The sequence below is a fragment of the Bradyrhizobium sp. 956_D2_N1_4 genome (genome assembly GCF_052076025.1).
GTDB lineage: Bacteria > Pseudomonadota > Alphaproteobacteria > Rhizobiales > Xanthobacteraceae > Bradyrhizobium > Bradyrhizobium barranii.
In genome coordinates this window covers 3643080-3699598 of the sequence record NZ_CP197237.1, presented here as the reverse complement: position 1 = coordinate 3699598, position 56519 = coordinate 3643080, and the positions used below count along the sequence as shown (strand labels likewise).

The 56519-nt window shown below is 64.7% G+C and carries 51 protein-coding genes (1 of these 51 only partly in view); 28 read left to right on the top strand and 23 right to left on the bottom strand.

The genetic code is table 11. From position 1 onward, the window contains the following. Both AB7535_RS17335 and pdxR read right to left on the bottom strand, forming a co-directional pair. Window positions 1–894, bottom strand: the 5' portion of a protein-coding gene (locus AB7535_RS17335) for a hypothetical protein (protein ID WP_439036696.1). 378 nt of this gene lie to the left of the window's left edge; the window shows 894 of its 1272 coding nt (coding positions 1–894); it begins with the start codon at window positions 892–894; the stop codon falls past the left edge of the window. 138 nt (window positions 895–1032) lie between these two features. Continuing rightward, window positions 1033–2442, bottom strand: coding sequence for a MocR-like pyridoxine biosynthesis transcription factor PdxR (gene pdxR, locus AB7535_RS17330; RefSeq protein ID WP_135213828.1), 1410 nt, complete (start codon window positions 2440–2442; stop codon window positions 1033–1035). Window positions 2443–2551: 109 nt separating this feature from the next. On the opposite strand from pdxR, the gene AB7535_RS17325 reads away from it, so the two are divergent. Together AB7535_RS17325 and AB7535_RS17320 are read left to right on the top strand one after the other, a co-directional pair. Continuing rightward, entirely contained in the window at window positions 2552–3013 is a 462-nt protein-coding gene (locus tag AB7535_RS17325; protein ID WP_135213827.1) for a carboxymuconolactone decarboxylase family protein, read from the top strand. A 50-nt stretch (window positions 3014–3063) separates the two neighbouring features. Then, the gene (locus AB7535_RS17320; RefSeq protein WP_135213826.1) at window positions 3064–3702 is read left to right on the top strand and encodes an HD domain-containing protein; all 639 of its coding nucleotides are present in this window, start codon (window positions 3064–3066) and stop codon (window positions 3700–3702) included. A gap of 7 nt (window positions 3703–3709) precedes the next feature. On the opposite strand, the gene AB7535_RS17315 is transcribed toward AB7535_RS17320, so the two are convergent. Continuing rightward, window positions 3710–5017 (bottom strand): MFS transporter, encoded by a 1308-nt coding sequence (locus AB7535_RS17315; protein ID WP_167767917.1) that lies wholly within the window; start codon window positions 5015–5017, stop codon window positions 3710–3712. A 665-nt stretch (window positions 5018–5682) separates the two neighbouring features. Here AB7535_RS17315 and AB7535_RS17310 point away from each other — a divergent pair. The 4 genes from AB7535_RS17310 (at window position 5683) to AB7535_RS17295 (ending at window position 9812) form a co-directional block, all read left to right on the top strand. Beyond that, on the top strand, window positions 5683–7560 hold the full coding sequence (locus AB7535_RS17310) for an adenylate/guanylate cyclase domain-containing protein (RefSeq protein ID WP_135213824.1): 1878 nt from the start codon (window positions 5683–5685) through the stop codon (window positions 7558–7560). Window positions 7561–7609: 49 nt separating this feature from the next. Then, a complete protein-coding gene (locus AB7535_RS17305; protein WP_354077701.1) occupies window positions 7610–8458 on the top strand; it encodes a phosphatase PAP2 family protein in 849 nt (282 codons plus the stop codon). 113 nt (window positions 8459–8571) lie between these two features. Then, window positions 8572–9132 (top strand): papain-like cysteine protease family protein, encoded by a 561-nt coding sequence (locus tag AB7535_RS17300; protein WP_135213822.1) that lies wholly within the window; start codon window positions 8572–8574, stop codon window positions 9130–9132. Window positions 9133–9161: 29 nt separating this feature from the next. Continuing rightward, window positions 9162–9812, top strand: a complete 651-nt coding sequence (locus AB7535_RS17295; RefSeq protein WP_135213821.1) for a hypothetical protein — start codon at window positions 9162–9164, stop codon at window positions 9810–9812. Window positions 9813–9901: 89 nt separating this feature from the next. Here AB7535_RS17295 and AB7535_RS17290 read toward each other — a convergent pair whose 3' ends face one another. Together AB7535_RS17290 and AB7535_RS17285 are read right to left on the bottom strand one after the other, a co-directional pair. Beyond that, complete coding sequence (locus tag AB7535_RS17290; RefSeq protein ID WP_135213820.1) at window positions 9902–10156, bottom strand: DUF3551 domain-containing protein; 255 nt, start codon at window positions 10154–10156, stop codon at window positions 9902–9904. Between the two features lies 1 nt (window position 10157). Then, the gene (locus AB7535_RS17285) at window positions 10158–10478 is read right to left on the bottom strand and encodes a DUF3551 domain-containing protein (protein ID WP_135213819.1); all 321 of its coding nucleotides are present in this window, start codon (window positions 10476–10478) and stop codon (window positions 10158–10160) included. A 254-nt stretch (window positions 10479–10732) separates the two neighbouring features. On the opposite strand from AB7535_RS17285, the gene AB7535_RS17280 reads away from it, so the two are divergent. The 15 genes from AB7535_RS17280 to fabZ all read left to right on the top strand — a co-directional run bounded on the left by AB7535_RS17280 (window position 10733) and on the right by fabZ (window position 31352). Continuing rightward, window positions 10733–11452 (top strand): outer membrane protein, encoded by a 720-nt coding sequence (locus AB7535_RS17280; RefSeq protein ID WP_063983028.1) that lies wholly within the window; start codon window positions 10733–10735, stop codon window positions 11450–11452. 472 nt (window positions 11453–11924) lie between these two features. Continuing rightward, complete coding sequence (gene dnaE / locus AB7535_RS17275) at window positions 11925–15428, top strand: DNA polymerase III subunit alpha (protein WP_135213818.1); 3504 nt, start codon at window positions 11925–11927, stop codon at window positions 15426–15428. Between the two features lie 325 nt (window positions 15429–15753). Beyond that, window positions 15754–16509, top strand: a complete 756-nt coding sequence (locus AB7535_RS17270; RefSeq protein ID WP_135213817.1) for a carbonic anhydrase — start codon at window positions 15754–15756, stop codon at window positions 16507–16509. A gap of 175 nt (window positions 16510–16684) precedes the next feature. Beyond that, window positions 16685–19192 carry a caspase family protein gene (locus AB7535_RS17265; RefSeq protein WP_439036695.1) on the top strand — a complete coding sequence of 836 codons (2508 nt, stop codon included), beginning with the start codon at window positions 16685–16687 and terminating at the stop codon, window positions 19190–19192. 219 nt (window positions 19193–19411) lie between these two features. Further along, complete coding sequence (locus AB7535_RS17260) at window positions 19412–20407, top strand: 30S ribosomal protein S2 (RefSeq protein ID WP_028151700.1); 996 nt, start codon at window positions 19412–19414, stop codon at window positions 20405–20407. A 134-nt stretch (window positions 20408–20541) separates the two neighbouring features. Then, window positions 20542–21465 carry a translation elongation factor Ts gene (gene tsf / locus AB7535_RS17255; protein WP_028169462.1) on the top strand — a complete coding sequence of 308 codons (924 nt, stop codon included), beginning with the start codon at window positions 20542–20544 and terminating at the stop codon, window positions 21463–21465. Between the two features lie 60 nt (window positions 21466–21525). Then, window positions 21526–22242: a UMP kinase gene (pyrH, locus tag AB7535_RS17250; RefSeq protein WP_028151698.1), complete on the top strand. Its 717-nt coding sequence runs from the start codon at window positions 21526–21528 to the stop codon at window positions 22240–22242. Window positions 22243–22305: 63 nt separating this feature from the next. Beyond that, window positions 22306–22869, top strand: coding sequence for a ribosome recycling factor (gene frr / locus AB7535_RS17245; protein WP_014494937.1), 564 nt, complete (start codon window positions 22306–22308; stop codon window positions 22867–22869). A 92-nt stretch (window positions 22870–22961) separates the two neighbouring features. Next, complete coding sequence (locus AB7535_RS17240) at window positions 22962–23720, top strand: isoprenyl transferase (RefSeq protein ID WP_014494938.1); 759 nt, start codon at window positions 22962–22964, stop codon at window positions 23718–23720. Continuing rightward, window positions 23717–24559 (top strand): phosphatidate cytidylyltransferase, encoded by an 843-nt coding sequence (locus AB7535_RS17235; RefSeq protein ID WP_135213815.1) that lies wholly within the window; start codon window positions 23717–23719, stop codon window positions 24557–24559. Before AB7535_RS17240 ends, AB7535_RS17235 begins: the two co-directional genes overlap by 4 nt. Before the next feature lie 4 nt (window positions 24560–24563). Continuing rightward, window positions 24564–25787: a 1-deoxy-D-xylulose-5-phosphate reductoisomerase gene (gene dxr / locus AB7535_RS17230; protein ID WP_028151695.1), complete on the top strand. Its 1224-nt coding sequence runs from the start codon at window positions 24564–24566 to the stop codon at window positions 25785–25787. Between the two features lie 44 nt (window positions 25788–25831). After that, window positions 25832–26983 (top strand): RIP metalloprotease RseP, encoded by a 1152-nt coding sequence (gene rseP, locus AB7535_RS17225; protein WP_028151694.1) that lies wholly within the window; start codon window positions 25832–25834, stop codon window positions 26981–26983. A gap of 174 nt (window positions 26984–27157) precedes the next feature. Then, on the top strand, window positions 27158–29698 hold the full coding sequence (bamA, locus tag AB7535_RS17220; RefSeq protein ID WP_135213814.1) for an outer membrane protein assembly factor BamA: 2541 nt from the start codon (window positions 27158–27160) through the stop codon (window positions 29696–29698). 128 nt (window positions 29699–29826) lie between these two features. Then, complete coding sequence (gene lpxD / locus AB7535_RS17215; RefSeq protein ID WP_085404573.1) at window positions 29827–30894, top strand: UDP-3-O-(3-hydroxymyristoyl)glucosamine N-acyltransferase; 1068 nt, start codon at window positions 29827–29829, stop codon at window positions 30892–30894. Beyond that, a complete protein-coding gene (gene fabZ, locus AB7535_RS17210; protein WP_028151691.1) occupies window positions 30891–31352 on the top strand; it encodes a 3-hydroxyacyl-ACP dehydratase FabZ in 462 nt (153 codons plus the stop codon). The genes lpxD and fabZ overlap by 4 nt, the downstream gene beginning before the upstream one ends. Window positions 31353–31376: 24 nt before the next feature. On the opposite strand, the gene AB7535_RS17205 is transcribed toward fabZ, so the two are convergent. Continuing rightward, window positions 31377–31700: a KTSC domain-containing protein gene (locus tag AB7535_RS17205; RefSeq protein WP_135213812.1), complete on the bottom strand. Its 324-nt coding sequence runs from the start codon at window positions 31698–31700 to the stop codon at window positions 31377–31379. A 277-nt stretch (window positions 31701–31977) separates the two neighbouring features. Here AB7535_RS17205 and lpxA point away from each other — a divergent pair, with 277 nt between their 5' ends. From lpxA to lpxB, 3 genes are read left to right on the top strand one after another with little or no spacing between them, the layout of a single operon-like run. Next, window positions 31978–32772, top strand: a complete 795-nt coding sequence (gene lpxA, locus AB7535_RS17200; protein ID WP_135213811.1) for an acyl-ACP--UDP-N-acetylglucosamine O-acyltransferase — start codon at window positions 31978–31980, stop codon at window positions 32770–32772. A 19-nt stretch (window positions 32773–32791) separates the two neighbouring features. Continuing rightward, window positions 32792–33649 carry an LpxI family protein gene (locus AB7535_RS17195; RefSeq protein ID WP_049807903.1) on the top strand — a complete coding sequence of 286 codons (858 nt, stop codon included), beginning with the start codon at window positions 32792–32794 and terminating at the stop codon, window positions 33647–33649. Further along, window positions 33646–34824 (top strand): lipid-A-disaccharide synthase, encoded by a 1179-nt coding sequence (gene lpxB, locus AB7535_RS17190; protein ID WP_135213810.1) that lies wholly within the window; start codon window positions 33646–33648, stop codon window positions 34822–34824. The genes AB7535_RS17195 and lpxB overlap by 4 nt, the downstream gene beginning before the upstream one ends. A gap of 103 nt (window positions 34825–34927) precedes the next feature. Here lpxB and AB7535_RS17185 read toward each other — a convergent pair whose 3' ends face one another. The 9 genes from AB7535_RS17185 to gltX all read right to left on the bottom strand — a co-directional run bounded on the left by AB7535_RS17185 (window position 34928) and on the right by gltX (window position 44693). After that, on the bottom strand, window positions 34928–35695 hold the full coding sequence (locus tag AB7535_RS17185; protein WP_439036694.1) for an SDR family NAD(P)-dependent oxidoreductase: 768 nt from the start codon (window positions 35693–35695) through the stop codon (window positions 34928–34930). Continuing rightward, window positions 35692–36801 (bottom strand): ABC transporter ATP-binding protein, encoded by a 1110-nt coding sequence (locus AB7535_RS17180; RefSeq protein WP_135213808.1) that lies wholly within the window; start codon window positions 36799–36801, stop codon window positions 35692–35694. The genes AB7535_RS17185 and AB7535_RS17180 overlap by 4 nt, the downstream gene beginning before the upstream one ends. Before the next feature lie 10 nt (window positions 36802–36811). Then, entirely contained in the window at window positions 36812–37669 is an 858-nt protein-coding gene (locus AB7535_RS17175; RefSeq protein ID WP_167767915.1) for a carbohydrate ABC transporter permease, read from the bottom strand. After that, on the bottom strand, window positions 37662–38582 hold the full coding sequence (locus tag AB7535_RS17170) for a carbohydrate ABC transporter permease (RefSeq protein WP_167767914.1): 921 nt from the start codon (window positions 38580–38582) through the stop codon (window positions 37662–37664). The genes AB7535_RS17175 and AB7535_RS17170 overlap by 8 nt, the downstream gene beginning before the upstream one ends. Continuing rightward, complete coding sequence (locus tag AB7535_RS17165; protein ID WP_135213806.1) at window positions 38579–39865, bottom strand: ABC transporter substrate-binding protein; 1287 nt, start codon at window positions 39863–39865, stop codon at window positions 38579–38581. Before AB7535_RS17165 ends, AB7535_RS17170 begins: the two co-directional genes overlap by 4 nt. A 58-nt stretch (window positions 39866–39923) precedes the next feature. Further along, window positions 39924–41102 (bottom strand): ROK family transcriptional regulator, encoded by a 1179-nt coding sequence (locus AB7535_RS17160; RefSeq protein WP_354077796.1) that lies wholly within the window; start codon window positions 41100–41102, stop codon window positions 39924–39926. A 123-nt stretch (window positions 41103–41225) separates the two neighbouring features. After that, window positions 41226–41675: a GFA family protein gene (locus AB7535_RS17155; protein WP_244623051.1), complete on the bottom strand. Its 450-nt coding sequence runs from the start codon at window positions 41673–41675 to the stop codon at window positions 41226–41228. Between the two features lie 123 nt (window positions 41676–41798). Further along, window positions 41799–43103 carry a citrate synthase gene (gltA, locus tag AB7535_RS17150; RefSeq protein WP_071913479.1) on the bottom strand — a complete coding sequence of 435 codons (1305 nt, stop codon included), beginning with the start codon at window positions 43101–43103 and terminating at the stop codon, window positions 41799–41801. A gap of 162 nt (window positions 43104–43265) precedes the next feature. Further along, window positions 43266–44693: a glutamate--tRNA ligase gene (gene gltX / locus AB7535_RS17145; RefSeq protein WP_135213804.1), complete on the bottom strand. Its 1428-nt coding sequence runs from the start codon at window positions 44691–44693 to the stop codon at window positions 43266–43268. Between the two features lie 143 nt (window positions 44694–44836). Between gltX and AB7535_RS17140 the strand changes: the two genes are divergently transcribed. The 4 genes from AB7535_RS17140 to AB7535_RS17125 all read left to right on the top strand — a co-directional run bounded on the left by AB7535_RS17140 (window position 44837) and on the right by AB7535_RS17125 (window position 49637). Beyond that, window positions 44837–46513, top strand: a complete 1677-nt coding sequence (locus AB7535_RS17140; protein WP_135213803.1) for a glutamine--tRNA ligase/YqeY domain fusion protein — start codon at window positions 44837–44839, stop codon at window positions 46511–46513. 13 nt (window positions 46514–46526) lie between these two features. Then, window positions 46527–46913: a YybH family protein gene (locus AB7535_RS17135; RefSeq protein ID WP_135213802.1), complete on the top strand. Its 387-nt coding sequence runs from the start codon at window positions 46527–46529 to the stop codon at window positions 46911–46913. 88 nt (window positions 46914–47001) lie between these two features. Next, complete coding sequence (locus tag AB7535_RS17130; protein WP_028149639.1) at window positions 47002–47235, top strand: DUF2171 domain-containing protein; 234 nt, start codon at window positions 47002–47004, stop codon at window positions 47233–47235. Window positions 47236–47330: 95 nt separating this feature from the next. Continuing rightward, on the top strand, window positions 47331–49637 hold the full coding sequence (locus AB7535_RS17125) for a ComEC/Rec2 family competence protein (protein WP_439036693.1): 2307 nt from the start codon (window positions 47331–47333) through the stop codon (window positions 49635–49637). A gap of 9 nt (window positions 49638–49646) precedes the next feature. Here the strand turns inward: AB7535_RS17125 and AB7535_RS17120 are convergent, their stop codons facing one another. The 8 genes from AB7535_RS17120 to AB7535_RS17085 form a co-directional block, all read right to left on the bottom strand. After that, a complete protein-coding gene (locus AB7535_RS17120) occupies window positions 49647–50588 on the bottom strand; it encodes a GAF domain-containing protein (RefSeq protein WP_135213800.1) in 942 nt (313 codons plus the stop codon). 224 nt (window positions 50589–50812) lie between these two features. Further along, window positions 50813–51247, bottom strand: a complete 435-nt coding sequence (locus AB7535_RS17115) for a hypothetical protein (RefSeq protein ID WP_247305127.1) — start codon at window positions 51245–51247, stop codon at window positions 50813–50815. Window positions 51248–51439: 192 nt separating this feature from the next. Then, window positions 51440–51715 carry a hypothetical protein gene (locus AB7535_RS17110; RefSeq protein WP_439036692.1) on the bottom strand — a complete coding sequence of 92 codons (276 nt, stop codon included), beginning with the start codon at window positions 51713–51715 and terminating at the stop codon, window positions 51440–51442. A gap of 207 nt (window positions 51716–51922) precedes the next feature. Further along, window positions 51923–52624, bottom strand: a complete 702-nt coding sequence (gene lexA / locus AB7535_RS17105; RefSeq protein WP_014494969.1) for a transcriptional repressor LexA — start codon at window positions 52622–52624, stop codon at window positions 51923–51925. 176 nt (window positions 52625–52800) lie between these two features. Further along, on the bottom strand, window positions 52801–54012 hold the full coding sequence (locus AB7535_RS17100) for a molybdopterin molybdotransferase MoeA (RefSeq protein WP_135213798.1): 1212 nt from the start codon (window positions 54010–54012) through the stop codon (window positions 52801–52803). A 231-nt stretch (window positions 54013–54243) separates the two neighbouring features. Beyond that, the gene (locus AB7535_RS17095) at window positions 54244–54396 is read right to left on the bottom strand and encodes a hypothetical protein (RefSeq protein ID WP_244623050.1); all 153 of its coding nucleotides are present in this window, start codon (window positions 54394–54396) and stop codon (window positions 54244–54246) included. A gap of 197 nt (window positions 54397–54593) precedes the next feature. Further along, window positions 54594–55220, bottom strand: coding sequence for an HAD family hydrolase (locus AB7535_RS17090; protein ID WP_135213796.1), 627 nt, complete (start codon window positions 55218–55220; stop codon window positions 54594–54596). A 13-nt stretch (window positions 55221–55233) separates the two neighbouring features. Beyond that, the gene (locus AB7535_RS17085) at window positions 55234–56367 is read right to left on the bottom strand and encodes an alpha-hydroxy acid oxidase (protein ID WP_135213795.1); all 1134 of its coding nucleotides are present in this window, start codon (window positions 56365–56367) and stop codon (window positions 55234–55236) included. Window positions 56368–56519 lie beyond the last annotated feature (152 nt).

Genomic DNA, 56519 nt, shown 5'->3' with positions numbered 1-56519 from the left:
GCCCGCGAACATCAGCGGCATGCGGTTCCTGGTTTCGCAAAACATACGCCATTCCATCGTCCCGAACGAAGAGCCGCTTTCCTTCTTCACCACCGCGATCTTGCTGATGAACGGCCGCGTTGCCTTCTCCAGCCTCCACATTCCTTCGGCAAACGGTCGCGTGTCGATTCCGAAACGATAGAGCTCGGCTCGCGTCAGCATATGCAGGCTTTCGAACTTCACGGTCCGGATGAGACCGTCGAGCTCGCGGCTGATCCCCATCGCCGCGATGAACGCAGCGCGGTCGCGGTCGGCGTTCGCGATCCGGCGCTGCCTGTATTCCGCGACCGCCTGCGGCGCCGGATGCCCGTGAAAGACGAGGACCAGCCTGGAGTTATGGACTGCCAGGGCGGCGTCGGGAGCGACCTCGCGTGATGTCGCGCCGAGAAACAGGTAACCGCAGGCCGAGTTGCACATCGCATGGTAGGTCGTGAGCTCCGCCTCGACCTCGCCGCCGGCGGCCTTGGTCTTCAGGCATGCGGCGTCCACCTGTGTGCCGGCGGCGCACGCCGTCGCGATCGTCCGGCCGACCCGCGCGACCGCCTTGCGATTGCGCAGCAGCCGGCCGATGACGTAGGACTGCTCCACATTCCCGCCGGGCGAATGAAGGTAGATCGGACGCTGGGTGTCCTTGACGCCGGCCAGGAAGCGGCGAATGCGCTGGCTGGCGTCCCCATCGATCTCGCCCTCGATGGCGATCCAGCGGTCGCAGCCGGGCCCGCACGCGTCCGGTGCCCCCTTGGCAAGATAGATCGTCAGCCTGTGCGCAAATCCGGGATTTTCGGACGGCGTTTCCTCGGCATGCAGCGCGCATGGAAGCAGCATGGCCACGAGAAACAAAATACGGGCAAGCATGTAACGACTGGGCCACGCGCAGTGAAGATAGACGTCGACGTTACATGATGATCGGCGCGCCTACAACTTTTGGTGGCATGCGGACGCGCGTTTATTGCGCCGGGCGGCACATCGTGCTTTCTCGAAATACAGCGTTCGTCACGTCAGACGATCGATGATTTCGAATAGCCTGTCGCAGGAAGCCTCGATCCGCTTTTGCGGAGATGTGGCGATGCCCAGCAACAGACCGGGGCGCGCCGAAGCCGTGGACGCATACCAGAGCGACAGCGGAGTAGGCGCCAGCCCGAACGATGCCGCTTCCCTGGCGATGGCGAGATCGGGCGCTCCATCCGGCAGCTGCAGGACCGCTGCCAATCCGGCAAGCGCAACATTGGCGGTGCGCGTCCGAAGCTGTTTCAGCAATGCATCGCCTTGCGCGGCGTAGACCCGCTTCGTGCGCCGGAGATGCCGCAGATAATGGCCCTCGCGCATGAAATCGGCGGTGGCGAGCTGCACTGCGGGCCCGGGCGCCGGCGCGAGGCACGCCGCGGCTTCGGCAAATCGCGACGCCAGAGCGGCCGGCGCAACGACAAAGCCGAGCCGCAGGGCAGGGGTCACGGTCTTGCTGAAAGAGCCGATGTGGATGACGCGACCCGCGCGATCGAGCGAGGCAAGTGCCGGCGTGGCTCGGCCCTTGAGCTGCAGCTCGCTGAGATAGTCATCCTCGATCACCCACGCCTTGCGTCGGGTGGCCCAGTCGAGCAGGCGCGAACGCCTCGCCAGCGACAATGTGGATCCGAGTGGCGCCTGCTGCCCGGGCGTCACGACAACCAGCGCCGCGTCGGGAGCATGTTTCAGGCCGTAATCGACATCGATGCCGTCAGCGTCGACCGGGATCGGCGCGATCGACAGTCTGGCAAGCGCGAGACCGTGCCGCGTGAAGGGAAAGCCCGGATTCTCCATCCAGACCTTCGTCTTTGACTCGAGGCCGAGGACACGGAGCGCCAATCCGAGGCCGCCGCTGAAACCGCTTGTGATGATGATCTGCGACGGCGTGCACGCGACCCCGCGCGCCAGCGCGAGGTAGGCTGCGATCTCGCGTCGCAAGTCGAGCTCGCCGCGCGGATCCGGATAGATCGGCGGCGCGCTCATTTCGACGCGAACCGCCTGCGCGCGCATCCTTGCGAGCAGCGTCGCAGGAAAAGTCTCTTGCGCGGGCACGCCCATCTGGAAGATTGCCGGCCCCGCCGTGAGCTCCTGGTACATCTCCATGAACGAGCCGGGCGCCGGGGCTTTGTCCTTGCGAACGGGAAAGGACGGCCGATCCGCGACATGCGTGCCGGTCGCGCGTGACGCGACAATCAGTTGGGCGGAGGACAGCTTTTCATAAGCCGCGCGCACGGTGCCCCGCGCGACGCCAAGCTGGGCTGCCAGGTCCTGCCAAGAGGGCAGACGCGCTCCGGGTGCGAGCACGCCGTTCGCGATGGCGGCCCTGATGCCCCCATGGATCTGCTCGGCCAGCGGCGTCTTCGCAGAGCGATCCAGTTCCAGCCGCAGCGGTTTGGTCATGCCCCTTGGTACACGATTTTCGTGCGTTCTTGGTGCTTTTTTGTGGACCAGGGCAGGGGCATTTATGGCAGAGACACGGGCCGGGCATCGATCATCAAGGAGCAGGACAATGACAGGGCGTCTCGACTACGACCGTATCGCGCCGGCGGGTGTGAAAGCGCTGGGCGGCGTGTACGGCTACATCATGCAGAGCAATCTTCCTGCGGCGCTGATCAACCTCGTCTATCTGCGCGTATCCCAGATCAACAACTGCGCCTACTGCCTCGACATGCATATGCGCGATCTGCTCAAGAGCGGGGCGAAGATCGAAAAGCTCGCTCTGCTGCAGGCGTGGGAGGAAGCCGGCAATCTGTTCGACGCGCGCGAGCGCGCCGCCCTCGCATGGGCCGAAACGGTGACCCGCGTCGCGGATACCGGCGTGCCGGATCAGGCCTATGAAGCCGCGCGCGGGGTCTTCGAGGAGCGCGAGCTCGTCGACCTCACCATCGCGATCGGTCTGATGAACACGTATAATCGTATGGCGATCAGCTTCCGTAAGACGCCGCAGGCCGCCGTCGAGAAGACAGCCTGACGGGCCACGAACGGCATCGGCCGACGTCAATGCAAGGCAGGAGTTAGAAAATGACGAGCGTGATTTCCGGCGTGAAAATTCCCGACAGCCAGCTGGCGCGCGAGGCCGCCGAGCTGGTGCGCAGCTACGAAGACGAGATGCTGTTCAACCATTCGGTCCGCGTCTACGTGTTCGGCGCGATGAAGGGGCTGCGTCAGAAGCTGAAATTCGATTCCGAGTTGCTTTATGTCGCGGCGCTGTTTCACGACCTCGGCCTGGTCGATCACTACCACACCGAAACAAAGCGATTTGAGGTCGACGGTGCCGACGCCGCGCGGGACTTTCTCCGGGCACGCGGCATCGCCGAGCCGCAGGCCGATCTGGTCTGGGACGCGATTGCGCTGCACACCACACCCGGCATTCCGGAATATATGAGACCGGAAATCGCCCTCACGAGGGCAGGAGTTGTGGTGGACGTCGGGGCCGTTGGATATGACGAGTACACGCCGGAGCAGCGCGATCAGGTGATCGCTGCGTTCCCGCGCGGCGATTTCAAGAACGAGTTTCTGAAGGTGCAGACCTGCTCAGCGCTGAAGAAGCCGCAGACGACATTCGGGACCGTCAATTTCGACTATATCCAGGATCACGATCCCAGCTTCCACAAGCCGAACGTGTGTACGCGCATCCGCAATACGCCCTGGCAAAGCTGAGCTGCCGCTAAGCCACCGGATCCCTGACGGCATCCGAACGGCTTCGGTCATCCGGCGCCAGCGGTGGCGCCGGCCGCGCGGGAGCGTCCTTCAGCAAGGCAGCGTCGCTCGAGGCGTCCTCGACCGGCGCGGCTCGGGCCTCGCGCGCGGCGACGATCCAGATCAGGAAGCCAAGAAGCGCGAGCGAGGCTCCGACGGGACCGGTGGAGGTCCAGCCCAGCCCCTCGCGAATGGCAAGGCCGCCCAGGAACGGGCCGAGCGCATTGGCGGTGTTGAACGCCGAATGGTTGAGCGCAGCAGCGAGCGCCTGCGCGTCTCCTGCGACGTCCATCAGCCGCGTCTGCAGGATGGCGCCGAGCGAGACGCTGGCGCCGATCGCGAAGACGTCGGCCGCAAGCAGCCAGGGATTGCCGGCGGCAAGCGGAAACACCAGCAGCGCGACCGCAGCAAACAGCAGGATCACGCCCGCCGTCGGCATCAAGGCGCGGTCGGCAAAGCGCGGCACGAACAGATTGCCGAGCGTTGCGCCGATGCCGAACACGGCGAGGAAGAACGGGATGACCGCGGTGCTGACCTTGGTGACCTCAATCAGCGTCGTCGCGAGATATGTATAGACGGCGAACATGCCGCCAAAGCCGATGGCGCCGATCGCCAGCGTGATCCAGATGCGGCCGTTTCGGAGCGCACCGAGCTCGCGCAGCGGATCGGACCGGCCGGCCGCATCGCGCGGCGCGAACAGCGCGCACAGCAGGACCGTGATCAACGCCAGCACCGACACGAGGCCGAAGCTCGCGCGCCAGCCCATCGCCTGGCCGATCAGATTGGCCAAGGGCACGCCGATGATCGTGGCAGAGGTCAGGCCGAGCATCACTTGGCCGATCGCCTGCGAACGGCGGTGTTGCGGAACGAGCGAGGCCGCGACCAGCGCGGCGATGCCAAAATAGGCGCCATGCGGCAATCCCGACAGAAATCGAGCCGCGATCATCCAGCCGAAGCCCGGCGCGAGAGCGGTGAGCGCGTTGCCGAGCGCGAACACGGCCATCAGGGTCAGCAACTGGGTGCGCCGGGCGAACCGCGCGCCAAGCACGACGATCAGCGGCGCGCCCAGCACCACGCCGAGCGCGTAGGCACTGATCGCGTGCCCCGCGGTCGGCTCGTCGATCCCGAGGTCGGCAGCGAAGAACGGCAGCAAGCTCATCGATGCGAATTCGGTGGTTCCGATCGCAAAGCCACCCATCGCGAGCGAGAACAGGACGATGGCGAGGTGAGGCGGCGCTGAGGCGCGGGGCGAGGTCGCGTGAGGCGAGGTCGTCATGTGTCCTGCATTGGTGGCGTCAACGGGAACCAGCCCAGCGAACGTCGCCACCCCTGCAAGATTTGTCGTCGTACTTAAACCTGCACCAGCTCGCGTCAACATCGGAGGCGCGATGCAAGGCATGCCGCATATCAGCGTCCCGATTTACGGGTGGCGCGATCCGGACGCGTCGCGCACCAACCTGCGGCCTCATCGGTGCGCTTCGGCCTTCCGGCGACTTTCGCTATCCACTCTACAGACGGGGTCGACACGCCTGAGGGTAGAACAGTTGCATAGCTGCACCAAAGTGTATTGGCGGTTGAGGCGGTCGGCGCGACCTTTTGCCATCGCGCCCGGCGCGAGGGCTTCCACTTCGGGGCCCGGCGCAAGTGAGAATTCGCGAATGCTGTCGAAATTCAGAAGGAATTCATAAGGAATTCAAAAGGAATTCGAAAGGTAGCGTGCATTGATTGGGCGCCTTATTCCGGCGCGAGCCGCTCATCGCCAAGACGAGGTAATCCGAAGAAGCCCTCTTACTCTCCGCCGCGACTTGTTGTGGCGCTGCCGCTCCGAGCCATTCGGGTGATTTTGGTAGCGCCTCAACCGAATTGCGTTTAGCGTGTTGCAGATTGGTTCAACGACGAGACTCTGCTCGGCAAGAGGCTTTATTCGCCGCTGAGGGATCAATGAAGTCGGAGCCTACGAGCGTCCCCCCGTCGTCGCCGAACACCGCCAACGACAGTGGTGCGAGGTTGGTTGGTGCTGCCGAACAGGACTTTAATTCCCAAGTCGGTACGATCCTCGAATTCGAAAGACCTTTCCGCGCCGTCCTCGTGGCGGACGTCGTCAGCTATACCAGACTTATGGAAGCTGCTGAGGTCGAGACGCATAGTCGCTATCGGGCTCTTCGCGTGAGCGTCATCGATCCGGCCTTGATCGGTCGACGAGGCGAGATTGTGAAGAACACCGGCGACGGCTTCGTCGCGGTGTTCGAGAGCCCGCTCGATGCCCTTCGCTGTGCCTCCGAGTTGCAGCGTGAAGTCACCGGGCTTGAAACCTTGCAACCTCCCGAGCGCCGCATAGCCTTTCGCATCGGCGTCCATTGGGAGCCTGTCATCTTTGATCTGAACGATGTCTACGGCCATGGTGTCAATATCGCAGCACGCTTGCAATCTGTCGCTCCCGCGGGCGGCGTTGTGGTGTCGTCGGCCCTTTTGCGAGTAGTCGCCGATCTGAGCGAATTCAAGTTTGACGACCTGGGTGAGCTTCATCTCAAGAACCTGTCGCGGCCGGTTCATGCCTTTCTCCTGCTCTCGCCGGGAGTGGACCGCCGCACGGTGATCGGCGCTTCCACCAAATCCTCGAGACGAACCAAACTGCCCTCGATCGCCGTTCTTCCGTTTGCGAACAGCTCTTCGGAGGTTGACGACAGCTATTTTGCCGAAGGCTTCGTCGAAGACATCATTGTCAGCCTGAGTAATATTCAGGAGCTCCTGGTGGTGTCTCGCGGGTCGACGATGCCGTTTCGTCAGCGCGAGATCGATCCCGTCGAAATCGGCGAGAAGCTTGGCGTTCGCTATTACGTCAGCGGTCACGTTCGCCGATCGGGCAAGCGATTCCGGTTTTCGGTCGAGCTGGTCGATGTTGCGACTGGCTCCGTGGTGTGGGCCGAGAAATACGACACGGACCTCGCGGACGTTTTCGAAGTCCAGGACGAGATCGCCATTGGTGTCGTTGAGAAGATCGCCGCCTATGTGCGTCGCGCAGAGATCAAGCGGGCGCTGCGAAAGCCGCCGAAGAGCCTCAATGCGTATGACTATCTCCTGCGGGCGCTTGAGCTGCTCTACAAATTCGATTTCGCGAGCTTCTCGCGCGCCAAAGGGCTGCTCGAGAAAGCCAGCGAGGAAGACCCCGAATACGCGGCGCCGTACGCGTTCGCTGCGAAGTGGCACAATTTCAAGATCGCGGAGGGGTGGTCGTCGGATTTCGATGCGGATTCGGCCGACGTGATCCGGCTGTCCAATTGTGCCATCGAAAGAGACCCGCAAAATGCTCTCGCGCTCGCGATACAGGGGCACGGCAAGAGCATGTTCTTTCGTGACTACGACAGCGGATTGGACCTGTGTGAGCGGGCTCTTGCCATATCCCCCAGCAATTCGTGGGCATGGGTGTTCGGGAGCGGGACCCCCGGGTTCATCGGCGATGCTTCAACCGGAATCGCCCGTGCGGAGCGCGCCATCCGGCTTTCACCACTTGGCCAACAGGCCTTTTTCAATTTCTGCCTGCTCGGCCAAAATCATTATCTGAACGGAACGTTTGACGATGCCATTCGCTGGTCGAAGAAGTCTTTGACCCTCAGCCCGCGTTTTGGAAACGCCGCGCGCGTCCTCGCCGCAAGCCTCGTCGCGGTTGGTCGCCTGGAGGAAGCGCGGCAGGTTTCGCAGCACCATAAGAACATCCTGCCCGGCTTCAGGGTATCGGACTATGCGCGCCGTTGTCCGTTCAAAGAGCCCCAGGGGTCTTTGTATGTCGAGCGATTAGGAGCAGCTGGGTTGCCGGATTGATGGGGCCAGGAGCCCGGTTCAAATTATTAGCCCCTCGATGGAGAGCACAATGCCTGGTGTTGCAGGAGGAGGCGGTGGTGGTGGCGGCGGCGGCGGCGGTGGCGGCGGCGGCGGCGGCGGTGGCGGTGGCGGCGGCGGCGGTGGTGGCGGAAACGGCGCAGTCAGCGGCGGTTACGTTGGTGGTGGAATTCCCCCGCGTCCTTTCCCGATCTTCGAGAGTTTCGTCGGAGTCCTGCCCGGTAGCTTGAATTACGGGGCGACATTCCCGCTGTCTGCCTGGCGCCCTGACTTTTTTGCCCAGATCGCATTGCTCGAATTTGCCAGGACCGATTGGCAAACCATCACTGTCGCCGGCCCGCCAACGGATCACGATGTCATTTTCGGGGAGATCGATGAACTGCTTGGGGCATCGATGGATCGTCGCAAGAGGTTGGCAGATGAGATCGTCGATCAGGACGTGAGGCTTGTCGGCTATTTTGCGCAGGTCCTCATGCTTTCGCCGTCGGCGCATCCAAATACGATCAAGATTCTGGAGATGGCCGATCATGTTGGACTGATGGTCGCCGTCTACTACAAGCTCAGGTTCAATCGCGGGCGGCCGCAACAGGTGTGTCCGGCGCTTTTCCCAATGGTCGCGTCGCCCTGGCACGCCTCCTATCCGAGCGGACATTCGCTGGAGAGTCATCTGATGGCACTGGCGCTGGGAGAGATTATCCCCGGTGCCAAGAGTGCACTGAGGGCGCTGGCCGCGCGGATCGGGAAGAATCGCGAGATCGCTGGCGTCCACTACCCGAGTGACACGGCTGCCGGGAAGGCCATTGCTGAAGCCGTGTTTCCGTACCTCCAGCAATGCAGCACCTTCCATGCGGTGACCGAGGCGGCAATACAAGAGCATTGAACAGTGCCTAATGCCGCAGCCGAGATCGCATCCTTGGATTTTGCAAGGATGCGCTCCGCACGGCCACAAGGAATTGAAGTTGGACCAATCGATCTCAACCACGAGGTATTGCAATGGGTATGGAAGAAATTTCCGTCATCGAAAGGACACGGATTCAGTTGGCGCCAGATTTCACGATGCAACATCAGTGTCACATCAATTGGTGCTGGGCAGCCGTCGCTTCCAGCATCTCGGGCTATTACGACGAGACCAGTACTTTCACGCAGTGCCGCATCGCCGACCTCGAATTGAACCGGCATGATTGCTGTGATTTCCCTTGCGGCACGCCGGGTCTGGAATTCGATGTGACGCATTCTCTCGGATCACCGCTCAATCGAGTCCGCTGCCTCGCCGTGTTGGCCCTCGACCAACGAGCGACACGAATGGAGGTGCAGCAGGAGATCAGTGCAGGGCGACCCATTTGTGTTCGCACGGTCTGGTCGGGAGACGAAGATGAGGAGGGACCGGCGCACTTCGTCGCGATCGTCGGATATCTGGAGGATACCGACAGCCTGGTCATTGAGGATCCCCTTTTCGGCCTAACACCAGAGATCCAGTTTAATCGATTTTGCTCAAACTATCAGGACGCCAAAGGTGTCTGGACGGACACTTACTTCACCAAGCCCCCGGTCTAGAACCTCGCCACCGCGAAAGGAGAGAAAAGATGGCAATTCATCCCAGCGATCCTCCGGCGGCTGCGGTCGTAGCTGTGAAGCGAGCGGTGGCCAGCCGGGTGGGCAACCCGAAATTCCCGCGATCAAGGCTTTCCACTGCCAACCGTGACGCGGTCTTCATTTCCCTGCCGCATCGCATTGCCTATCTGGCTTTTGGCAAGATCCGTCGCGCAGACAAACTCAGAGCGGCTGCGAAGCTAGGCAATTGGAGATTTCTTGTGATTGAAGCGAAGCGGCGCACCGCCGCTGATGATGGTGGAGGAGAGGAACAGGAGCCGATCGCTGCTGCGACAATCGTGAAGTCGGCAGCGACGACGTATGAGACGACGTATGAACTGGGTGACCTGAACGAAGGGCCGTTTGTGGCAGCGACGTCGGAGGCGATCCGTCGTGCCGAGAAGCTTCCTGAAGTTCGGGAAGGACGCTTCGAGGCTTTCCTGCTCACCGTGCCGGCGGTCCATGTGACAGCGCTCTGGCTGCAAGGTTATCAAGATTGTCATGGCGATGCGGACCTGCTGCTGACGTTACCGCCCTCGGACCAGGCCTTGGAGCCGTATCGGCCGATGGCGTCGGCTGCGTTCTTGGCTGTCGTGCAAGACCTCGCTCGGAAAGTAACTTCCGAATACGCGACGAGGGGGTGAGCGGGCAATGTCGGCGGGATGGAAAAGCTCGCAAGTGCGTTAAGCTCGCAAGGGCGTCAAAGTTGGCAAGTCCCGGCATGGGAGCACGCCTAGTCGGCCTGCTTCGGCCGCCGGGGAGCCTTTGACCGCTTCTGCGGAAAGTACGGGTTCACGGCGCAGCTCGCGGAGCGGCCGACGGCGAGAAATCTGCACTGTTCGAGCGAAGTGTAGCGGCAGTCGAAATAGCCGACCGGGCCGTAGATCTGCATGCAGACGGGATAGCTGGGATCGTAGGTCTGCGCGTGCGCCGGCACGCCCGAGAAGAGCAGGCCGGTGGCGACGAGCACGAAGCGGGCGCTGCGCATCTCAGCGCGGTGGGTAGTAGCCGGGTGAATAGCCCGGTGTCTGGGCGCGCGGACGATTCTGATAGGCGTAGGGATCGTCGCTCTGGCCCGTGAAATACGGATTCGCGATGCAGGTCAGCGCGCGGCCCGACGAGCTTGCCTGACACTGTGCGTAACTGTCGAACGTGCAATTGCTCAGCCCCGGCCATTCCTGGCCGGTCAGGCAGAACGCGTGATGCGTGCCGAATGCGCGTGCGGGCGTGCTTGCACTCAGCGTGAGCGCGAATGTGGCGATTGCGAGCGAAAATGTGGCGATAATGGGGAGGGCAATCTGTCTGCGCATCTCAATCTCCAATCACACAATCGTGCGTGCATCAGATGTCCAGGCACAGATGCAACATACGTCGTGTAGTCGACATTGGAACTCATGAAAACCCTTGTTTCAAAGGGTTTCGCGCGCGCGCTGCTAAACATTCATTAACGCAGCACAGCCCTTTGGCCCCGACTGTTGCGTCGGGGTTACAGCAATTCCGTCGAGCGCTGATATGACGGCCCTACGGCCCGGGGGCCTAACGACGAAACTGGAACGGGAATCAAATGAACAAGAATCTGTTGCTTGCTGCTGTGAGCCTTGTCGCGCTGAGCGCGACTGCGCCGGCGCTGGCTGCTGACCTCGCTGCGCGGCCTTACACCAAGGCGCCCGCGATGATCGCGACCGTCTATGACTGGAGCGGCTTCTACATCGGCATCAACGGCGGCGGCGGTTCGTCGCACGCGACCTGGGATTTCGTTGGCGTGGGCCGCGAAGGCTCGCACGATGCGACCGGCGGCACGGTCGGTGGTCAGATCGGCTATCGCTGGCAGTCCGGCCAGTGGGTGTTCGGTGTGGAAGGCCAGGGCAACTGGGCTGACTTCTCGGGCGACAACACCAGCGCGCTGTTCGCCACCCGCAACCGCACCAAGATCGATGCGTTCGGTCTGATCACCGGTCAGGTTGGCTACGCCTGGAACAACGTCCTGGTCTACGTCAAGGGCGGTGCGGCTGTGGTCAGCAACAAGTACGAGATCTCCAGCACGGCGGGCGCGCTGCTCTCCTCGTCCAGCGACAGCCGCTGGGGTGGCACGGTCGGTGCCGGCCTCGAGTACGGCTTCGCGCCGAACTGGTCGGTTGGCGTCGAGTACAACCACATCTTCCTGTCCGACAAGGACGTGACCTTCGCTGGCTTCGCCGGCTCGGAGCGCATCCGCCAGGACGTCGACATGGGTCTCGTCCGCCTGAACTACAAGTTCGGCGGCCCGATGATCGGTCGCTACTGAGACTGGTCGCTCATTTCGAGCGATCGTCGAAAAGCCCCGGCCTTGCGCCGGGGCTTTTTTGTTGCGTGAATTCAGCGAGTTAACCATCACTTTTCGAGAGAGCTCACACGGCTTGACTCTCAAGAACGAAATGAGAACAATGTTCTTCATACGTTCTGGTGATGGAGCAAGCCATGTTCAGGATTTTCGTGGAAGAAGCCGCCGCACTCGCCTCGATCTCGCTGTTCGTCGGGATGATCGCAATCTGGGCGCAGGTGATTCCGCAGCTCTAGGCCGCAGCTGGCCAGACCCCTTGGTCATGCCCTTGGGGAAAAGCGGGACGACGCGGCCGTTTCGTGGCTCCGGCGTGGACTCTGAAGCGGTGACGCCCCACCATTGTGAGGCGAGTCGGCTGGGTGGGCGGAAGATGTCCTCATGATCCCCCTGGAGCCGGCGACCGCTCCATCTCACTGCAAGAGGCCGTCACGCGACCATGCCGAGCGCCGGATTTGTCCACCTTCACGTTCACTCGGCCTATTCGCTGCTCAAGGGCTCGATCAAGATCGCCAAGCTCGCCGAGCTTGCGAAGAAAGACCACCAGCCCGCACTGGCGCTGACTGACACCGACAACATGTTCGGCGCGCTGGAGTTCTCCGACAAGATGGCGGGCTCCGGCATCCAGCCGATCGTCGGCTGCGAGCTCGCGATCGATTTCGGCGACCAGGATCCCAACGCGCGCAACGCGCTGCTGCCGTCGCGTGTGGTGCTGCTGGCGGCCCAGGAGCGCGGCTATCGCAGCCTGATGCGGCTGAACTCGCGCGCGTTCCTCGAATCGCCTGACAGCCACGCGCCGTTCATCAAGTTCGATTGGTTCGACGGTGAGACCGAAGGCTTGATCGCACTCACGGGCGGCCCTGACGGGCCGATCTCGCTCGCGCTTGCCAGCGGGCAGGCCGAAATTGCGGCGACGCGCTGCGAGCGTCTCGCCGGCCTGTTCGGCGATCGCCTCTATGTCGAATTGCAGCGCCACAACATCGACAAGGAGCGCCGCGTCGAAAGCGGGCTGATCGACATCGCCTACGCAAAAGGCCTGCCGCTGGTTGCGACCAACGAGCCGTATTTCGCTTCGAACGACGATTACGAGGCGCACGATGCGCTGCTCTGCATTGCCGGCGGGCGGCTGATCGCCGAGACCGATCGCGTTCAGCTCACACCCGATCACCGCTTCAAGACCCGCGCCGAGATGGCAGTGCTGTTCGCCGACATTCCGGAGGCGCTGGCCTCGACGGTGGAGATCGCCGAGCGCTGCTCGTTCCGCCCGATGACGCGCAAGCCGATCCTGCCGTTCTTCACCGTCGGCGCCGCCGCAAGCTCCGACGCCGCGTCGGTCGAGGCGGCCGAGCTGAAGCGGCAGGCGGAGGAGGGGCTCGCCAACCGCCTGCGCGTGCACGGCCTGTCGCAGGGCACCACGGAAGAGGACTACAGCAAGCGCCTGGCGTTCGAGCTCGACGTCATTATGCGCATGAAGTACGCGGGCTACTTCCTGATCGTGTCGGACTTCATCAAATGGGCGAAGGGCCAAGGGATTCCGGTCGGACCGGGGCGCGGTTCGGGCGCCGGCTCTCTGGTCGCCTGGGCGCTGACCATCACCGACCTCGACCCGATCAAGTTCGGCCTGCTGTTCGAACGCTTCCTCAATCCGGAACGCGTCTCGATGCCGGACTTCGACATCGATTTCTGCCAGGACCGCCGCGGCGAGGTGATCAGGTATGTCCAGGAGCGCTACGGTCGCGACCAGGTCGCGCAGATCATCACCTTCGGTACGCTGCAGGCGCGCGGCGTGCTGCGCGACGTCGGCCGGGTGCTGCAGATGCCCTATGGCCAGGTCGACAAGCTGACCAAGCTGGTGCCGCAGAATCCGGCCGCGCCGGTGACGTTGGCCACCGCGATCGAGAGCGAGCCGAAGCTTCAGGCGTTCCGCGATGAAGATCCGGTGGTGGCGCGCGCCTTCGACATTGCGCAGCGCCTCGAAGGCCTGACCCGCCACGCCTCGACGCACGCGGCCGGCATCGTGATCGGCGATCGCCCCTTGAGCGAACTCGTGCCGATGTACCGCGATCCCAAGTCGGACATGCCGGTGACCCAGTTCAACATGAAATGGGTCGAGCCGGCCGGGCTCGTGAAGTTCGACTTCCTCGGCCTGAAGACGCTGACCGTGCTCGACGTCGCGGTGAAGCTCCTGAAGCCGCGCAACATCGACATCGATCTCGCGACGCTGCCGATCGACGATGCCGAAAGCTACCAGATGCTGGCGCGGGGCGAGGTGGTCGGCGTGTTCCAGGTTGAAAGCCAGGGCATGCGGCGCGCGCTGGTCGACATGCGCCCCGACCGTTTCGAGGACATCATCGCGCTGGTCGCGCTCTATCGCCCGGGCCCGATGGCGAACATCCCGACCTATTGCTCGCGCAAGCACGGCGACGAGGAGCCGGAATATCTGCATCCGGTGCTGGAGCCGATCCTGAAGGAGACCTTCGGCGTCATCATCTACCAGGAACAGGTGATGCAGATCGCGCAGGTCATGTCGGGCTATTCGCTCGGCGACGCCGACCTGCTGCGCCGCGCCATGGGCAAGAAGATCCGCGCCGAGATGGACAAGCAGCGCGACATCTTCGTCGCCGGCGCGGTCAAGAACGGCGTGCCGAAGGGGCAGGCCGAGACCATCTTCGAGCTGCTCGCAAAGTTCGCCGACTACGGCTTCAACAAGAGCCACGCGGCGGCCTATGCGCTGGTGTCCTACCACACCGCCTATATGAAGGCGCATTACCCGGTGGAGTTCATCGCGGCGTCGATGACGCTCGATCTCAATAACACCGACAAGCTCTCCGAATTCCGTTCCGAGGCGCAGCGCCTCGGCATCAAGGTCGAGCCGCCGAACATCAACCGCTCAGGCCCGACCTTCGAGGTCGGTGACAAGACGATCTACTACGCGCTCGCCGCGCTCAAGGGCGTCGGCATCCAGGCGATCGAGCAGATCATCGAGGAGCGGACCAGGCGAGGGCTGTTCACCTCGCTCGCCGACTTCGCCGCGCGGGTCAATCCGCGCGCGATCAACAAGCGCATCATCGAAAGCCTCGCCGCTGCCGGCGCCTTCGACACGCTGGAGCCGAACAGGGCGCGGGTTTTTGCCGGCGCGGACTCGATCCTGGCCGCCTGCCAGCGTGCGCATCAGGCCGAGACCATCGGCCAGAACGACATGTTCGGCATGTCGGCGGACGCGCCGACCATCATGCTGCCGCAGATCGAGCCCTGGCTGCCGGCCGAGCGGTTGCGCCGCGAATATGACGCGATCGGATTCTTCCTGTCGGGCCATCCGCTCGACGATTACGCGATGGTCCTGAAGCGCCTGCGGGTGCAGAGCTGGGCCGAGTTCTCGCGTGCGGTGAAGACCGGCGCCACCGCCGGCAAGGTCGCGGCCACCGTGGTGTCGCGCATGGAGCGGCGCACCAAGACCGGCAACAAGATGGGCATCATGGGGCTGTCTGATCCCACGGGCCATTTCGAGGCGGTGCTGTTCTCCGAGGGCCTCGCGCAATACCGCGATGTGCTCGAGCCGGGCGCCGCCGTGCTGCTCCAGTTGGGCGCGGAATTGCAGGGCGAGGACGTCCGTGCCCGCGTGCTGCATGCCGAGCCGCTCGATGACGCCGCCGCCAAGACGCAGAAGGGCCTGCGCATCTTCGTGCGCGACACCAAGCCGCTGGAGTCGATCGCCAAGCGACTGGCCGGACCCGATATGGCGGCCTCGAACGGCGCCGCGCCAAAAGTCGGCAGTCCCGGCATCGCGCCGCGCTCGAACGGCGACGGCGAGGTCTCGCTGGTGATGATGCTCGACCTCGAGACCGAGGTCGAGATGAAGCTTCCCGGCCGCTTCAAGGTCTCGCCGCAGATCGCCGGCGCGATCAAGGCGGTCGCGGGCGTCGTGGACGTGCAGCAGCTCTAAAGCACGATGAGATCCGGAAGAATCGTCATCGCGCTTGGGATCGGCGTTAGCGTATGATCTCACCACAAACGCGTGCCGCGTTTGTGGTGAGTGAGAATTGCTGCCCTTTTCCGGATCATGCTTTAGTAGCCGATCTCGAATATATGCAGGTGGGCGCAGCTCTGTGCGGTTGTTGCGCGTGAGGCGAGCGATCGCTTCGGCTTTGCAACATGGTTCGCGTTGCAGCAATCATCAGTTGCATCATTTATCATTGGTGATTTCTTCACATCGATGCACCTATCATCGCGACGCTTCCATTCGTCCACTGTACCTGGGGAAACGTCACATGTGCGACAAGTGCTCTGAATCTCTGCATCGAGACATCGCGCCGTCGCGGCGATCCGCGATGCTGTTTGGCGCCGCTGCGTTCGGCATGGCCTTCGCCGGCGGAGCTTTCGCGAGCGGCGCCTTGGCAAAGGAGGCCAAGCAGCCACCCAAGCCGCAGAACGTGTTGTCGCCCGACGCATCGCTGAAGCGGCTGATGGAGGGCAATGCGCGCTATGTCGACGGTGTGGCGCGGCGCCACGATTTCAAGCACGAGCGCGAGGCGCTGGCCGGTGGACAGAATCCGTTCGCGGCGGTTCTGAGCTGCGCCGATTCGCGCATCGCGCCGGAATATGCCTTCGACAGCGGCCGCGGGGATCTCTTCGTCTGCCGCGTCGCCGGAAATTTTGCCGGCACCGAAACCATTGCCAGCATGGAATATGCGGTGGCCGTGCTCAACGCACCGCTGATCCTGGTGCTTGGCCATGATGCCTGCGGCGCGGTCGATGCGACGCTGAAGGCAATCAAGGACAACACGTCGCCGCCGGGCCACATTCCCTCGCTGGTCGATGCGATCGCGCCCGCCGCAAAGGCTGCGATGCAGCAGGGCGGGGACGTGCTCAACAAGGCGATCCGGCAGAACGTGATCGACAACGTCGCGAAGCTGAAATCGGCCGCGCCGATCCTCAATGCGGCCGTGGAGCAGGGCAAGCTGAAGGTCGTCGGTGGCATCTACCGGCTCACCACGGGAACAGTCGATCTGATCGCGCAGGGCTGAGCGAGGTTCGCGCCACAGCGCGGTCGCGAGGCTTACGCGGGCCTGACGCAGGGGTTTGACGGGGCGGGGGCGCCATGCCGCCGCCTCAATCCGCGCTTTTCGTTCAAGAGCCATTCAGCCGGCCGCGCGTCTCATGTACGGTGGCAGCTCAACAACGATAGCGGGCAAGCAAGCCATGCGTGGGACCTACAAGGCCTTCATCTGTTTTCTCTTGCCGATCCTGGCGTTCGCTGCGGCCGCGCCCGATCCGGCGCGCGCGCAGCAGCAGGAAAAGCGCATCGCGCTCGTGGTCGGCAACGGCGCCTACGCCAAGTCGCCGCTGGCGACGACCGCGAACGATGCCGGCCTGATCGCGCAGACACTGCAAGCGGCGGGCTTCGACGTGGTCGGCGCGCGCGATCTCGACGGCGACACGCTGCGCAAGAGTCTTCGCGATTTCATCCAGAAGGCGCAGGCCTCGGGCCCCGGCACCGTCGCGATGATCTATCTTGCCGGCTACGGCGTGCAGCTCGCGGGCGAGAACTATTTCATCCCGGTCGATTCCAACATCACCCGCGACACCGACATTCCGACCGAAGGCCTGCGGATCAGCGACTACGCCCGCCAGCTCGCTTCTGTTCCGCTCAAGGCCAACATCGTCGTGCTCGACGCGGCGCGCGCGCAGCCCTTCATCGAGGGCGGCCAGCAGATCGCGAGCGGACTGGCGCTGGTCGAGCCGGATCCGAACATGCTGATCGCCTTCAACGCCGCGCCCGGCACGGTCGCGCCGGAAGAGCCCGGCCCGTACGGTATTTATGCGCAATCGCTGGCGGAGATGATCCGTACCGGCGGCCTGCCGCTCGCCGAGGTGTTCGACCGCGTCCGTCTGCGCGTCAACGAGGCCAGCAAGGGCGCGCAGGTGCCCTGGAACGAGGCGAAGATATCGGCGCCCTTCTCGTTCTTCGAGCGCGGGCCCGATGCGCCGCCGCCGGAGGCCGCGCCCGACCAGGTTGCCGCGTTCCGCAACAAGCCGATCCGCGATCTCGGCGTGCAGGACGCCTATGCGGCCGCGCTCGAGCGCGACACGCTGCCGGCCTATGAAGAGTTTCTCGCGGCCTATCCGGGTGACCCGCTGTCGAAGCGCGTGATGGCGATCGTCGCGGCGCGCCGCGAGGCGATCACCTGGCGGCGGACCTACCGGAACGATACGCCTGAGGCCTATTGGTCCTATCTGCGCCGCTATCCGCGCGGGCCGCACGCGGCCGATGCGCGCCGGCGTCTGGCGATTCTCACCGCGCCGCCCGAGCCACCGCCGACCTTCGCGATGATCGACTATGACGTGCCGCCCCCGCCGCCGGAGGAGGTGGTCTATGTCGACCGTCCCGTGCTGTACTTCAGCGACCCTGATTTTGGCTTCGCGCCGCCACCGCCGCCGCCGGTCTATTATCTGCCGCCGCCGCCGCCGGATTTCGTCGTGCTCGAGCCACCGCTGCCCGTTGTCGGCCTGTTCGTGCTGCCGCAGCCGATGTTCGTGCCGATCCCGGTGTTCGTCAGGCCGCCGATCTATGTCGCGCCGCCGCCGAACAACATCGTCTTCAACAACATCCATAACACCACGGTCATCAACACCGTGATCAACCGGCCGCCCGCCCCGCCCGTGGGAGCGGGAGGAGGGACCGGGCCTGGCAATCTGAGGCCGGCGATTGCCGACCGCGCCAACCCGGTAGCGCCAATGTTGCCGCAAGCCGCTACGCAGCGCGCCGCGCTGATCCAGCAGGGCAAGGCGCCGATGCCGCCGAGCGCGACGGTCCAGCCGACGGCGAGGCCGGGGATACCTCCAGGGACGCCGGCCAATGTCGCGCCGACCGGCACGCCCCCCGCCGTACCGCCGACCAGGCTGCCACAGACCAACACGCTGCCGGTTCCCGGCGCCCAAGGCGGGCCGCCAGCGCCGCCGGCCGGGGCAGGGACGTCGCCTGGCGGCAGGCCCTTGGCGCCGACGGCAAATGCACCCGGTGCGCCCCCGCCGACGCATCCGGGGGCGCCGACCACGGCTGCGCCCGGCACAACGCTGCCGTCCCATCCTGGCGCGCCAACGGCCGGCACTCCGACGACCGTTGCGCCCACCGCGAACCCGGCTGCGCCCGGCCAACCGCCGAAGCCGCCGGTTGCTCAGACCCCGCCCAGTGGCGCGCCCGCTGGCGGCAAGTCTGCAACCCGCGAGCCGGCTGTCGCGCCGCCAACTGCTGCGGGCACACCGCCCGGCACGCCCTCGGGCGCCACGGGCAAGCCGGTCACGCCGCCGCCCTCGACCGCGCGCGAGCTGGTCAAACCGCAGAACTTGCCCGCGACCCCTCCAGCGCAGGCCGCCCGGCCGTCGCCGTCAGCTCCAGCATCGCGGCCGCAGGCCGTGGCGAGGCCGACGCCGCCCGTCGCTCGTCCGGCATCGCCGCCGCATGTCGCATCGCCTCCGCCGGCCCGCGCGGCTCCGCCTGTGGCGGTTGCACGGCCGGCGCCTCCGCCCATGGCCCGGCCTGCACCTCCACCCGTGGCGCGGCCCGCGCCGCCACCGCCGGTCGCCCGGCCGGCACCACCGCCGCCGCCGCGGATGGCCGTCGCGCCGCCGCCGCGTCCAGCGGCACCTCCGGCGCGCCCAGCGGCGCCGGCGGCGAAAAAGTGCCCGCCGAACCAGCCCAAGTGCTAGGTCGTTACGGACTGGCCTGGTCTTTACGGAAGAGGGCCTTCGGGAGGCGAAAACAGCCCCCGAAAGGCCCTTATTTCCTTGCTTCTGGCCGAAATGGCGCTATATAGCGCCCCATCTCACACGGAAACATGGCTCACAAGGCCGTCCGGTGGCAACCGGGGCGAGAACGCTCCGTTTTGCTCACACGTTTCCGGAGGAACCAACCGGAGAATTGAAACTATGGCGCTACCCGATTTCACCATGCGTCAGCTCCTCGAAGCTGGCGTGCACTTTGGTCACCAGTCTCACCGCTGGAATCCGAAAATGGCACCGTTCATTTTCGGCGCCCGCAACAACATCCACATCGTCGACCTCGCGCAGACCGTGCCGTTGCTGCACACCGCCTTGCAGGCGGTCAGCGACACCGTCGCCAAGGGCGGCCGCATCCTGTTCGTCGGCACCAAGCGCCAGGCGCAGGACGGCGTCGCGGACGCTGCCAAGCGCTGCGCGCAGTATTTCGTCAATTCGCGCTGGCTCGGCGGCACGCTGACCAACTGGAAGACGATCTCGGCCTCGATCAAGCGCCTGCGTCATCTCGATGACGTGCTGTCCGGCGGCGACGCCAGCTCCTACACCAAGAAGGAGCGCCTGACGCTTCAGCGCGAGCGCGACAAGCTCGATCGCTCGCTCGGCGGCATCAAGGACATGGGCGGTCTGCCCGACCTGATCTTCGTGATCGACACCAACAAGGAAGACATCGCGATCCAGGAAGCCCAGCGGCTCAACATCCCGGTCGCCGCGATCGTCGACACCAATTCGGATCCCAAGGGCATCACCTATGTGGTCCCGGGCAATGACGATGCCGGCCGCGCGATCGCGCTGTATTGCGACCTGATCGCACGTGCGGCGATCGACGGCATCTCGCGCGCCCAGGGCGATTCGGGCATCGACATCGGTGCCTCGGCTCGTCCGGTCGCCGAAGAGCTGCCGGCCGCTTCCTCGAGCGGCTTCCAGGGCCTTGCCGGTCCGCGCGGCACCGCCGACGACCTCAAGAAGCTCCCGGGCGTGTCGGGCGCGATCGAGAAGAAGTTCAACGACCTCGGCATCTTCCACTTCTGGCAGCTCGCCGAGCTCGATCACGACACCGCGCACAAGATCGGCGAAGAAGTCGGTCTGCCGAGCCGTGCGGATGCCTGGGTGGCCAAGGCCAAGGCGCTGACCGCGGAAGCGGAATAGTCAAAAAGAGCGATGGGTTGGCCGGATATAAGTCCGGCCACCATTTCAGTTGACGCGAATTCCTGAGATGGACCGCGGCGGGGCTGTTTGATGCCACGCCGCGGCAAACCGGCAGGCAAGAAGGATTTTCAACGATGGCAACGATCACAGCTGCGATGGTCAAGGATCTGCGCGAGTCCACCGGCGCAGGCATGATGGACTGCAAGGCCGCGCTCACCGAAAACGACGGCAACATGGAAGCGGCGCAGGACTGGCTGCGCAAGAAGGGCCTGTCGAAGGCCGCCAAGAAGTCCGGCCGCGTCGCCGCGGAAGGCCTGATCGGCGCGCTCACCAAGGGCACCAAGGGCGTCGTGGTCGAGGTCAACTCCGAGACCGACTTCGTCGCGCGCAACGGTCAGTTCCAGGGCCTCGTCAAGATGGTCGCGCAGGTCGCATTCGACGTCGGCGCCGATGTCGAGAAGATCAAGGCCGCCAAGGTCGGTGACGTCACGATCGAAGCCGCGATCAACGACGCGATCGCCACCATCGGCGAGAACATGACGCTGCGTCGCGCAGCTTCGCTCGAAGTGACGCAGGGCGTCGTGTCGAGCTACGTCCACGGCGCCGTCGTCGAAGGCGCCGGCAAGATGGGCGTGATCGTCGCGCTCGAATCGCCCGGCAAGGCCGACGAGCTCGCGGCCCTCGGTCGCCAGATCGCGATGCATGTCGCGGCCACCAACCCGCTCGCGCTCGAGCCGTCCGGCCTCGATCCGGCGGTCGTGAAGCGTGAGAAGGACGTGCTCGCCGACAAATATCGCCAGCAGGGCAAGCCCGAGAACGTGATCGAGAAGATCGTCGAGTCCGGCCTCAAGACCTATTACAAGGAAGTCTGCCTGCTCGAGCAGGCCTTCATCCACGACACCGGCAAGTCGGTGGCGCAGGCGGTGAAGGAAGCCGAAGGCAAGGTCGGCGGCGCGGTGAAGATCGCGGGCTTTGTGCGCTATGCTCTCGGTGAGGGAATCGAGAAGCAGGAAAGCGACTTCGCGGCCGAGGTCGCAGCGGCCAGCGGCAAGAAGTAAGCGCCGGTACGTTCCTTCCGGCTTGCCGCCGGAAGCGGCGCCCGGGCGGGGAAAGTGCTCATGACTGATCCGGTCTATCGTCGCGTCGTGATCAAGCTGTCCGGCGAGTATCTCGCGGGGCAGCAGGGTTTTGGCATCGATCAGCCGACCCTCGACCGGGTTGCGGACGATCTGATCGCCGCCCGCCAGCTCGGCACCGAGGTTGCGGTGGTGATCGGCGGCGGCAACATCGTGCGCGGCGTCGAAGTGTCCTCGCAAGGGGTGTCGCGCACCACCGGCGACACCATGGGCATGCTCGCCACCATGATGAACTGCCTCGCGCTGGAGGCGACGATCGAGCGCAAGGGCACACCGGCACGTACGCTGTCGGCCTTCGTCATGCCCGAGATCTCCGAGCTGTTCACCCGCACCGCGGCGCACAAATACCTCGCCGAGGGCCGGATCGTGCTGCTCGGGGGCGGAACCGGCAATCCGTTCTTCACCACCGATACGACCGCGGTGCTGCGGGCCGCCGAGATCGGAGCCGAGGCTGTGCTGAAGGCAACCAATGTCGACGGCGTCTACTCGGCCGACCCCAAAAAGGATCCGACCGCCACGCGATTCGACCGGCTGACGCATTCGCAGGCGATCGAGGGCGGCTACAAGGTGATGGATGCGACCGCCTTCGCGCTTGCCCGCGAGACGTTGCTGCCTATCATCGTATTCTCGATCGCGGAGCCGGGTTCGATCGGCGCTGTGCTGCGTGGCGGCGGCCACGGAACCGTCGTCGCCGGCTGACGCCTCGTCGGTCGCGCCTGAGGGGCGCGGAGTGGGTCGCCGGGATTTTGAAGGAGAAACGTGATGGCCACGGGTAATTTCGACCTCAACGAAGTGAAGCGTCGCATGCAGGGCGCCGTCCAGGCCCTCAAGCACGAGCTTGGCGGCCTGCGCACGGGGCGCGCGTCGGCCTCGATGCTCGACCCGGTGCAGGTCGAGGCTTACGGCAGCCACATGCCGCTCAACCAGCTTGCCACCGTCAGCGTGCCGGAGCCGCGGCTGATCTCGGTGCAGGTCTGGGACAAGTCGATGGTCAAGCCGGTCGAGAAGGCGATAGTCGATTCCAATCTCGGCCTGTCGCCCGCGACCGAAGGCCAGGTGCTGCGCCTTCGCATCCCCGAGCTCAACGAGGAGCGTCGCAAGGAGCTCGTCAAGGTCGCGCACAAATACGCGGAAGCAGCCAAGGTCGCCGCGCGTCACGTCCGCCGCGACGGCCTCGACGTCCTCAAGAAGCTCGAGAAGAATCACGAGATGTCGGAAGACGATCAGAAGCGTCACGCCGACGAGGTGCAGAAGGCGACCGACGGCACCATCTCCGAGATCGACCAGTTGCTGGCTGCCAAGGAAAAAGAAATCCTCACCGTCTAAAGCGCGATCATCGCGCTTTAGGTTATTGTTCGCGCATGATCTTTCGGAAAACCGCTTCGCACTTGTCCGGATCATGCTTTAGGGCCGCCTTCATGTCCAACGCCGCCGCGCCAGCAACCGAAGGACCAGACCGGTCCGACGCGCCTGCGCATGTCGCCATCATCATGGATGGCAACGGGCGTTGGGCCGCCGCGCGCGGCCTGCCGCGGGCCGAAGGGCATCGCCGCGGTGTCGAGGCGCTGCGCCGGGTGGTGCGTGCCTCGCACGAGCTCGGCATCCGCTATCTCACCATCTTCTCCTTCTCTTCGGAGAACTGGTCGCGCCCGGCGAGCGAGATCGGCGATCTGTTTGGTCTCCTGCGTCGCTTCATCCGCAACGATCTCGCGAGCCTGCACCGCGACGGCGTCAAGGTCCGCATCATCGGCGAGCGCGACGGACTCGACAGCGACATTTGTGCACTCCTCAACGAGGCCGAGGAGCTGACGCGCGACAACACGCGCCTGACGCTGGTCGTCGCCTTCAATTACGGTTCGCGGCAGGAAATCGCGAAAGCCGCGCAGAAGCTCGCGCGAGAAGTCGCAGACGGCAAGCGCGCCCCTGAAACGATCGACGCCGAGACGATCGGGGCTCATCTCGATGCGCCCGACATCCCCGATCCCGATCTCATCATCCGCACCAGCGGCGAGCAGCGGCTGTCCAACTTCCTGATGTGGCAGGCCGCCTACAGCGAGCTGGTCTTCGTGCCGATCCACTGGCCCGATTTCGACAAGGCGGCGCTGGAAGGCGCGATCGCCGAATTCGCCAGACGCGAGCGCCGTTTCGGCGGTCTGGTCGCGAAAAACGCCTCGTGAGCGAACCCGACGCCGCATCAGCGGGCGAGAAGCCTGCCCCGAGCAATCTCGTGATGCGAGTCCTCGCAGCGCTGGTGCTGGCGCCGCTCGCTATTGCACTCGCTTATGCCGGCGGCTGGCTGTGGGCGCTTCTCGTCACCCTGGTGTCGATCGGGCTGTTCGCGGAATGGCTGATGGTGGTGGGCGCGGGGTCTGCTGCACTGACCGGGGCAGGGACGATCGTCATTGCCATGATGGGGGCCTGCGTCGCCTTCGGCGCGCTCAAGACCGCGATCATCACCGGCCTCATCGGCGGCGCAATCGTGACGCTGATCGCGCGGGCCAAGTTCATCTGGGCGGCCACCGGCTTCGCCTACGCATCGGCGGCGCTGCTGGCCTCGATCCTGGTGCGGCAGGATCTCGTCAACGGGTTCGCCGCGCTGATGTTCGTGCTGCTCGTGGTGTGGGCGACCGATATCGGCGGCTATTTCGCCGGACGCAGCATTGGCGGACCGAAACTATGGCCGCGCGTGAGCCCGAAGAAGACCTGGTCCGGGGCGCTCGGCGGCTTTGCGGCGAGCCTTTTGGTTGCGGCCGGCTTTGCGGCGTGCGGGATCGGAAAGGCGGTTCCACTGCTGCTCGTCAGCGCCATCCTGTCGGTGGTATCGCAGGCGGGCGATCTGTTCGAATCCGCGGTGAAGCGGCGCTTCGGCGTCAAGGATTCCAGTCACTTGATTCCCGGCCATGGCGGGCTACTGGACCGTCTGGACGGTTTTGTTGCCGCCATCCTGATGGCATGGATTATCGGCTTTCTCCGCCATGGTGTGCATAGCGCCGGAAGCGGTCTTATGGTTTGGTGAGGATATGAGCGCGGTCCCATTGCGTAACAACAAGGCTGCGGCGTCGACCGTCCGCAGTGTCACGGTTCTCGGCGCCACCGGCTCGATCGGCGACAGCACGATGGATCTGCTGCGCGCCTCTCCCGAGCGCTATCGCGTCGAAGCCTTGACGGCGAACGGCAATGTCGAAGCGCTGGCCAAGCTCGCCAAGGAGTTTTCCGCGCGCTACGTCGCGATCGCCGACACGTCCAAGTTCGCCGAGCTCAAGGCTGCGCTCGCGGGAACGAGCACGGAATGCGGCGCGGGCGAAAGCGCTGTGATCGAAGCCGGCGCGCGTCCGGCCGATTGGGTGATGGCCGCCGTAAGCGGCGCCGCCGGACTGAAGCCGGCCCTGGCCGCGGTCGATCGCGGCGCGCATGTCGCGCTCGCCAACAAGGAATGTCTCGTCTGCGCCGGCGACTTCTTCATGCAGCGCGCGGCGAAAGCGGGCGCCTGCATCCTGCCGGCCGATTCCGAGCACAATGCGCTGTTCCAGGCGCTCGGCTCAGGCAACCGCGACGAACTCGTCCGCGTCATCATCACCGCCTCGGGTGGGCCGTTCCGGACCTGGAAGCCCGCCGACATCGAGCAGGCGACCCTCGAGCAGGCCCTGAAGCATCCGAACTGGAGCATGGGCCAGAAGATCACGATCGATTCCGCCTCGATGATGAACAAGGGCCTCGAGGTGATCGAGGCGTCCTATCTGTTCGCGCTCTCGCCCGACGAGATCGACGTCCTCGTGCATCCGCAGTCGATCATCCACGGCATGGTCGAGTTCTCCGACCGTTCGGTGGTGGCCCAGCTCGGTTCTCCCGACATGCGCACGCCGATCGCGCACTGCCTCGGCTGGCCCGATCGCATCAAGGGGCCGGCGGCCAAGCTCGATCTGGCCAAGATCGGCCAGCTGACCTTCGAGGCGCCGGACTTCGAGCGCTTCCCTGGGCTTCGGCTGGCCTTCGATTCGCTCCGGACCGGGAAGGGGGCGACCACCGTCTACAACGCCGCCAACGAGGTTGCGGTCGCCGCGTTCATCGCCGGCAAGATCCGGTTCGGCGCGATCGCGCGGCTGGTCGAGGCGACGTTGGACGACTGGATTCGCGGCGGGAACCAGGCTCCCCTGACGTCCGCTGACGATGCAATCTCTGTTGACCATGTTGCGCGAAATAGAGCTGCCGCCCTATTGCCTCAAATTGCCTTAAAGGCATCCTAGATGGCACGGGGCCAGGGCCTTGCGGCGCTGGATGAGGGAATTCGATGATCGACTTTTTCGTCCATAGTTTCAATACGTTGAGCCATGGGCTCCTCGGCTACGCGGTTCCCTTCCTGTTCGTCCTGACGATCGTCGTGTTCTTCCATGAGCTCGGCCATTTCCTGGTCGCGCGCTGGGCAGGCGTTCGGGTGCTGACCTTCTCGCTCGGTTTCGGACCGGAGCTCGTCGGCTTCAACGACCGCCATGGCACCCGCTGGAAGATCTCGGCGATCCCGCTCGGCGGCTACGTCAAGTTTTTCGGCGACGAGAGCGAGGCTTCGACCCCGTCGGCCGAGACACTTGCGGCCATGACGGCCGAGGAGCGCGCCGGTAGCTTCCATCACAAGAAGGTCGGCCCGCGCGCCGCCATCGTCGCGGCCGGACCGATCGCCAATTTCATCCTGGGCGCGCTGATCTTCGCCGCCATGGCGCTCTATTACGGAAAGCCGAGCACGATCGCCCGCGTCGACGGCGTGGTCGCCGACGGCGCTGCGGCCACGGCCGGTTTCAAGATCGGCGACGTCGTCGTGCAGATCGACGGCAAGCCGATCGAGAGCTTTGCCGACATGCAGCGAATCGTTGCGATGAATGCCGGTTCGGCACTTGCCTTCCAGGTCAAGCGGGACGGCGCCATCGTCTCCCTGACCGCGACGCCGGCGCTGCTCGAGCGCAAGGATCCCTTTGGCAACAGCCACCGCCTCGGCGTGCTCGGCGTCGAGCACAAGTCCCAGGCCGGCGAGGCCTCGACCACGCCGGTCGGCGTCGGCGAAGCGCTCAAGATCGGTGTCGAGCAGGTCTGGTTCATCATCACCAGCACCTTCAAGTTCCTTGGCTCGCTGTTTGTCGGACAAGGCAATCCCAACGAGGTCAGCGGCGTGCTCGGCATCGCCAAGATGTCGGGGCAGGCGGCCAGCGCCGGGTTCCAGTTCGTGATCAATCTGTGCGCGGTGCTGTCGGTGTCGATCGGGCTGTTGAACCTGTTCCCGATCCCGCTGCTCGATGGCGGTCACCTGATGTTCTACGCGGCGGAGGTGGTCCGGGGCCGACCCCTGTCCGAGCGGACTCAGGAGATGGGGTTCCGAATCGGGCTCGGTTTGGTGCTGATGCTGATGGTGTTTGCCACCTATAACGACATCTTGCGGATGGCAGCTTCCTGATACGGGCTTTTTTGTGGCGTTGCTCATGAGCAACGTCTTGGAATGAAATTGAAATTACGGTGTCAGCGGCCGTTTGCGACATCGGGGAAATTGGCTACAAGCGGCTTCGAACTTGGGGAATCTCCCGGACCGGCGTTGGGGTTGGGTCTGGTACTGATAAGGGCGCGTTGCGCAATGAAGTTTGGACTGCGACTCCGGGGGGGCTTGCTCGCATCCCTGATCTTGTTCGGCGCGCCGGTGCTTGCCCCGGTTGGGGCTGGTTTTGTGTCTTCGTCTGCGCTTGCTCAGACCGTCCAGTCGATTTCCGTCGAAGGAAATCGCCGTGTCGAGGTGGAGACGATCCGCTCCTATTTCAAGCCGGGCCCGGGTGGCCGCCTGGATCAGGGCGCCATCGATGACGGCCTGAAGGCCCTGATCGAGACCGGCCTGTTCCAGGACGTGCGAATCAATCGCGGTTCCGGTGGCCAGATCATCGTCTCCGTGGTGGAAAACCCGGTGATCGGCCGCATCGCGTTCGAAGGTAATAAGAAGGTCAAGGACGAGCAGCTCACCGCTGAAGTCCAGTCCAAGGCGCGCGGCACCTTCTCCCGCGCCATGGTGCAGTCCGACACCCTGCGAATCGCCGAAATCTACCGCCGCTCGGGTCGCTATGACGTCCGCGTCACGCCCGAGATCATCGAGCAGCCGAACAACCGCGTCGACCTGATCTTCACGGTCGAGGAGGGCGCCAAGACCGGCGTCAAGTCGATCGAGTTCGTCGGCAATAACGCGTTCTCGTCCTACCGCCTGCGCGACGTCATCAAGACGCACGAATCGAACCTGCTGAGCTTCCTCGCCAGCAACGACCTCTACGATCCCGATCGCGTCGAGGCCGACCGTGACCTGATTCGCCGTTTCTATCTCAAGAACGGTTTCGCCGACGTCCAGGTGGTCGCCGCGCTCACCGAATACGATCCGGAGAAGAAGGGCTTCAACGTCACCTTCAAGATCGAGGAAGGCTCGCAGTACCGCGTCGGCACCGTCGACTTCCGCTCCTCCATTCCGAACTTCGATCCGACCACGATGCGCAACTATTCGCGCGTCAATGTGGGCGCGCTCTACAACGTCGAATCGGTCGAGAAATCGGTCGAGGAAATGCAGATCGAGGCGTCGCGGCGCGGCTATGCCTTCGCCGTGGTCCGTCCCGGCGGCGACCGTAATTTCGAGGCGCACACCGTCGCCGTCGTGTTCAACATCGACGAAGGCCCGCGCACCTATATCGAGCGCATCAACGTCCGCGGCAACACCCGCACGCGCGACTACGTGATCCGCCGCGAGTTCGACATCTCCGAGGGCGATGCCTACAACCGCGCGCTGGTCGACCGTGCCGAGCGCCGCCTGAAGAACCTCGACTACTTCAAGAGCGTGAAGATCACGACGGAGCCGGGCTCCTCCAGCGACCGCGTGGTCCTGATCGTCGATCTCGAAGAGAAATCGACCGGCGACTTCTCGGTCTCGGGCGGCTACTCCACCACGGACGGTGCGCTCGCGGAAGTCTCGATCTCCGAGCGTAACCTGCTTGGCCGCGGCCTGTTCGCCAAGGCGTCGGTGACCTACGGCCAGTATGCGCGCGGCTATTCGCTGTCGTTCGTCGAGCCGTATCTGCTCGACTACCGCGTCGCGCTCGGTCTCGACCTCTATCAGCGTCAGCAGCTCTCCAACAGCTACATCTCCTACGGTACGAAGACGCTGGGCTTCAGCCCGCGCCTCGGCTTCAGCCTGCGTGAAGATCTGTCGCTCCAGCTGCGCTACTCGATCTACCAGCAGGAAATCACGCTGCCGTCCTACCTGGCGAACTGTAACAACGTCCTCGGTTCGTCGGCCTTCAACCCGAGCCCGGCCTTTGCCGCATCGCAAACGCCGCCGATCGATCTGACCTCGACCGGCGGTCTCGGCTGCTACTCCGACGGCGAAGCCTCGCTGCCGGTCCGCAAGGAGCTTGCCGGCGGCAAGACCCTGACCTCGGCGCTCGGCTACACGCTGACCTACAACACGCTGGACAACAACAAGAACCCCACCGACGGTCTGCTCGTCGACTTCCGTCAGGATTTCGCCGGCGTGGGCGGCGACGTCACCTACCTGAAGTCCGTCGTCGACGCGAAGTACTACGCTCCGCTGGTGTCCGACATCGTCGGCCTCGTTCACCTTCAGGGCGGCATGCTGAACAAGATCGGCAACAACGATATCCGCATGCTGGATCAGTTCCAGATGGGCCCGAACTTGGTCCGCGGCTTTGCTCCGAACGGCATCGGTCCGCGCGATTTGAATCCCTTTGGCACGCAAGACGCGCTTGGCGGTACCAAGTATTGGGGCGCTTCGTTCGAATTGCAGATGCCGTTCTGGTTCCTGCCGAAGGAAGTGGGTCTGAAGGGCGCGGTCTACGCCGACGCCGGCGGCCTCTTCGACTATCAGGGCCCGACGACGTGGTCGCTGACCAACGAAATGACCACGACCAGGAACTCGAACTGTACGCCGTCGACCGTCAACCCGCCCTCGGCGGGAACCTGTACCGGCCTGGTGTATGACAACGGCAATGTCGTCCGTTCGTCGGTTGGTATTGGCCTGATCTGGCAGTCGCCGTTCGGTCCGCTGCGGTTCGACTACGCCGTGCCGCTCACCAAGGGCCAGTTCGATCGCGTGCAGCAGTTCAGGTTCGGCGGCGGCACCTCGTTCTAATTCGATCAGCAGGGCATGAGCCGGCCCCTTGTTGGGGCCGGTTTCCAAAAAGATCGTGCTCAATCCGTGAGATAAGGCATGATGCGGCCTGACCGCTTCATGCCGAAGCCGGACCGCGATGGGGTGGAATGGCGCAGCCGACCTTCTTCAAAAAGCCGCCGGCCTCGGCGCTGGCTGACATTGCAGCGCTGACCAAGGCGCAGCTCGTCGACCCTGCCAGGGGCGGTCACGTCATTACCGGTCTTGCTTCGCTCGACGAAGCCGGCCCGATGCATCTGGCGTTCTTCGACAACCTCAAATATGCCGACGAGCTCAAGGCGACCAAGGCTGGGGCCTGCCTGGTGAGTCCGCGCTTCGAGGCCCAGGTGCCCGCGCATGTGGCCGTGCTGCGGGTGGCGCAGCCGTTCCGCGCCTTTGTCGGGCTCGCCCGGGAATGGCACGGCGATGCGCTGCGCCCGCAGTCCTGGGTCGGTAATGACGGCATCGCCCCGTCGGCCATCATCGATCCCTCGGCCCGGCTGGAGGACGACGTCATCGTCGATCCCCTGACCGTCATCGGCCCTGACGTCGAGATCGGCAGCGGCACCGTGATCGGGGCCGGCGTGGTCATCGGTCCCGGCGTCAAGATCGGCCGGGACTGCAATGTCGGCGCCCGCACGGCCATCCAGTGCGCGCTGATCGGCAACAACGTGCTGATCCATCCCGGCTGCTCGATCGGCCAGGACGGCTATGGCTTCATCTTCTTCGGCCCCGAGGGCCATCTCAAGGTGCCCCAGACCGGCCGCGTGCTGATCCAGAACAATGTGGAAGTCGGCGCCGGCACCACCATCGATCGCGGCTCCCTGCGCGACACCGTGATCGGGGAGGGCACCAAAATCGACAACCAGGTCCAGATCGGCCACAATGTGACCATCGGTCGGAACTGCCTGCTGGCGGCCCAGATCGGGCTCGCAGGCAGCCTGACGATTGGCGACAACGTGGCGCTGGGAGCAAAGGTTGGCATCAACAATCACCTCAAGATCGGCGATGGGGCCCAGGTCACCGCGATGAGCGGCGTCAAGGACGACATCCCGCCGAACGGGCGCTGGGGCGGCTTTTTCGCCAAGCCGACCAAGCAGTGGTTCAAGGAAATTATCGCGGTGGAGCGCCTGGTACGCGACAGCAGGGCCGATCCGAAGAACGAGGGACGGGAATGACGGAGGAATCACCGATCAAATTCGAGCTGGTGGATATCAACGCGATCCTCCGGACTCTGCCGCACCGTTTCCCGATGCTGCTGATCGACCGTGTGATCAATATCCGCGCCGATTACAGCGGCATCGGCATCAAGAACGTCACCTTCAACGAGCCGGCCTTCCAGGGGCATTTCCCGGAGCGCCCGGTCTATCCCGGCGTGATGATGATCGAAGCGATGGCGCAGACCGCGGGCGTGATCGGCATCACCTCGGTCGAGGGCACCGAGAAGCCGCGCGCGGTGTATTTCCTCACCATCGACAAGTGCAAGTTCCGCAAGCCGGTGCTGCCCGGCGACACCATCGAATATCACATGCGTTCGATCGGCCGCCGCAAGGCGATGTGGTGGTTTCACGGCGACGCCAAGGTCAACGGCCAGATCGTTGCCGAAGCCGACGTCGGCGCCATGCTGACGGACTGAGCGGCTCAAGCCAGCGGAAATGGATTATGCGCGGCAGCCGTAACGGCTGCCGGCCGTCTCGCGCCTGATATTCCGGTTGAAGAACTGGCCCATCGACGGCGCGCCGAGCAGGCTGTCGACCGTCTCGGCCGCGACCCCGCAATAGCGGTCATATTGGCCGTCGATCGCGACGATGAGGTCCCGCCGCGCGCGGTCGTAGCAGACCCGCTGAAGCACCGTGCTGCGGGTGATGTCGCGGCACTCGAACGTCCCGAGGTCGACGAAGCGGCGTTCGCCGGTCTCGACCGTCTCGGAGACGATCGGGGCGGCCGCGAGCTGTGCGAGCAGAAATGCCAGGGCCCTGACCACGATGACTTCAAGCTCCACATGAAGGCGTTGACGAGCTAGAGCATGATCCGGAAAAGCGTGCAGCGGTTTTCCGAAAGGATCATGCTCGAACAATAGCCTGAAGCGCGATGACGATTCATCCCAATCTCATCGTGCCTTAGGACGGCCGGCTCATCCGGCGCCTGAAACAGGCCGAGATGATACGTCACTGGACAGATCGGGCATAGTCGCGCTAACCACCAGAAAACCGAGCGACTTCAACACATAATCAGACCTTCTTGATGAGTCAGATTGCTTGATGAGTAAGATTGATCCCACCGCACGGGTCGCGGACGGCGCCGTGATCGGCGAGGGTACCGAGATCGGACCCTTCTGCATCATCGGTCCGAATGCCGTGATCGGCGCGAACTGCAAGCTGATCGGACAAGTCACGGTCATCGGCCACACCTCGATCGGCGACGGCTGCGTGATCTCGCCCTTCGCGGTGCTGGGCGGGGCGCCCCAGGATCTCAGCTACAAGGGCGAGCCGACCAGGCTGGAGGTCGGTTCCGGCTGCACCATCCGCGAAGGCGCGACGATGAATGTCGGCACCATCAAGGGCGGCGGGCTGACGCGCGTCGGCAACGGCGGCTACTTCATGAACAACAGCCATGTCGGCCATGACTGCATGGTTGGCAACAACGTGATCTTCGCGACCTCGGCGACGCTCGGCGGCCACTGCGAGATCGGCGATTTCGTCTATATCGGCGGCTTGTCGGCGGTGCATCAGCTCACGCGCATCGGCCCGCAGGTGATGGTCGGCGGCCTCTCGGGCGTGCGCGACGACATCATTCCGTTCGGCCTCGCCAACGGCCAGTATGCGGCGCTGGAAGGCCTCAATCTCATCGGGATGAAGCGGCGGCAGTTCACCAAGCAGCGGCGCGCGACCGTGCAATCGCTCTACCAAAAGCTCTTCCACGGCCCCGGCACGTTCGCCGAGCGGCTCGCGGCGGCCCAGCCGCTCGCCAGCGAAGACCCCGCGATTGCCGAGATCCTCGACTTCATCGGCAAGCGCAAGCATCGCCCGATCTGTCTTCCCGCCATCGAGAAGTGATTTCGGGATGGCCGCGGGCATGACATCGGCGGCTTCGGAGATTTCGTCGCCGGTCGGCGTCGTCGCCGGCGGCGGCGCCATGCCGTTCGCGGTCGCCGACTCGCTTGCCGCGCGCGGCATCACGCCGGTGCTGTTCCCGCTGCGTGGCGCCTGCGATCCGACGCGGGTGGAGCAATTCCGCCATCGCTGGATCTCGGTCGGCCAGCTCGGCCGCGCCATGCGGCTGTTCCGCGAGGAGGGCTGCCGCGATCTGATCTTCATCGGCACGTTGGTGCGGCCCGCGCTGTCCGAAATAAGATTCGACGTCACGACACTGCGCCTGCTCGGCAACGTCATCCGCGCCTTCCGGGGCGGCGACGATCATCTGTTGTCCGGCGTCGGGCGCATCCTCGAGCAGGGCGGCTTTCGCATGGTCGGCATCAAGGATGTCGCGCCGGATCTGCTGATGCCCGAGGGCTGCATCAGCCGCGCCTGGCCGAATGACAACAGCAAGGCCGACATCGAGCGCGGCCGCGCGGTGCTGACCGCGCTCGGCCCGTTCGACATCGGCCAGGCCGCGGTCGTGATCGACGGCCATGTGGTGGCGATCGAGGATATCGAGGGCACCGACGCGCTGCTCGCGCGCGTGGCACGCCTGCGCGAGGAAGGCCGCATCCGCGCTGCGACAGGACGCGGGGTGCTGGTGAAGGTACCGAAGAGCGGGCAGGATTTGCGCTTCGACCTGCCGACGATCGGCCCGCGTACCCTCGAGGGCGTCGCCCGCGCTGGACTGGCCGGCATCGCCGTCGTCGCCGGGAACACCATCGCCGCCGAGCCGCAGGCGATGATCTCGCTCGCCGACGCCAAATATCTCTTCGTCATCGGCCTGACAGCATGATGCAGAGCCGCGATCCCAAGCGGAAGATCTTCCTGATCGCGACGGAGGAATCCGGCGACCGGCTCGGCAGCGCCTTGATGAAAGTGTTGCGCCAGCGGCTCGGCGACGGCGTGCAGTTCGTGGGCGTCGGCGGCCGGACCATGGCGCGTGAGGGGCTCGAGACGCTGTTTCCGATCGAGGAGCTGTCGATCGTCGGCTTCGCCGGGGTCGTCCAGCAGTTGCCGAAGATTTTGCGGCTGATCCGCCAGACCGCGGATGCCGTGACTGCGGCCGCACCCGACGCGCTCGTCATCATCGACAGTCCCGATTTCACCCATCGCGTCGCCCGCCGCGTGCGCGCGAAGACGCCGGAGATCCCGATTGTCGACTACGTGGCGCCGCAGCTCTGGGCCTGGCGACCCGGGCGGGCGCGCACCATGCGCCGCTATGTCGATCACGTGCTCGGCCTGCTGCCGTTCGAGCCGGAGGAATACCGCAAGCTGGGCGGACCGCCCTGCAGCTATGTCGGCCATCCCCTGATCGAGCAATTGGGAGCGCTGCGGCCGAACGCGGAGGAGCAGAAGCGCCGCGATGCCGAACCGCCGGTTCTGCTGGTGCTGCCCGGCAGCCGCCGCAGCGAGATCAGGCACCATCTCGACGTGTTTGGCGCGACACTCGGACGGCTCCAGGCCGAAGGCCGTGCCTTCGAACTGGTGCTGCCCACCATGCCGCATCTCGAAGCCACCGTGCGCGAGGGGATCGCGAGCTGGCCGGTCAAGCCACGGATCGTGGTTGGCGAGAACGAGAAGCGCGCCGCATTCCGAACCGCGCGTACAGCATTGGCCAAATCCGGCACGGTCACGCTCGAGCTCGCGCTGTCCGGCATTCCGATGGTGACGGCCTATCGTGTCGGCGCGATCGAAGCCTTCATCCTGCGCCGCGCGATCCGCGTCTCCTCGGTGATCCTCGCCAATCTCGTGATCGGCGAGGATGTCATTCCGGAGTTCTTGCAAGAGGATTGCGTACCGGAGAAGCTGGCGCCGGCACTGTCGGAGCTGGTCACGGACACGCCGCTGCGCAAACGGCAGGTCGAAGCGTTTGCCCGGCTCGACACCATCATGTCTACCGGCAACAAGTCGCCGAGCGTGCTCGCCGCCGACATCGTGCTCGCGACGATGCGCAAGGGCAGGCGCTAACAACAGACGGCTTCGCAGGGTGGGCAAAGCGAAGCGTGCCCACCATTTCTTTCTTAGTTGCGGAGAGGCGGTGGGCACGCTGCGCTTTGCCCACCCTACAGTCCTAAGCGAGGCCGCCGTCGACCCGAAAACACTGGCTGGTGATACGCTGGCTCTCGTCCGATGCGAGAAACAGTGCCATGCTGGCGATGTCCTCGGGCGTTACCGCATCAGGCACCGCCTGGCGGGTGCGCAGCTCGGAGATCTTCTGCTCGTCCGGAAACCAGAGCCGGCGCTGGCGCTCGGTGATCACCATGCCGGGCGCGATCGCGTTGACGCGAATGCGGTCGGGGCCGACTGACCTGGCCAGCGAGTTGGTGAAGCCGACGATCGCCGCCTTCGTCGCGGCATAGACCGGCAGCGCCGGCGCACCGCGGATCCACGCCACCGACGACATGTTGATGATCGAGCCGCCGCCGCGCGCCTGCATCTGCGGCACCACCGCCTGGGCCGCAAAGAAGACGTGCTTGAGATTGACGCCGATCGTCCAGTCGAATTCGGCCGGCGTCACCTCGGCCAGCACCTGACGCTGGTCGTTGGCGGCATTGTTGACGAGGACTGCTGCATCGCCGAGCGATCCGTGCACCCGCGCCATGGCCGCGCGCAAGGCGTCGATGTCGAGGAGGTCGCAGGGCACAAACAGGGGCGTTGAGCCGGATGTGGCCGCGACGTCCCGCACCAGCGCTTCGCCGGCACTCGCATCGATGTCGAGGAAGGCGACGCGGGCGCCCTGGGTCGCGAAGGCGCGCACGAAGGCGGCACCGATGCCGCTGGCGCCACCGGTGATCAACACCACGCGGCCGGCAAGGCTGGGAAAGATGGTCCGGGTCATGCGATCAGCCGCTCCGTCTCGGGGTCAAACAGGCAAATGCGCCGCGTGTCGAGCGCGAAGGTGGCGGTCGCGCCGGGCGCGGGACGGATATCCGGCGTGATGCGCGCCAGCGCAGTCTCGCCGCCGAGACGCAGCAGCACGATTGTCTCGGCGCCGGTCGGCTCGATCATCTCGACCGGCGCGTCGACGAGGACGGGCGCCTCGCCGGAAAAGACGCGGCTGGCCTCGGCGATGCATTCCGGCCTGATCCCGACGACCACCTCGCGGCCGAGATAAGATGCTGCCGCGTCGTGTCCATGCAGGCGCAGACGAACCTCGTCCGGTCGCCCCGCGCCGATCACGGCCACAGGTCCGCCGCTATCGGCCTCGAGCCGCCCCGGCATGGTGTTCATCGGCGGCGAACCCATGAAGCGGGCGACGAACAGATTGGCCGGATAACGGTAGACGGTGTCCGGATCGGCAAACTGCTGCACCACGCCCCGATGCATCACGGCGATGCGCGTTGCCATCGTCATCGCCTCGATCTGATCGTGGGTGACATAGATGATGGTGGCGCCGATGCGCTGGTGCAGCCGCTTGATCTCCATCCGCATCTCGACGCGCAGCTTCGCATCGAGATTGGAGAGCGGTTCGTCGAACAGGAAGAGCAGGGGATCGCGCACCAGCGCCCGTCCCATCGCCACGCGCTGGCGCTGGCCGCCGGACAGCTGCGACGGCTTGCGGCCGAGCAGGGGCTCGATCTGAAGGAGGCGAGCCACATTCGCCAGCGCCTTCTCCTGCTCGGCCTTCGGAACGTGGCGGCATTCCATGCCGAAGGTGATGTTCTGGCGCACCGTCATCGACGGATAGAGCGCGTAGGACTGGAACACCATGGCGATGTCGCGATCCTTGGGCGGGACGTCGTTGACGACGCGTCCGCCGATCTCGATCGTTCCGTCGCTCGGACGATCGAGCCCGGCGACGATGTTGAGCAGGGTGGACTTGCCACAGCCGGATGGCCCGACCAGCACGGTGAACTCGCCGCTCTCGATGTCGAGGTTGATGCCCTTCAGAACCTCCAGATTGGCGTAGCGCTTGGACAGGGTGCGAATACTCAGTGCTGCCATGACGACCCCATCATTTCACTGCGCCGGCGGTCAGGCCGCGCACGAAGTACCGTCCGCCGAGGAGATAGATCAGCAAAGTGGGCAGCGCTGCGATGATCACCGCCGCGCTCTGCACGCCATGCTGCGGAATGTCCGCAATTGCGGCAGAGAGCGCGATGAGCGCGGCCGTGACGGGCTGCTGCTGGCCGGTGGTGAATGTCACACCATAGAGGAACTCGTTCCAGATATGCGTGAACTGCCAGATCACGGTGACGATCAGAATAGGAGCTGAGAGCGGCAGGATGATGCGCCAGAAAATACGAAAGAACCCGGCGCCATCGATGCGTGCGGCCCTGATCAATTCATGGGGGATGGCGACATAGTAGTTTCGGCAGAACAGCGTGGTGAAGGAGAGCCCCTGGATCGTGTGAATCAGCACGAGGCCCGTCAGCGTGTTGATGAGACCGGTGTCCCGCAGCACGATAGTCCAGGGAAGCAGGCGCATCTGCTGGGGAAGGAAGAGGCCGAGGGTCACGATGCCGTAGATCCAGTTATCGCCACGAAAGCGCCAGAGCGACACGGCGTAACCGGCGACAGCACCGAGCAGGGTCGAGAAAATCGTCGCCGGGATGGTGACGAGCGCGGAGTTCAGCATGTACGGCCGGATGCCGGCGCAGGTCTCGGCGACGCAGAAACCGCTCCAGGCCTTGGCGTAGTTGCTCCAGGCCAGATGTTGGGGCCAGCCGATCATCGAACCCTGCGCGATCTCCTCGTTGGTGCGGAGAGAGTTCAGGACAACAACAACGAGTGGCGCGAGATAGGCTGCAGCGAACAATGTCACGACGAGATAGATCAGAATTCGGCTCGGTGCGAAGCTGCGGTCACGCATGGGTGGCCTGCCTTCGCTGGACATAACGCCACGCCGCATAGGGCAGCAGCACCGCGAGCAGGATGAGCAGCATGAGCACCGCCGCCGCGGCGCCCCGGCCGAGCTGGCTGCGCTGGAACATGAGGTCGTAGACGACAAGGGCCGGCAGCTGGGTCGCGATTCCCGGCCCGCCATTGGTGAGCGCACGGACGAGGTCGAAGGCTGAAATCGCGAACTGCAACTGGACGACGACGACGGTGATGGTGATCGGAAAGAGCGTCGGCAGAATGACCCGCCAATAGGTTCGGACCGGTCCGGCGCCGTCGATCTGGGCGGCCTTGATGATGTCGGAATCGACGGAGCGAAGGCCGGCGAGGAAGAGCGCCATGGCGAAGCCCGAGGATTGCCAGATCGCGGCAATCACGATCGTCCAGATCGCCATGTCGCGGTCGATCAGCCAGTCGAACCGGAAGGAGGTCCAGCCGAGGTCATGGACGAGCTTCTGGATCCCGATGCCGGGATTGAGTAGCCAGCTCCAGACCGTGCCGGTGACGACGAACGACACCGCAAGCGGATACAGGAAGATGGATCGCAGCACATTCTCGCCGCGAATGCGCTGATCGAGCAGGATCGCAAGCATAAGGCCGGTGATCAAGCTCAGCAGCACGAAAGCACTGCCAAACAGCAGCAGATTGTCGAAGGCAATCTGCCAGTTCCGCGATGCCAGGACCGCGTTGTAGTTGCGCAGACCCACCCAGCCCGTAACCGGAACAAGCGTGGAGGGCGTGAACGAAATCCAGATCGTCCACAGCGAAAACGAAATGAGATGCGCAGCCGACAACAGCAGTGGCACCCAGATCATCAGATATTCGGGCAGCCGGCGCACGACGTCAGACGTCGCCGGCCGCGTTGCTGTGGAGACGGTGTCGGTCAACGCGAACCCTCGACGGCCTCGGCGAGGCGGGTGACCGCCTGCTCCGGCGTGATCGTCTTGTTCTTCACATACTCGGTGAGCACGTCGATCATCGCGGCCGTGAGGCCGTTTTCCTGCGCCATGTTGTGCGCAAGACTCAGGACGGCCTGGTTGTTGGCGACAGCGTCCTTGAGCGCGGCTGCGGTTCGCCGTTGACCGTCCGACCAGCCATCACCGGAGAGGTCGACATCGGTGCGCACCGGGATCGATCCCGTGATCTGCGAGTACATGGTCTGGATCGCCGGATCCATGACGAGCTGGGCCATCAACGTCTGACCGGCCTGGAGGTCCGGCTCCTTGCGCTGCCAGAAGATGAAGGCGTCGGCATTCAACAGGAAGACCGGCTTGCCATTGTCGCTCGGGCCCGGCGTGATCATGAAGTCGTCGAACTTGAAACCGGCGTTACGCAACACGCCCTGCGCCCAGCCGCCCATGATCATCATGCCCATGTCACCGTCGACGAAGCGCTTCAAATTGGTGGCGTAGGGTTGGGCGCCGACGTTGGGGTCCATCCAGTTGGCGATCTTGCGGACCTGGACGAAGGCAGCTTTGATCTCGGGGCCCTCCAGGGCCTTCTTGTCGAGATTCATGATGGCCGCACGGTATGCCGTGGGACTGATGCCGGCCAAAGAGGCCTCGAATTTCTGCCCGTCATCGGGGCGAGTGCCGCCGTTGGCGATGGGGTAGGTGATTCCGCCCGCCTTCATCTTGTCGGCGAGATCGTTGAAGTCGGCCCAGGTGACCGGGACTTTGTCGGCCTTGGCCTTGTCCATCGCGCGCTTGGAGAGAAACAGCATGTTGGTGCTGTAGATCTGCAACGGCAGCGCAATCCACTTGCCGCCCGGCTTGTGCAATTTTGCGAGGTCCGGAGCGACGACCTTTTCGTAGCCGGCGGCCGCGACGAGGGCGTCGAGATCGACAGTCGGGGCGATCTTCGACCAGGCCGCAATCTCGGGGCCCTTCAGCTGCGAACAGGCCGGCGGATCGCCGGCGATGATCTGAGCGCGCAGCTTGTTCATCATCTCGGTGGTGAAGCCGGGGACGGGCGAGTGCTGCCAGACGCCGCCTTTCTCCTCGAATTTCTTGCCGAGTGCGGTGATCGCCGCCCCGTCGCTGCCTGCGGACCATTGCGAGATCGCGGTCAGGCGCGGCTTGGCCGCGCCTTGCGCGCGGGCGAATGCCGGTAATGCGAGTGCGGCCGCAGATCCAGCGAGCAGACGGCGCCTTGTTGTCGTGATCGGCATGGCAGTTCCTCCCGGTGTGAACTTTCTTGGCGCGTTGAGCCACGCGGCTCAGGGCATGTCAGGCGGCCTCCGTGGAAGCCGCGGGCATCCCGCCGCGGCTGGCGAGACAAAAGGCGGCGAAGGCGAGAGCTGCTTGCGGATCGTTGCCGTTCGAGGGCGGCACGAAGGCGAGCGACACCTGCGCCAGTTTCCGCCCGCCGAGAAGGCAGGCGTCGATCCCATCGACCACCGCTTTGCGATCTTCCTCAGAGAGAGCCGACGGCCAACCGCTGACGACGACGCCGCGGCATGGCTTGACGTTGAGCGTGTTGCCGATGGCGAGGCCAAGCCTGAACAGCCGCTGTCGCAATTCCTGCCGCACACGCGAGGTGAGCGGGATCGCGGCCACCCATTCACTGCCGAGCTGGAGCAATTCCGCTTCGGTGGTGCGCAGAAGCTTGGCCAGCGCCGGCAGCGACGTATAGGCTTCGACGCATCCGTGGTGGCCGCAGCGGCAACGCGGTCCATCGTTGCCGAACACCATGTGGCCAAGCTCGACCGGCTGGAGCGCATCCTCCTCGATCGGATCGTCCATCCACGTCCCCGCGACGCCCTGGCCGACGAAGACGAACAGGTGCGCATCGCTGAACGGGTAGTTTTCCGTGCGGCAGCGATGAAAAATGGCGTGCGCGACCACCGAATTGGTGAAGACGACCGGGACGTCCGCAAACAGCTCGCCGAACATGCCGCCGATGCGTTCGACATCGCAGGGAATGATCGGATTGCCGAACTCGCTCAAGCGGCCGAGGCCGGGAATGGTGATGCCGATCTGCGCAAGCGTGATGCGGCGGCGGCGCGTCCAGTCGCGCAATAACGTAGTCGCCTCGCGAAACACGCGGCCGACGCTCTCGACCGTCAGCTTGGCCGGCAGCGGGAGGCGCTCGGTGTAATGCAGCTCGCCCGACAGGCCGCCAACGCCCACGCTGAGCCACTGGCCAGTCAGCTCGAGGGCCGCGAGCGCCACGGAGCCATCGAGCGAGACGAGGCCCGTCGGACCGCCGACATAAGGGGCAGGGCGCCGCACTTCCTCGATCAGGCCTTCGGCTTTCAGGTCAAACAGGATGCGCGACAGGCTCGCCTCGGACAGGCGCACGGCCTTGGCCAGCGGCGGCCGGAACGAGCCGCCGGACTGGAGCAAGTGAGTCAAAATGGCAGCGCGCGTCTGCCGCCGACTTCTCGGCTGCTCCGGCATTTCCATCCCTGTCGTCATTCTTACTTAGTGTAAGAATTTGCGCGCGGAGCGTTTCGACTGTCAAGCGATTGCGGACGCGATCAGTCGACTTGTTGTTGTGCGTGGCAGCAAGATGAGGCGAAGAACCGGTCAGGCTTTCGGTGCGGTGCCTTCGGCCCACTCCGGTAATTCGGCCTTCGGGTCGTACCAGTTGGCGGAATCCGATCGCCAGATGTGCATCTCGGGCCGTTCTGTGATCGGTGTATCGAGGCAGCCCATCCGCAGCAGGACCGTGCTCTTGCCCTCGCGCGAGGCGACGATGTGCGATCCGCATTGCGAGCAGAAATAGCGGGTTTTGCCGGGCGAGGATTCGAAGCCGCGCAGCAAGTCTTCGCCGCTGGTCCAGCGGAAGCGGTCGCGCGGGACGTTGGTGACGGTGGAGAAGGCCGATCCGTGCGTCTTCCGGCAGGTCTGGCAATGGCAGTGCATGATGGTGCCCGGGGTCGCATCGACCTCGTAGGCAACGCCTCCGCAGAGGCAGCTTCCGGTCAGCATCGGGTTCTCCATATCGTAGGGTGGGCAAAGCAGCGTGCCCACCATTTTTGTCTCGCTCGCGGAGAGGTGGTGGGCACGCTGCGCTTTGCCCACCCTACAAATGTCGCCCGCAAACAAAAACGGCGCCATCGCAGGATGGCGCCGTTTCCAAAAGCCCTGAGGCCGATCTTACTTGCGATCCTTGATCGCGACGTAGTCGCGGCGGGTGACGCCGGTGTAGAGCTGGCGCGGACGGCCGATCTTCTGCTGCGGGTCCTCGATCATCTCGCTCCACTGGCTGATCCAGCCGACGGTGCGGGCGACCGCGAACAGCACGGTGAACATCGAGACCGGGAAGCCCATCGCCTTCAGCGTGATGCCCGAATAGAAGTCGACGTTCGGGTAGAGCTTGCGGTCGATGAAGTACTGGTCGCTGAGCGCGATCTTCTCGAGCTCGAGCGCCACCTTCAGCATCGGATCGTCGCCATGGCCGGTCTCCTTGAGAACGGCATGACACATCTTCTGCATGATCTTGGCGCGCGGATCGTAGTTCTTGTAGACGCGGTGTCCGAAGCCCATCAGGCGGACTTCGCTGTTCTTGTCCTTCACCTTGGCGATGAATTCCGGAATCTTGTCGACCGAGCCGATCTCGGCGAGCATCGCGAGCGCGGCTTCGTTGGCGCCGCCATGCGCCGGGCCCCAGAGGCAGGCGATGCCGGCGGCGATGCAGGCGAACGGGTTGGCGCCGGAGGAGCCGGCGATGCGCACCGTCGAGGTCGAGGCGTTCTGCTCGTGGTCGGCGTGCAGGATGAAGATCTTGTCCAGCGCGTCAGCCAGCACCGGATTGATCTTGTACTCCTCGCACGGCACGGCGAAGCACATGTGCAGGAAGTTCTCGGCGAACTTCAGCGAGTTCTTCGGATACACGAAGGGCTGGCCGATCGTGTATTTGTAGGCCATGGCCGCCAGCGTCGGGATCTTGGCGATCATGCGCATCGACGCGATCATGCGCTGCTTCGGATCGTTGATGTCGGTGGAGTCGTGGTAGAACGCGGCGAGCGCGCCGACGGAGGCCACCATCACCGCCATCGGATGGGCGTCGCGGCGGAAGCCCTGGAAGAAGCGGGCCATCTGCTCGTGCACCATCGTGTGATGGATCACGCGGTCGTCGAAATCCTTCTTCTGCGCGGCGGTCGGCAGGTTCCCGTAGAGCAGGAGATAGCAGGTCTCGAGGAAGTCGCCGTTCTCGGCGAGCTGCTCGATCGGATAGCCGCGGTATTCCAGCACGCCCGCGTCACCGTCGATATAGGTGATCTTGGACTCGCAGCTTGCGGTCGAGGTGAAGCCGGGATCGTAGGTGAACAGCCCGGACTGGGCGTAGAGCTTGCCGATATCGACGACATCAGGCCCGACGCTGCCGCTGTGGATCGGGAGATCGTAGTTCTTGTTTCCGACCGTCAGCGTGGCGGTCTTATTGCTTGCTTTTGCGTCCATCAGAGGTCCCCGATGTGTGGTGAAACGGGCCGGACCCGGAAGGCCCCGATGACTTGGTGGGGCAGGCCGGATATTCCAGAAGGTACGGGTGAGATGGGTATATTATTGCTGTGTGCGCTGCAAGATCGCCGCACGCATGGTCGACTTACGTCGTAGCCTAGCCTAGTCCTTGGCCTGGTCCTTAAGCCGGCCCAGGCTTTCCTGGCGTCCCAGCACGTCCAAAACCTCAAATATACCAGGCGATGTCGACCGTCCCGTTAGCGCCGCCCGCAGCGGCTGGGCGACGGCGCCGAGCTTGAGACTATTTTCCTCGGCAAAGGCGCGCAGCGCGGCCTCCGCATTCGCCGCACTCCACGTCTCGACTTTCTCCAGCGCGGAATGAAGCTGGCCGATCAGCTTGCGGTTCTCGGGCGTCAGCAGCGCTGCCGCCTTGGGATCGAGCTCCAGCGGCCGGTCGGCGAAGATGAAATAGGCGCTGTCGATCAGCTCGATCAGCGTCTTGGCGCGCTCCTTCAGGGCCGGCATGGCCTTGAGAAGCTGCGCCCGCGTCGTGTCGTTTAACTTGGCCTTAAGCTCGTTGCGGCTGGGCACGACGTGGTCGAGCACGTCCTCGAACATCTTCACGAGTGATTGATCGTCGGCGTGGCGGATGTAGTGGCCGTTGAGGTTTTCGAGCTTGGCGAAATCGAAGCGGGCGGCGGCGCGGCCGACGCTGGCGAGGTCGAACGCGGCGATCATCTCCTCGGTCGAAAAGATCTCCTGGTCGCCATGGCTCCAGCCGAGACGGACGAGGTAATTGCGGAGCGCGGCCGGGAGGTACCCCATGGCGCGGTAGGCATCGACGCCCAGCGCGCCGTGGCGCTTCGACAGTTTTGAGCCGTCCGGGCCGTGGATCAGGGGGATGTGGGACATGCTCGGCAGCGCCCAGCCCATCGCGTCGTAGATCTGCTTCTGGCGGGCGGCGTTGATCAGATGGTCGTCGCCGCGGATAACATGGGTGACGCCCATGTCGTGGTCGTCCACGACCACCGCGAGCATGTAGGTCGGATTGCCATCGCCGCGCAGCAGGACGAGGTCGTCGAGGTTCTCGTTCTGCCAGACCACGCGGCCCTGGACCTGGTCCTCGATCACGGTCTCGCCGGTCTGCGGCGCGCGCAGGCGGATGGTGGGCTTGACGTCGGAAGGCGCGGTTGCCGGGTCACGGTCGCGCCATAGGCCGTCATAGAGGCGGGTGCGGCCCTCCGCGCGCGCCTTCTCGCGCATGGCGGTGAGCTCCTCTGCGGTCGCGTAGCAGCGATAGGCCTTGCCTTCGGCGAGGAGCTGCTCGGCGACCTCGCGGTGACGCGCGGCGCGGCTGAACTGGTAGATGACGTCGCCATCCCAGCCGAGCTCCAGCCATTTGAGGCCGTCGAGGATGGCGCCGATCGCAGCCTCCGTGGAGCGCTCCCGGTCAGTGTCCTCGATCCGGAGCAGCATCTTGCCGCCGTGCTTTTTCGCATAGAGCCAGTTGAACAGCGCCGTGCGGGCGCCCCCGATATGGAGGAAGCCGGTCGGCGAGGGAGCAAAGCGGGTAACGACGGAGGAGGTCATTCTTGGCAGGGCCTATGCATTGGAGGCGGTGGTATATAACAGGACCGGAGCATAACTAAAGCCCGGCAGCGGACCGCTAAGCTCTTGGCTCAGCCAAACGAATTTGGCAGAAGGGCCGCTGATTTCCCTACAGGATTTTCGTAATGACAGAACCGGTGGCGAACGAGGTTGGGCGCGATTTCATTCGTGACATCATCCAGGCCGACCTCGATCAGGGCAAATACCAGGAGATCGTGACCCGGTTCCCGCCGGAGCCGAACGGCTACCTGCATATCGGCCACGCCAAGTCGATCGCGCTCAATTTCGGCATCGCCCAGGAGTTTCCGGGCCGCTGCCACCTGCGCTTCGACGACACCAACCCGGTCAAGGAAGAGCAGGAATACATCGATTCCATCCAGGCCGACGTGCACTGGCTCGGCTTCGACTGGGGCAAGAACCTGTTCTTCGCCTCGGATTATTTCGACCGCCTGTACGAATGGGCGGAGAAGCTCATCCGCGACGGGCTCGCCTATGTCGACGACCAGACCCAGGAGGAGATCCGCCTCGCGCGCGGCACGCTGACCGAGCCCGGCAAGAACTCGCCGTTCCGCGACCGCAGCGTGGACGAGAATCTCGACCTGTTCCGCCGCATGAAGGCCGGTGAATTCCCGAACGGCGCGCGCGTGCTGCGGGCCAAGATCGACATGTCCGCGGGCAACATCAACCTGCGCGACCCCGTGCTGTACCGCATCCTGCATGCGCACCATCCGCGCACCGGGACCAAGTGGAGCATCTATCCGAGCTACGATTATGCGCACGGCCAGTCGGACGCGATCGAGGGCATCACGCACTCGATCTGTACGCTGGAGTTCGAGGATCATCGGCCGCTCTACGACTGGTTCATCGAAAAGCTGCCGGTGCCGTCCAAGCCGCACCAGTACGAAATGGCGCGGCTCAACCTGACCTACACGCTGCTGTCCAAGCGCGTGCTGACCCAGCTCGTCCGCGACGGTCATGTCGCCGGATGGGACGATCCGCGCATGCCGACTGTAGCGGGGATGCGCCGCCGCGGCGTGCCGCCGGCGGCCTTGCGCGAATTCGTCAAGCGCATCGGCGTTGCCAAGGCCAACAGCGTCGTCGACGTCGGCATGCTGGAGTTCTGCATCCGTGAGGAGCTGAACCGCACGTCGCAGCGGCGCATGGGCGTACTGCGGCCGCTCAAGGTGGTCATCGAGAACTATCCGGAAGGGCAGACTGAAGAGCTTGAGGCGATCAACCATCCCGACGATCCCTCGGCCGGCACGCGCAAGATCACGTTCGGCCGCGAGCTCTATATCGAGCAGGACGACTTCATGGAGAACCCGCCCAAGAAGTTCTTCCGCCTGTCGCCCGGCAACGAGGTGCGGCTGCGCTACGCCTATTTCGTCAAGTGCACCGGCGTGATCAAGAACGACGCGGGCGAAGTGGTGGAGCTGCGCTGCACCTACGATCCCGCGACCAAGGGCGGCAACGCGCCCGACGGCCGCAAGGTCAAGGCGACCATGCACTGGCTGCCGGCGGCGACGTCGGTGCCGGCGGAGATCCGCATCTACAACCAGTTGTTCTCCAATCCGATCCCGGACGCCTCGAACTTCGCGGCCGATCTCAATCCGCAGTCGCTGGAGATCCTCTCCAACGCGCGGATCGAGGCATCGGTTGCGGAAAGCAATTCGACCGAGCCGATGCAGTTCGAGCGTCAGGGCTATTTCGTGCGCGACAAGGACTCGACGCCGGGCAAGCCGGTGTTTTCGCGCACCATCGGCCTGCGCGACACGTTCGCGAAGGAAGTCGCCAAGGGCTGAGGGGATTGGGCCTATGAGCAGTGAAGCCGACGCGATCGTTTCCGCCATCATCGCGAAATGGTGCGCCGGCTTCGCGACGCTCGATGCGGCTGCGCTGTCGTCGCTCTATGCGAAGAACGCGTTCTTCTTCGGCTCGAATCCAAGACTCTATCGGGGCAGGGACGGCGTCGCCGACTACTTCAACGGCCTGCCGCGCTGGCGCAAGCCGAGTGCCGTGTTTTCCGAGGTGCGCGCCGCGCAAGCCAGCCCGGACCTGATCAACATGGCCGCGATCGTGTCGTTTGACCTCGCCGGCGAGAGGGAGGAGTTCTCGGTCAAGATGAGCTGGGTCATCCTCCGCGAGGACGGCGACTGGAAGATCGTCAATCACCATGCCTCGTCGCGCGCGCCGTTGATCTGATGCTGCTGCCGCGCACGGCATCGTCATTGCGGCGATAGCAACGAACGCTGCCCCCGCGCGTTGGGGTGGGTCCAACAAGGAACCCACCATGCAGAACATCGCAGAGCATATGGAAGTCATCGGCGCCGATGGCGTCCACATCGGCACGGTCGACAAGGTCGAGGGCCATCGCATCAAGCTGACCAAGAAGGACAGCGGCGAGGGCAGCCACAAGGGCCACCATCACTTCATCGACAAGGGCCTCGTCGCCGGTGTCGAGGGCAACAAGGTTCGGCTCTCGGCCAAGGCGGACGTCGCCGTGACGATGGAAGAGGAAAAGTAGGGGGACCTTCGCTCCGTTCCTGATCCGTACCGCTATTCGCGCAGCCGCACGTTCCGGTAGCCTCCTGGCCTGTCGCGTATCGTAAGGTGCAGGGAATGGCGGAGCCGGGCCGGCCAGTTCGGTCCCAGGGGATCGCGGGGACTTGGATCGCGGGGACTTGGCCCGTCGGCCGAGCTGCATCCGCATCCGCGGGCGGCCTCGTGCCGGCAGGGTTCGACCTCTGGACGTCGCTGGCCGGGACCCTGCGCGAATGGGCGCGCGCCGAGGCCGGCGCCGGGCGGTTGTTGCCGTGGGTGCCGGTCGCGTTCGGCGGCGGCATCGCGCTCTACTTTGCCGCCGATCATGAACCGGTGCTGTGGGTCGTTGCCGCAACGGCCATCGCGCTCACGCTTGGCGCCGTGCTGTTGCGGCGGAGCCGGTTGTTTGCGCCGGCGATCATGATCGCGGCGGTCGCGGCCGGCCTTGCCACGGCGACCTGGAAGACGGCGCGGATCGCGCACACGGTGCTGGCAAAGCCGCTCTATTCCGTCTCGCTGTCGGGCTTCGTCGAGACCCGCGACATCCGAGAGCGCACTGACCGCTTCGTGCTGCGCGTCACCGCGATGGAGGCGCAGCGCAGCGACGTCAAGCTCGAGCGCGTGCGCCTCTCCGTGCGCAAGGGGACTGCGCCCGAGGTCGGCAGCTTCGTGCAGTTGAAGGCGCGGCTGTTGCCGCCGTTGTCGCCGGTGCGCCCCGGCAGCTATGACTTTTCGTGCGACATGTTCTTCCAGGGCATCGGCGCCTCCGGCTTCGTGATGGGTACGATTGCGGCATCGGTGCCGCCGGATGCCGGTGGCTTGCGGCTGCGTTATGCCGCCTTCATGCAGGGTCTGCGCGATGCGATCGACGCGCGCATCCGAGCCACGCTCAAGGGCGACAACCGGGCGATTGCGACCGCGCTGCTCACGGGCCGGCGCGATGCGATCAGCACGCCCGTCAACGACGCCATGTTCATCTCGGGGCTCGGACATGTGCTCTCGATTTCCGGTTATCACATGGCGGTCGTCGCCGGCGTGGTCTTCTTCGCGGTGCGCGCGCTGCTGGCGTTGATCCCTGGAATGGCGGCCGGCTTTGCCATCAAGAAATGGTCGGCGGCCGCTGCGCTGGTCGCAGCCGCGTTCTATCTGCTGCTGTCGGGTGCGGAGGTCGCGACGCAACGCTCGTTCTTCATGACGGCGGTGGTGTTGATCGCGGTCATGGTCGATCGCCGTGCCATCACCTTCCGCACGCTGGCGGTGGCCGCGCTGATCGTGCTCGCGGTCGCACCGGAAGCACTTGTGCATCCGAGTTTTCAAATGTCCTTCGCTGCGACGCTCGGACTGGTGGCACTGGTGCAGATCGGCATGCCGAACCTGTTTGCGTCGCCCGATCATTCCGCGACCGCGCGGATTGCAATGTGGGGCGGGCGTGAGATCGCGATGCTGTTCCTGGCCTCGCTGATCGCGGGGCTCGCGACCACGCCCTATGCCGCCTTCCACTTTCACCGTGTCACCCCGTTCGGCGTGCTCGCTAACCTCGGGGCGATGCCGGTGGTTTCGGCCCTGGTGATGCCCGCGGGCCTGTTGGGTTTGATTGCAGCGCCGTTTGGACTTGATGGTCCGTTCTGGTGGCTGATGGGGATCGGCATCGACTGGATGGTTGCGGTGTCGCGCTGGGTGGCCGCTTTGCCGGGCGCGGTCGGCCGCATCTCGGCTTTCGGCATCGCACCGCTGATCGCTGCAAGCTTGGGAATCATCGTGATGGGCTTGCTGCGCACGCCGTTGCGCTGGGCCGGCGCGGTGGTGCTGTTAGCCGCGATCCTCTGGGGACTGTGTGCGCGGCAGCCCGATGTCCTGATCGCCGGTGACGGCCAGAGCGTCGCGGTGCGGGGCAGGGATGGGCACCTGCATCTGATCAGGTCGAGCAAGGACAGTTTTCTTCTGAAGGAATGGCTCGCCGCCGACGCCGATCCGCGCGATGCCGGCAGTGCCTCACTGGCCGCCGGCGTGTCGTGCGACGAAGCCGCCTGCGTGACGCCGCTCGCCGACGGGCGCCTGGTCGCGCTGGCCTTGCGCATCGATTCACTGGCTGACGATTGCAGCCGTGCCGCGCTGGTGGTGACGGCGCGGCCGGCGCCGCCGGATTGCGCGGCGATGGTTGTCGACCGTCAGCGTCTCGCAAGGCAGGGCGCGCTGGCGCTGGCGCTGACGCGAAGCGGCGACGGTTTTGCGGTTCAGGCGGCGAAGACGAGGGGGACAGACCGTCCGTGGTCGCCGGCGGCGGCCGGCGAGGCGGATTTCAGCGCGAGCCTTGCGCCGCAGGCGGCGGCTCCCCGCAACCGCGACGCGACGCCATCGGAAGCCGACCTGCAGGCCGAGGATTGAGCGGACGGGTTACAGATACCAGGCCAGCACGGCGTCGAGCCTGGCGTTGCCGATCACCGGCAGGACGACCATCTGGCTCAGTCCAGAGGCGCAGGCCTGCGAGGCCGCGACCGAGACGTCACGCGCGAGATCGTCGTTGAGTGCGGGCATGCCGGTGGCCCAGGCCCCGCCGATGCTGCCTTCGCCTTTGGCGATGGATTTCGTCGCATAGAGCGCGGCGAGGTCGGTCTGCGCGCTGCAATCGCCGGCGCGGAAGACCAGCGCCGAACGGGCCTCGTCTGGGACCCAGATCTCGAAGCGTCGCGCAATCGGGGTCGCCTGCGCGGAGAGGAATGTCAGCACCCAGGTCTGATCGGTGCCGGTCCGGTAGGGAACGCCGACGCCGAGATTGATTCCGACCTTGGCGGCGTCCTCCCAGCGCAGAAAACTCCTGGCATCGTGCAGGTCCTTGATGATCAGCGGCAGGCTGGCTTTCCAGATGCGGCCTGGAAGGCCGAAGCCGCGCGGAAATCTGGTGTGGCGGGAGTTGAATTCGAACATGTCGGCGGTGCCGTAATAGCCGTCGACGAGCCCCATCTCGTGGGAGGTTTCGGCATCGTTGTGCCAGAGCTCGATCGCGCCGACATGGGCCTCGTCATCGCCGCAGAACAGCACCATGACGGCTTGCAGGAATTCGCCTGAAAACACGGGCACCGCCACGCCGCAGGTCAGCCCGGCGGCGATAGCCTGATCGGTCCGCTTGAAATAGGAATCGGTGAATCTGGTGAGGATCACAGGGTGGCCGCTGGCCCAGGCCTTGCCGGGAAGCCCCTCGTCATATGCGAAGTGCAAATCTTCGCTCACGTCCCTAAACGCGGACAACCCTTCGCCGTAGAGGCCGCCGCCGAATTCCAGCCGCATGCGCGTGCGGTCAGGCACCCAGAGTTCAACGACGCGAATGAAGGTCTTCATCGAACGTGCCCGCCGTCCCAAACCGCACCAAGCATCGGCCATTTGGCTGCGGAACGGACGTTCAAAATTCAGGCAGGACAGCGCAAACTTCGTGCGGTGGGAGGCGCAACGGCGTGGTCCGCCCGATGGCGTTTCGCGGGGCACGAGCAACACCATCTCGCCGGCCTCGGCCGGCGATGGCGATTTTCAATCCTGGCCCGACCTGCCGGTCGGGAATGGCGATGTCAGCCGATCGGCAGGCGGGTGATGGTTGGCCGGCTGTCGGTGATGGTCTGCGGCTTGTGCTCGCGCTCGCCGAGCGGCTGGGTCACCGGTAGCTGCAGCACGGTCGCACGCTGGCCTTCGACCAGCTGCGTCACCAGCACGGATTTGCCGTCGGGGAATTCGATCGCATCATGATGGCGATCGGGAATGTGCGGATCGATCTTGCCGAACTTGCCGACGCGCGAATTGACGGTGCGCGTCCAGATCCAGCGATTGTCGTAGCGGACGTTGTCGGCGAAGGCGAGCTCCGTTCCCGGGAGCAGGCAGACCGCGACGGTCGGATCGGCCGCGGAGGCAAAGCCGCGCGTCGAGGTGCCGCGGAAAGTTGTCGTGACGATCGTCTCGCCGACTTCGGCGGGACGCGACGCGACGGCATGCAGGCTGTAGTCACACATCGGGTGCTCCTCATGCAGGGATGGCGACCCACGTCTCTTAATCGAGGCGCAGGCCTCTATCAGAGTGGAAATACCAAACGTTCTGCCGGGTTGTAGGCAAATCTACGGCTCGCCGCCGCAGGCCGCAATCACATTAACTTTCCCGAATCCGCCAGGAACAAAGCCCGCCCCTTTGCATTCTGCAGGCGCGTGTCAGCGCCCCGCAGGCGCCGACCAGCCGGAATATTGCCAGCCCGGCCGCGACGGTTGGTCGACGGCGTCGAGGGCCTTGCGGACTTGCTCGCTTACGGCGGTGTCCTTGCGGACATGGGGCCGCGATTGCGCGGCCAAGGCTTGCACGGCCAAGGCTTGCACGGCCAAGGCTTGCACGGCCAAGGCTTGTACGTCCAAGGCTTGTACGTCCAAGGCTTGCGACGCTGATGCTGCGATCAGCGCCACAGCAATTGTGCTCAGAACGATCCGGCGCATGACTTCTCCTCGAACCTGAAGGCCGCGAAGCAGGGCTGCTTCGTGCGGCGTGCCGAGGATTTACCGCTGGAGGAGGGGCCGGATAATCTGCGCGAAACCAGAAAGACTATCCAGCGGAAGCGGACAATCGTCCGCTCCAATCTCGGATCGGCGCCGCCGATCGAAAGCGCGCGGGGCGCCAAATAACCGATACCGGCACGTCCGGTATCAATACTTCCGGTACAGCCCGATCAGCTTGCCCTGGATCTTCACCCGGTTGGGCGGCAGAATGCGGACCTCATAGGCCGCATTGGCGGGCTCGAGCGCGATCGAGGCGCCGCGGCGGCGGAAGCGCTTGAGCGTCGCCTCCTCGTCGTCGATCAGCGCCACCACGATATCGCCGGTATCGGCGCTCTCGTTGCGCTGGATCAGCGCCATGTCGCCGTCGAGAATGCCGGCCTCGACCATGGAATCGCCGCGCACTTCGAGCGCGTAATGTTCGCCCGAGCCGAGCATGTCAGGCGGTACGCTGATGGTGTGGCTGCGGGTCTGCAAGGCCTCGATCGGCGTACCGGCCGCGATGCGGCCCATCACGGGGACCGCGACGGGGCGCTCGCCCTCGTCCGCCGGCGGGCTCGAAGTCGTGCGGACCTTGCCGAGATTGCCTTCGATGACGCTCGGCGTGAAGCCGCGGCGGCTGCCGGCAGCGGCCTGAAGCTCGGGCAGCTTGATCACCTCGATGGCGCGGGCCCGGTTGGGCAGGCGCCGGATGAAGCCGCGCTCCTCGAGCGCAGTGATCAGGCGATGGATGCCCGATTTCGAGCGCAGGTCGAGCGCGTCCTTCATCTCATCGAAGGAGGGCGGCACGCCGCTTTCCTTCAGCCGTTCGCTGATGAACCGCAGGAGCTCGTATTGTTTGCGCGTTAACATCTCGACCAAAATCCCCCGGTTGATGTCGTTCGATTCCGAGACGCTGAATTCAGCAGTAAGCCGCTACATTCTCGAAACAAATCATGAACAGACACTATATGTTCGATACATGTTCCGCAACTGCTTAATTTACCGTGAACGCGACAAAGTTCGCGGAACGCACGCGAACGAAGCGCTCAGACGGGCAGCCGCAAGACCTCGCAAGGCGTGCCGGCTTCGGCCTTCGACGCGAATGGCGCGCGCACGAGAAGTGCCTGTGCCGCAGCGAGATTCGCAAGCAGCGAGGAATCCTGGTGATTGACCGGAAGGGCGACGAGCGTGCCGTCATCGCGGAGCTCGAGGCGTGCGCGCAGGTAATCCTCGCGCTGGTCGTTGGCGCCGACATCGCGGCCGAGCACCGCGCGTTCGCGGCGGTGATGAATCATCGAACGGCCCGAAAGCGCGCGAATCAACGGCACCATGAACAGGAAGCCGCAAACGTAGGATGACACGGGATTGCCGGGCAGGCCGATCACGCGCATCGCGCCGAGCCGCCCGTTCATCATCGGCTTGCCCGGCCGCATCGCTATCTTCCAGAACGCCATCGAGATACCTTCGTCCCTCAGCGCCTGCTGGACCAGATCGTGGTCCCCGACCGACGCGCCGCCGGTCGTGATCAGGATGTCGGCGCCGCTCTCCCGCGCGCGGCCGATGCCGGCCGTGGTGGCCTCCAGCGTATCGGCGGCAACGCCGAGGTCGATGGTATCGGCGCCCTCGCTGCGGGCGAGCGCGTGCAGGGCGTAGCCGTTGGAATAGACGATCTGGCCGTGGCCCGGCGTCGTACCCGGCATCACCAGCTCGTCGCCGGTCGCGAGGATCGCGACCTTCGGGCGTCGCCGGACTGGCAATTGCGGGTAATTCATGCCGGCGGCGAGCGCGAGGTCGCGCTCGGTGAGCCGGGCTCCCTTGCGCAGCAGCACGTCGCCTTCCGAGAAGTCGACGCCGGCGGGGCGGATGTGCCGCCCCGTTACGGCGGCTTCCTTGATCGTTATGCGCTTGCCGTCCGCGATCGTGTCCTCCTGGATCACGACCGCATCAGCGCCATCGGGAACGACACCGCCGGTGAAGATACGCACGGCCTCGCCGGCGCCGACCGATCCCGCAAACGGGCGGCCCGCCGCGACCTCGCCAATCAGGGTGAGCTGGGAGTCGATCTTCGCCGCATCGACCGCGCGCACCGCATAGCCGTCCATTGCCGACATCGCCTGCGGCGGCTGCGTGCGCCGCGCGGCGACGTCGCGCGCGAGCACGCGGTGGAAGGCTGCGTCGAGCGCGATCATCTCTTCAGGCAGCGGCTCTGCGCCCGCCAGCACCGCAGCGAGCGCGTCGGAAACCGGCATCAGGGCCACGGGTGAAAACTCCTGCTGGGCCCGTTCGGGCAAATCGGCGGCGAGAGTTCTAGCCGAGTGCAGGCGCAGAGGCAAAACAGTGGCCGCGCAGGATGATTTATCCTGCGTCATCCGCTCTGCGATGAAGGGTGAGCATCAAGTCCGCCGCGGCATGATCCAGAAGGCGAGACAGACCGGTACGAGGATGGCCATGGCGAGGACGAGAAGGACGAGAGCCACGGCCAGCATCGGTCAACTCCCCGGCGGCTTGTACGGACTGACGTCCGGCGCTGCGGGGCCCTGATCCTTGTCAGGCAGCGGGTCGGCCTGGGATTTCAGGTCGGCGGCCTTGCTGATCAGTTTTGCGGAGAGGTCAGAATCCGAGGTGGTTCTGGCGAATTTCATCAGCAGAGAGGCTTGCTTGGTAAGGTAGGTTTTGCCCAACACGACGATAAGCCCGATGTAGAATTCCCAACGGACTCATGAGTCCCGAGAGGGGCAATCGTTCCGGGAACTCCGTATAAAAATGCACAAAGGGTTTTGGTTCCTCGCCCCCAGGCAAAATAGTTCCACTCGCGGCCCGTCGGCTTGCCGGCCAGAGGTCAGATTCCGAGCGCCTTGAGGGCATTCCCGACGTCGCGGGGCGAGGTCACGTGGACCGCGGTCAGGCCGCGCGACCGCGCTCCTTCGATGTTCTCGGCAAGATCGTCGAAGAACACGATACGGTTCGCCGGCACGCCGATCGCGGCCACGACATGGTCGAAGGCCTCCACATCCGGTTTGCGCAGGCCGATGCTGGACGACAGATACAGCTCGCGGAAATGGCCGAGCAGGCCGGCATATTCCTTCGAGAAGTGGTCCACATGCGGCCGGTTGGTGTTGGAGAAGGCGTAGAGCGGCAACTGCTTCGCCGCACGCGGCAGCAGCTCGGCGATGTCGGGCATCTCGCCGGCGAAGATCGCGTTCCAGCCCTCCAGGAACTGCGCGTCCGAAATGCCGATCCCGAGCGAGGCGCGCAGCGAGTCAAAATAGGCCTCGTCGCTGATCTTGCCGACCTCGTGCAGCCGGTAGGCTTCGCTGTCCCGCACGTAGCGCGCGACGATGGCGTCCGGCTTGCAGCCGGCATGTCCCGCCCAGCAGGCGATCGCCTTGGAGAAATCGATGTCGAGCACGACGCGCCCGAGATCGAACAGCAGCGCGTCCGCGCTGCCGGGAGAGAGCGAGCTCATTGCATCCTTTCACTCAATATCGATAGGGGTCATGGTCGAACAGCGGGAACGCGCTGAACACGCTCGGCGCATTCGTTGCAGTCGCCTGGTGCAGGCAGGACTTGTCGACCTCGGCGAATGAGGTGGCGCCCAAGAGGCCGAGGCAGCGCAGCACCTCGTCCTCGAGCAGCTCCAGCATTCGCCTCACGCCGGCCTCGCCGGCCGCCGCCAATGCCCAGCATTGCAGCCGGCCGATGCCGACCATGTCCGCGCCCGCCGCGATCGCCTTGACGATGTCGGTGCCGCGGCAGAAGCCACCGTCGACCATGATCTTGGCGCGTCCCTTCACGGCGTCGACGATCTCGGGCAGCACATGCATGGCGCCGCGGCCGTGATCGAGCTGGCGGCCGCCATGGTTGGAGACGTAGATCCACTCGACGCCGTGGTCGACCGCGATCCGGGCGTCCTCGGCGGTGGCGATGCCCTTCAGGATGAGCGGGATCTTGAACTTGTCCTTGATCATCTTCACGGTCCGCCACTCCAGGCCCTTCTGGTAATCGCCGCCGGTGGCGCGCAGGCGGCTCTCGCGAACATAGCGCTTGGCAATGTCACGTTCGCGACGGCTGTAATGGGCGGTGTCAACGGTCAGGCAGAAGGCGGCGTAGGCGTTCTTCTCGCTCCGGCTGACGACATCGGCGACGAAATCGTCGTCGCCGCGCACATAGAGTTGATAGAGCCGCAGCGCGTCAGGGGCGGCCTCGGCGGTCTTCTCCAGGCCGGGCTCGGACACCGAGCTCAGCATGTGCGCCGCGCCGAAGGTGCCGCAGGCGCGGGCGACGCTCGCCGCGCCATCCGGATCGAAGATCTCCAGTGCGCCGACAGGGGCCAGCACCACCGGCAGCCGCATCCTGCGCCCGAACAGCTCGACCGAGCCGTCGACCTCGCGGACGTCGCGCAGCACGCGCGGCCGGAAGGCGATCTCGTCCAGCGCCATGCGGTTGCGGCGCATCGTGGTCTCGGTCTCGGCGGCGCCGACGATATAGTCCCAGGCGTTCTGGTTGAGGTTGGCGCGCGCCTTGCGGATGAATTCGTGCAGGTTCTGGAATGGCTCGGCGCTGGCGCCGAGTTCGACGTTCCTTTCCGGCCGGATGCGGGGCGCGTCGTTCATTGTTGTCCTCCCGAGAATTTGAAGCCTTGTTGTCATCGCCTATCGTGTCCGGCCCTCCAAAACCATCCTAAAATCGCATAGCTGAGAGGCGTGGGCCGGCCGGCCGATTCCCGCCTTGCGCGAAACGGTCTCGGAACGTTGCCAAAAGTTTA

What these genes read in the sequence shown, in the direction of transcription:
- pdxR (WP_135213828.1), bottom strand. Translation starts at nt 2,442, where the DNA reads ATGACCAAACCGCTGCGGCTGGAACTGGATCGCTCTGCGAAGACGCCG.
- AB7535_RS17325 (WP_135213827.1), top strand. Translation starts at nt 2,552, where the DNA reads ATGACAGGGCGTCTCGACTACGACCGTATCGCGCCGGCGGGTGTGAAA.
- AB7535_RS17320 (WP_135213826.1), top strand. Translation starts at nt 3,064, where the DNA reads ATGACGAGCGTGATTTCCGGCGTGAAAATTCCCGACAGCCAGCTGGCG.
- AB7535_RS17315 (WP_167767917.1), bottom strand. Translation starts at nt 5,017, where the DNA reads ATGACGACCTCGCCTCACGCGACCTCGCCCCGCGCCTCAGCGCCGCCT.
- AB7535_RS17310 (WP_135213824.1), top strand. Translation starts at nt 5,683, where the DNA reads ATGAAGTCGGAGCCTACGAGCGTCCCCCCGTCGTCGCCGAACACCGCC.
- AB7535_RS17305 (WP_354077701.1), top strand. Translation starts at nt 7,610, where the DNA reads ATGCCTGGTGTTGCAGGAGGAGGCGGTGGTGGTGGCGGCGGCGGCGGC.
- AB7535_RS17300 (WP_135213822.1), top strand. Translation starts at nt 8,572, where the DNA reads ATGGGTATGGAAGAAATTTCCGTCATCGAAAGGACACGGATTCAGTTG.
- AB7535_RS17295 (WP_135213821.1), top strand. Translation starts at nt 9,162, where the DNA reads ATGGCAATTCATCCCAGCGATCCTCCGGCGGCTGCGGTCGTAGCTGTG.
- AB7535_RS17290 (WP_135213820.1), bottom strand. Translation starts at nt 10,156, where the DNA reads ATGCGCAGCGCCCGCTTCGTGCTCGTCGCCACCGGCCTGCTCTTCTCG.
- AB7535_RS17285 (WP_135213819.1), bottom strand. Translation starts at nt 10,478, where the DNA reads ATGCGCAGACAGATTGCCCTCCCCATTATCGCCACATTTTCGCTCGCA.
- AB7535_RS17280 (WP_063983028.1), top strand. Translation starts at nt 10,733, where the DNA reads ATGAACAAGAATCTGTTGCTTGCTGCTGTGAGCCTTGTCGCGCTGAGC.
- dnaE (WP_135213818.1), top strand. Translation starts at nt 11,925, where the DNA reads ATGCCGAGCGCCGGATTTGTCCACCTTCACGTTCACTCGGCCTATTCG.
- AB7535_RS17270 (WP_135213817.1), top strand. Translation starts at nt 15,754, where the DNA reads ATGTGCGACAAGTGCTCTGAATCTCTGCATCGAGACATCGCGCCGTCG.
- AB7535_RS17265 (WP_439036695.1), top strand. Translation starts at nt 16,685, where the DNA reads ATGCGTGGGACCTACAAGGCCTTCATCTGTTTTCTCTTGCCGATCCTG.
- AB7535_RS17260 (WP_028151700.1), top strand. Translation starts at nt 19,412, where the DNA reads ATGGCGCTACCCGATTTCACCATGCGTCAGCTCCTCGAAGCTGGCGTG.
- tsf (WP_028169462.1), top strand. Translation starts at nt 20,542, where the DNA reads ATGGCAACGATCACAGCTGCGATGGTCAAGGATCTGCGCGAGTCCACC.
- pyrH (WP_028151698.1), top strand. Translation starts at nt 21,526, where the DNA reads ATGACTGATCCGGTCTATCGTCGCGTCGTGATCAAGCTGTCCGGCGAG.
- frr (WP_014494937.1), top strand. Translation starts at nt 22,306, where the DNA reads ATGGCCACGGGTAATTTCGACCTCAACGAAGTGAAGCGTCGCATGCAG.
- AB7535_RS17240 (WP_014494938.1), top strand. Translation starts at nt 22,962, where the DNA reads ATGTCCAACGCCGCCGCGCCAGCAACCGAAGGACCAGACCGGTCCGAC.
- dxr (WP_028151695.1), top strand. Translation starts at nt 24,564, where the DNA reads ATGAGCGCGGTCCCATTGCGTAACAACAAGGCTGCGGCGTCGACCGTC.
- rseP (WP_028151694.1), top strand. Translation starts at nt 25,832, where the DNA reads ATGATCGACTTTTTCGTCCATAGTTTCAATACGTTGAGCCATGGGCTC.
- bamA (WP_135213814.1), top strand. Translation starts at nt 27,158, where the DNA reads ATGAAGTTTGGACTGCGACTCCGGGGGGGCTTGCTCGCATCCCTGATC.
- lpxD (WP_085404573.1), top strand. Translation starts at nt 29,827, where the DNA reads ATGGCGCAGCCGACCTTCTTCAAAAAGCCGCCGGCCTCGGCGCTGGCT.
- fabZ (WP_028151691.1), top strand. Translation starts at nt 30,891, where the DNA reads ATGACGGAGGAATCACCGATCAAATTCGAGCTGGTGGATATCAACGCG.
- lpxA (WP_135213811.1), top strand. Translation starts at nt 31,978, where the DNA reads ATGAGTAAGATTGATCCCACCGCACGGGTCGCGGACGGCGCCGTGATC.
- AB7535_RS17195 (WP_049807903.1), top strand. Translation starts at nt 32,792, where the DNA reads ATGACATCGGCGGCTTCGGAGATTTCGTCGCCGGTCGGCGTCGTCGCC.
- lpxB (WP_135213810.1), top strand. Translation starts at nt 33,646, where the DNA reads ATGATGCAGAGCCGCGATCCCAAGCGGAAGATCTTCCTGATCGCGACG.
- AB7535_RS17185 (WP_439036694.1), bottom strand. Translation starts at nt 35,695, where the DNA reads ATGACCCGGACCATCTTTCCCAGCCTTGCCGGCCGCGTGGTGTTGATC.
- AB7535_RS17180 (WP_135213808.1), bottom strand. Translation starts at nt 36,801, where the DNA reads ATGGCAGCACTGAGTATTCGCACCCTGTCCAAGCGCTACGCCAATCTG.
- AB7535_RS17175 (WP_167767915.1), bottom strand. Translation starts at nt 37,669, where the DNA reads ATGCGTGACCGCAGCTTCGCACCGAGCCGAATTCTGATCTATCTCGTC.
- AB7535_RS17165 (WP_135213806.1), bottom strand. Translation starts at nt 39,865, where the DNA reads ATGCCGATCACGACAACAAGGCGCCGTCTGCTCGCTGGATCTGCGGCC.
- AB7535_RS17160 (WP_354077796.1), bottom strand. Translation starts at nt 41,102, where the DNA reads ATGGAAATGCCGGAGCAGCCGAGAAGTCGGCGGCAGACGCGCGCTGCC.
- AB7535_RS17155 (WP_244623051.1), bottom strand. Translation starts at nt 41,675, where the DNA reads ATGGTGGGCACGCTGCTTTGCCCACCCTACGATATGGAGAACCCGATG.
- gltA (WP_071913479.1), bottom strand. Translation starts at nt 43,103, where the DNA reads ATGGACGCAAAAGCAAGCAATAAGACCGCCACGCTGACGGTCGGAAAC.
- gltX (WP_135213804.1), bottom strand. Translation starts at nt 44,693, where the DNA reads ATGACCTCCTCCGTCGTTACCCGCTTTGCTCCCTCGCCGACCGGCTTC.
- AB7535_RS17140 (WP_135213803.1), top strand. Translation starts at nt 44,837, where the DNA reads ATGACAGAACCGGTGGCGAACGAGGTTGGGCGCGATTTCATTCGTGAC.
- AB7535_RS17135 (WP_135213802.1), top strand. Translation starts at nt 46,527, where the DNA reads ATGAGCAGTGAAGCCGACGCGATCGTTTCCGCCATCATCGCGAAATGG.
- AB7535_RS17130 (WP_028149639.1), top strand. Translation starts at nt 47,002, where the DNA reads ATGCAGAACATCGCAGAGCATATGGAAGTCATCGGCGCCGATGGCGTC.
- AB7535_RS17125 (WP_439036693.1), top strand. Translation starts at nt 47,331, where the DNA reads ATGGCGGAGCCGGGCCGGCCAGTTCGGTCCCAGGGGATCGCGGGGACT.
- AB7535_RS17120 (WP_135213800.1), bottom strand. Translation starts at nt 50,588, where the DNA reads ATGAAGACCTTCATTCGCGTCGTTGAACTCTGGGTGCCTGACCGCACG.
- AB7535_RS17115 (WP_247305127.1), bottom strand. Translation starts at nt 51,247, where the DNA reads ATGTGTGACTACAGCCTGCATGCCGTCGCGTCGCGTCCCGCCGAAGTC.
- AB7535_RS17110 (WP_439036692.1), bottom strand. Translation starts at nt 51,715, where the DNA reads ATGCGCCGGATCGTTCTGAGCACAATTGCTGTGGCGCTGATCGCAGCA.
- lexA (WP_014494969.1), bottom strand. Translation starts at nt 52,624, where the DNA reads ATGTTAACGCGCAAACAATACGAGCTCCTGCGGTTCATCAGCGAACGG.
- AB7535_RS17095 (WP_244623050.1), bottom strand. Translation starts at nt 54,396, where the DNA reads ATGAAATTCGCCAGAACCACCTCGGATTCTGACCTCTCCGCAAAACTG.
- AB7535_RS17090 (WP_135213796.1), bottom strand. Translation starts at nt 55,220, where the DNA reads ATGAGCTCGCTCTCTCCCGGCAGCGCGGACGCGCTGCTGTTCGATCTC.
- AB7535_RS17085 (WP_135213795.1), bottom strand. Translation starts at nt 56,367, where the DNA reads ATGAACGACGCGCCCCGCATCCGGCCGGAAAGGAACGTCGAACTCGGC.